Source organism: Candidatus Contendobacter odensis Run_B_J11, from assembly GCF_000531125.1.
Classification (GTDB): domain Bacteria; phylum Pseudomonadota; class Gammaproteobacteria; order Competibacterales; family Competibacteraceae; genus Contendibacter; species Contendibacter odensensis.
The window spans coordinates 1-53,251 of the sequence record NZ_CBTK010000135.1; the positions used below are offsets into that span (position 1 = coordinate 1).

Annotated in this window: 67 protein-coding genes, 3 pseudogenes and 1 riboswitch (1 of these 71 cut by a window edge); of the genes and pseudogenes, 14 read left to right on the forward strand and 56 right to left on the reverse strand. The window is 56.7% G+C overall.

From position 1 onward, the window contains the following. Window positions 1-165 precede the first annotated feature (165 nt). Window positions 166-510, forward strand: a complete 345-nt coding sequence (locus BN874_RS10015; protein ID WP_034432738.1) for a hypothetical protein — start codon at window positions 166-168, stop codon at window positions 508-510. A gap of 22 nt (window positions 511-532) precedes the next feature. On the opposite strand, the gene BN874_RS10020 is transcribed toward BN874_RS10015, so the two are convergent. From BN874_RS10020 to BN874_RS10035, 4 genes are all read right to left on the reverse strand, one after another. Continuing rightward, on the reverse strand, window positions 533-2,056 hold the full coding sequence (locus BN874_RS10020) for an FMN-binding glutamate synthase family protein (protein WP_034432860.1): 1,524 nt from the start codon (window positions 2,054-2,056) through the stop codon (window positions 533-535). A gap of 378 nt (window positions 2,057-2,434) precedes the next feature. After that, a complete protein-coding gene (locus tag BN874_RS10025) occupies window positions 2,435-3,850 on the reverse strand; it encodes an NAD(P)(+) transhydrogenase (Re/Si-specific) subunit beta (protein ID WP_034432741.1) in 1,416 nt (471 codons plus the stop codon). A 3-nt stretch (window positions 3,851-3,853) separates the two neighbouring features. After that, the gene (locus tag BN874_RS10030) at window positions 3,854-4,156 is read right to left on the reverse strand and encodes an NAD(P) transhydrogenase subunit alpha part 2 (protein ID WP_034432744.1); all 303 of its coding nucleotides are present in this window, start codon (window positions 4,154-4,156) and stop codon (window positions 3,854-3,856) included. Between the two features lie 17 nt (window positions 4,157-4,173). Further along, window positions 4,174-5,301, reverse strand: a complete 1,128-nt coding sequence (locus tag BN874_RS10035; RefSeq protein WP_034432747.1) for a Re/Si-specific NAD(P)(+) transhydrogenase subunit alpha — start codon at window positions 5,299-5,301, stop codon at window positions 4,174-4,176. A 362-nt stretch (window positions 5,302-5,663) separates the two neighbouring features. Here BN874_RS10035 and BN874_RS10040 point away from each other — a divergent pair, with 362 nt between their 5' ends. Together BN874_RS10040 and BN874_RS10045 are read left to right on the forward strand one after the other, a co-directional pair. Then, window positions 5,664-6,275, forward strand: a complete 612-nt coding sequence (locus tag BN874_RS10040) for an HNH endonuclease (protein ID WP_034432749.1) — start codon at window positions 5,664-5,666, stop codon at window positions 6,273-6,275. A gap of 20 nt (window positions 6,276-6,295) precedes the next feature. Next, window positions 6,296-7,300: a hypothetical protein gene (locus BN874_RS10045; protein WP_154724853.1), complete on the forward strand. Its 1,005-nt coding sequence runs from the start codon at window positions 6,296-6,298 to the stop codon at window positions 7,298-7,300. A gap of 169 nt (window positions 7,301-7,469) precedes the next feature. Here the strand turns inward: BN874_RS10045 and BN874_RS23500 are convergent. The 11 genes and pseudogenes from BN874_RS23500 to rpoE form a co-directional block, all read right to left on the reverse strand. Beyond that, window positions 7,470-7,631 (reverse strand): annotated as a pseudogene (locus tag BN874_RS23500) (transposase); the annotation flags it as partial. A 367-nt stretch (window positions 7,632-7,998) separates the two neighbouring features. Then, the gene (gene recO, locus BN874_RS10050) at window positions 7,999-8,703 is read right to left on the reverse strand and encodes a DNA repair protein RecO (protein WP_034432753.1); all 705 of its coding nucleotides are present in this window, start codon (window positions 8,701-8,703) and stop codon (window positions 7,999-8,001) included. Window positions 8,704-8,736: 33 nt separating this feature from the next. Continuing rightward, entirely contained in the window at window positions 8,737-9,660 is a 924-nt protein-coding gene (era, locus tag BN874_RS10055) for a GTPase Era (protein ID WP_051497687.1), read from the reverse strand. Beyond that, complete coding sequence (rnc, locus tag BN874_RS10060; RefSeq protein ID WP_034432755.1) at window positions 9,657-10,322, reverse strand: ribonuclease III; 666 nt, start codon at window positions 10,320-10,322, stop codon at window positions 9,657-9,659. The genes era and rnc overlap by 4 nt, the downstream gene beginning before the upstream one ends. Beyond that, the gene (locus tag BN874_RS10065) at window positions 10,319-10,696 is read right to left on the reverse strand and encodes a DUF4845 domain-containing protein (protein WP_034432757.1); all 378 of its coding nucleotides are present in this window, start codon (window positions 10,694-10,696) and stop codon (window positions 10,319-10,321) included. The genes rnc and BN874_RS10065 overlap by 4 nt, the downstream gene beginning before the upstream one ends. A 39-nt stretch (window positions 10,697-10,735) precedes the next feature. Then, window positions 10,736-11,578, reverse strand: coding sequence for a signal peptidase I (gene lepB, locus BN874_RS10070; RefSeq protein ID WP_034432759.1), 843 nt, complete (start codon window positions 11,576-11,578; stop codon window positions 10,736-10,738). Between the two features lie 33 nt (window positions 11,579-11,611). Beyond that, window positions 11,612-13,408 (reverse strand): translation elongation factor 4, encoded by a 1,797-nt coding sequence (lepA, locus tag BN874_RS10075; protein WP_034432761.1) that lies wholly within the window; start codon window positions 13,406-13,408, stop codon window positions 11,612-11,614. Window positions 13,409-13,546: 138 nt separating this feature from the next. Next, the gene (locus tag BN874_RS10080; RefSeq protein WP_034432763.1) at window positions 13,547-14,020 is read right to left on the reverse strand and encodes a SoxR reducing system RseC family protein; all 474 of its coding nucleotides are present in this window, start codon (window positions 14,018-14,020) and stop codon (window positions 13,547-13,549) included. Next, window positions 14,017-15,033: a MucB/RseB C-terminal domain-containing protein gene (locus BN874_RS10085; RefSeq protein WP_034432767.1), complete on the reverse strand. Its 1,017-nt coding sequence runs from the start codon at window positions 15,031-15,033 to the stop codon at window positions 14,017-14,019. Before BN874_RS10085 ends, BN874_RS10080 begins: the two co-directional genes overlap by 4 nt. Before the next feature lie 5 nt (window positions 15,034-15,038). Beyond that, entirely contained in the window at window positions 15,039-15,647 is a 609-nt protein-coding gene (locus BN874_RS10090; protein WP_034432770.1) for a sigma-E factor negative regulatory protein, read from the reverse strand. Window positions 15,648-15,662: 15 nt separating this feature from the next. After that, window positions 15,663-16,238 (reverse strand): RNA polymerase sigma factor RpoE, encoded by a 576-nt coding sequence (rpoE, locus tag BN874_RS10095; RefSeq protein WP_034432773.1) that lies wholly within the window; start codon window positions 16,236-16,238, stop codon window positions 15,663-15,665. A gap of 200 nt (window positions 16,239-16,438) precedes the next feature. Here rpoE and nadB point away from each other — a divergent pair, with 200 nt between their 5' ends. Then, window positions 16,439-18,091: an L-aspartate oxidase gene (nadB, locus tag BN874_RS10100; RefSeq protein WP_051497688.1), complete on the forward strand. Its 1,653-nt coding sequence runs from the start codon at window positions 16,439-16,441 to the stop codon at window positions 18,089-18,091. A gap of 15 nt (window positions 18,092-18,106) precedes the next feature. Here nadB and BN874_RS10105 read toward each other — a convergent pair whose 3' ends face one another. The 8 genes from BN874_RS10105 to BN874_RS23505 all read right to left on the reverse strand — a co-directional run bounded on the left by BN874_RS10105 (window position 18,107) and on the right by BN874_RS23505 (window position 24,029). Next, window positions 18,107-18,553 (reverse strand): protein YgfX, encoded by a 447-nt coding sequence (locus BN874_RS10105; protein WP_034432776.1) that lies wholly within the window; start codon window positions 18,551-18,553, stop codon window positions 18,107-18,109. A 14-nt stretch (window positions 18,554-18,567) separates the two neighbouring features. After that, window positions 18,568-19,320, reverse strand: coding sequence for a Uma2 family endonuclease (locus BN874_RS10110; RefSeq protein ID WP_034432779.1), 753 nt, complete (start codon window positions 19,318-19,320; stop codon window positions 18,568-18,570). A 656-nt stretch (window positions 19,321-19,976) separates the two neighbouring features. After that, window positions 19,977-20,228 carry an FAD assembly factor SdhE gene (locus BN874_RS10115; RefSeq protein WP_051497689.1) on the reverse strand — a complete coding sequence of 84 codons (252 nt, stop codon included), beginning with the start codon at window positions 20,226-20,228 and terminating at the stop codon, window positions 19,977-19,979. 68 nt (window positions 20,229-20,296) lie between these two features. After that, complete coding sequence (locus tag BN874_RS10120) at window positions 20,297-21,073, reverse strand: succinate dehydrogenase iron-sulfur subunit (protein ID WP_034432782.1); 777 nt, start codon at window positions 21,071-21,073, stop codon at window positions 20,297-20,299. A gap of 13 nt (window positions 21,074-21,086) precedes the next feature. Beyond that, window positions 21,087-22,880 (reverse strand): succinate dehydrogenase flavoprotein subunit, encoded by a 1,794-nt coding sequence (gene sdhA / locus BN874_RS10125; protein ID WP_034432784.1) that lies wholly within the window; start codon window positions 22,878-22,880, stop codon window positions 21,087-21,089. A gap of 29 nt (window positions 22,881-22,909) precedes the next feature. After that, window positions 22,910-23,287, reverse strand: coding sequence for a succinate dehydrogenase, hydrophobic membrane anchor protein (sdhD, locus tag BN874_RS10130; RefSeq protein ID WP_034432787.1), 378 nt, complete (start codon window positions 23,285-23,287; stop codon window positions 22,910-22,912). A 14-nt stretch (window positions 23,288-23,301) separates the two neighbouring features. Continuing rightward, window positions 23,302-23,688, reverse strand: a complete 387-nt coding sequence (sdhC, locus tag BN874_RS10135; protein ID WP_034432789.1) for a succinate dehydrogenase, cytochrome b556 subunit — start codon at window positions 23,686-23,688, stop codon at window positions 23,302-23,304. A gap of 167 nt (window positions 23,689-23,855) precedes the next feature. Beyond that, window positions 23,856-24,029, reverse strand: a complete 174-nt coding sequence (locus BN874_RS23505; protein ID WP_195912162.1) for a DUF1674 domain-containing protein — start codon at window positions 24,027-24,029, stop codon at window positions 23,856-23,858. A 243-nt stretch (window positions 24,030-24,272) separates the two neighbouring features. Between BN874_RS23505 and ygfZ the strand changes: the two genes are divergently transcribed. Next, entirely contained in the window at window positions 24,273-25,322 is a 1,050-nt protein-coding gene (gene ygfZ / locus BN874_RS10140; RefSeq protein ID WP_034432791.1) for a CAF17-like 4Fe-4S cluster assembly/insertion protein YgfZ, read from the forward strand. Between the two features lie 25 nt (window positions 25,323-25,347). Here the strand turns inward: ygfZ and rnt are convergent, their stop codons facing one another. The 5 genes from rnt to BN874_RS10165 are packed head-to-tail and all read right to left on the reverse strand — an operon-like array spanning window position 25,348 to window position 27,736. Beyond that, entirely contained in the window at window positions 25,348-25,986 is a 639-nt protein-coding gene (gene rnt, locus BN874_RS10145; RefSeq protein WP_034432792.1) for a ribonuclease T, read from the reverse strand. Between the two features lie 48 nt (window positions 25,987-26,034). Then, entirely contained in the window at window positions 26,035-26,472 is a 438-nt protein-coding gene (locus tag BN874_RS10150) for a molybdenum cofactor biosynthesis protein MoaE (protein WP_034432795.1), read from the reverse strand. Window positions 26,473-26,475: 3 nt separating this feature from the next. Further along, window positions 26,476-26,709, reverse strand: coding sequence for a MoaD/ThiS family protein (locus BN874_RS10155; RefSeq protein ID WP_034432797.1), 234 nt, complete (start codon window positions 26,707-26,709; stop codon window positions 26,476-26,478). After that, a complete protein-coding gene (locus BN874_RS10160; RefSeq protein ID WP_034432799.1) occupies window positions 26,706-27,230 on the reverse strand; it encodes a hypothetical protein in 525 nt (174 codons plus the stop codon). The genes BN874_RS10155 and BN874_RS10160 overlap by 4 nt, the downstream gene beginning before the upstream one ends. Further along, on the reverse strand, window positions 27,227-27,736 hold the full coding sequence (locus BN874_RS10165) for a GNAT family N-acetyltransferase (RefSeq protein ID WP_034432801.1): 510 nt from the start codon (window positions 27,734-27,736) through the stop codon (window positions 27,227-27,229). Before BN874_RS10165 ends, BN874_RS10160 begins: the two co-directional genes overlap by 4 nt. 160 nt (window positions 27,737-27,896) lie before the next feature. On the opposite strand from BN874_RS10165, the gene metK reads away from it, so the two are divergent. Together metK and ahcY are read left to right on the forward strand one after the other, a co-directional pair. Further along, window positions 27,897-29,057, forward strand: coding sequence for a methionine adenosyltransferase (metK, locus tag BN874_RS10170; protein WP_034432803.1), 1,161 nt, complete (start codon window positions 27,897-27,899; stop codon window positions 29,055-29,057). 23 nt (window positions 29,058-29,080) lie between these two features. After that, window positions 29,081-29,161: riboswitch (S-adenosyl-L-homocysteine riboswitch) on the forward strand. A gap of 16 nt (window positions 29,162-29,177) precedes the next feature. Continuing rightward, window positions 29,178-30,596 (forward strand): adenosylhomocysteinase, encoded by a 1,419-nt coding sequence (gene ahcY / locus BN874_RS10175; RefSeq protein ID WP_034432805.1) that lies wholly within the window; start codon window positions 29,178-29,180, stop codon window positions 30,594-30,596. An 82-nt stretch (window positions 30,597-30,678) separates the two neighbouring features. Here the strand turns inward: ahcY and BN874_RS22530 are convergent, their stop codons facing one another. Then, a complete protein-coding gene (locus tag BN874_RS22530) occupies window positions 30,679-31,206 on the reverse strand; it encodes a hypothetical protein (RefSeq protein WP_051497690.1) in 528 nt (175 codons plus the stop codon). A 161-nt stretch (window positions 31,207-31,367) separates the two neighbouring features. Here BN874_RS22530 and BN874_RS10185 point away from each other — a divergent pair, with 161 nt between their 5' ends. Beyond that, on the forward strand, window positions 31,368-31,787 hold the full coding sequence (locus tag BN874_RS10185; RefSeq protein WP_034432807.1) for a clan AA aspartic protease: 420 nt from the start codon (window positions 31,368-31,370) through the stop codon (window positions 31,785-31,787). Further along, complete coding sequence (gene metF / locus BN874_RS10190; RefSeq protein WP_034432809.1) at window positions 31,787-32,641, forward strand: methylenetetrahydrofolate reductase [NAD(P)H]; 855 nt, start codon at window positions 31,787-31,789, stop codon at window positions 32,639-32,641. The genes BN874_RS10185 and metF overlap by 1 nt, the downstream gene beginning before the upstream one ends. Before the next feature lie 78 nt (window positions 32,642-32,719). On the opposite strand, the gene BN874_RS10195 is transcribed toward metF, so the two are convergent. Both BN874_RS10195 and BN874_RS10200 read right to left on the reverse strand, forming a co-directional pair. Beyond that, window positions 32,720-33,241 carry a FlgO family outer membrane protein gene (locus BN874_RS10195; RefSeq protein ID WP_154724854.1) on the reverse strand — a complete coding sequence of 174 codons (522 nt, stop codon included), beginning with the start codon at window positions 33,239-33,241 and terminating at the stop codon, window positions 32,720-32,722. A 35-nt stretch (window positions 33,242-33,276) separates the two neighbouring features. After that, window positions 33,277-33,909 (reverse strand): hypothetical protein, encoded by a 633-nt coding sequence (locus tag BN874_RS10200; RefSeq protein ID WP_154724855.1) that lies wholly within the window; start codon window positions 33,907-33,909, stop codon window positions 33,277-33,279. 479 nt (window positions 33,910-34,388) lie between these two features. Here BN874_RS10200 and BN874_RS10205 point away from each other — a divergent pair. From BN874_RS10205 to BN874_RS10220, 5 genes and pseudogenes are all read left to right on the forward strand, one after another. Beyond that, window positions 34,389-37,613 (forward strand): annotated as a pseudogene (locus tag BN874_RS10205) (ribonucleotide reductase barrel domain-containing protein); the annotation flags it as partial. Between the two features lie 35 nt (window positions 37,614-37,648). Further along, window positions 37,649-38,335, forward strand: coding sequence for a TSCPD domain-containing protein (locus tag BN874_RS10210; protein WP_034432813.1), 687 nt, complete (start codon window positions 37,649-37,651; stop codon window positions 38,333-38,335). Between the two features lie 55 nt (window positions 38,336-38,390). Next, on the forward strand, window positions 38,391-39,395 hold the full coding sequence (locus BN874_RS10215; protein ID WP_034432815.1) for an NAD(P)H-quinone oxidoreductase: 1,005 nt from the start codon (window positions 38,391-38,393) through the stop codon (window positions 39,393-39,395). Between the two features lie 334 nt (window positions 39,396-39,729). Further along, window positions 39,730-39,903 carry a hypothetical protein gene (locus tag BN874_RS24455; RefSeq protein WP_154724857.1) on the forward strand — a complete coding sequence of 58 codons (174 nt, stop codon included), beginning with the start codon at window positions 39,730-39,732 and terminating at the stop codon, window positions 39,901-39,903. Window positions 39,904-40,017: 114 nt separating this feature from the next. Further along, window positions 40,018-40,989: a DUF6635 family protein gene (locus BN874_RS10220; protein ID WP_154724858.1), complete on the forward strand. Its 972-nt coding sequence runs from the start codon at window positions 40,018-40,020 to the stop codon at window positions 40,987-40,989. 114 nt (window positions 40,990-41,103) lie between these two features. Here BN874_RS10220 and rplQ read toward each other — a convergent pair whose 3' ends face one another. The 25 genes and pseudogenes from rplQ to rplW form a co-directional block, all read right to left on the reverse strand. After that, on the reverse strand, window positions 41,104-41,481 hold the full coding sequence (gene rplQ, locus BN874_RS10225) for a 50S ribosomal protein L17 (RefSeq protein WP_034432817.1): 378 nt from the start codon (window positions 41,479-41,481) through the stop codon (window positions 41,104-41,106). A 194-nt stretch (window positions 41,482-41,675) separates the two neighbouring features. Further along, window positions 41,676-42,650 (reverse strand): annotated as a pseudogene (locus tag BN874_RS10230) (DNA-directed RNA polymerase subunit alpha); the annotation flags it as partial. Between the two features lie 20 nt (window positions 42,651-42,670). After that, window positions 42,671-43,291, reverse strand: a complete 621-nt coding sequence (rpsD, locus tag BN874_RS10235; protein WP_034432819.1) for a 30S ribosomal protein S4 — start codon at window positions 43,289-43,291, stop codon at window positions 42,671-42,673. 16 nt (window positions 43,292-43,307) lie between these two features. Further along, window positions 43,308-43,697: a 30S ribosomal protein S11 gene (gene rpsK / locus BN874_RS10240; protein WP_034432822.1), complete on the reverse strand. Its 390-nt coding sequence runs from the start codon at window positions 43,695-43,697 to the stop codon at window positions 43,308-43,310. A 48-nt stretch (window positions 43,698-43,745) separates the two neighbouring features. After that, window positions 43,746-44,102, reverse strand: a complete 357-nt coding sequence (rpsM, locus tag BN874_RS10245; RefSeq protein WP_034432824.1) for a 30S ribosomal protein S13 — start codon at window positions 44,100-44,102, stop codon at window positions 43,746-43,748. Window positions 44,103-44,199: 97 nt separating this feature from the next. Beyond that, complete coding sequence (rpmJ, locus tag BN874_RS23510) at window positions 44,200-44,313, reverse strand: 50S ribosomal protein L36 (protein ID WP_081756295.1); 114 nt, start codon at window positions 44,311-44,313, stop codon at window positions 44,200-44,202. Window positions 44,314-44,373: 60 nt separating this feature from the next. After that, complete coding sequence (gene secY, locus BN874_RS10250) at window positions 44,374-45,702, reverse strand: preprotein translocase subunit SecY (RefSeq protein ID WP_034432826.1); 1,329 nt, start codon at window positions 45,700-45,702, stop codon at window positions 44,374-44,376. A 4-nt stretch (window positions 45,703-45,706) separates the two neighbouring features. Then, entirely contained in the window at window positions 45,707-46,141 is a 435-nt protein-coding gene (rplO, locus tag BN874_RS10255; RefSeq protein ID WP_034432828.1) for a 50S ribosomal protein L15, read from the reverse strand. Beyond that, a complete protein-coding gene (rpmD, locus tag BN874_RS10260; RefSeq protein WP_034432883.1) occupies window positions 46,131-46,325 on the reverse strand; it encodes a 50S ribosomal protein L30 in 195 nt (64 codons plus the stop codon). Before rpmD ends, rplO begins: the two co-directional genes overlap by 11 nt. A gap of 8 nt (window positions 46,326-46,333) precedes the next feature. Then, entirely contained in the window at window positions 46,334-46,843 is a 510-nt protein-coding gene (gene rpsE, locus BN874_RS10265; RefSeq protein ID WP_034432830.1) for a 30S ribosomal protein S5, read from the reverse strand. Window positions 46,844-46,851: 8 nt separating this feature from the next. Next, a complete protein-coding gene (rplR, locus tag BN874_RS10270) occupies window positions 46,852-47,226 on the reverse strand; it encodes a 50S ribosomal protein L18 (RefSeq protein ID WP_034432832.1) in 375 nt (124 codons plus the stop codon). 9 nt (window positions 47,227-47,235) lie between these two features. Further along, window positions 47,236-47,808, reverse strand: a complete 573-nt coding sequence (rplF, locus tag BN874_RS10275; RefSeq protein ID WP_051497694.1) for a 50S ribosomal protein L6 — start codon at window positions 47,806-47,808, stop codon at window positions 47,236-47,238. A gap of 14 nt (window positions 47,809-47,822) precedes the next feature. Next, window positions 47,823-48,221: a 30S ribosomal protein S8 gene (rpsH, locus tag BN874_RS10280; protein ID WP_034432834.1), complete on the reverse strand. Its 399-nt coding sequence runs from the start codon at window positions 48,219-48,221 to the stop codon at window positions 47,823-47,825. A 101-nt stretch (window positions 48,222-48,322) separates the two neighbouring features. Continuing rightward, window positions 48,323-48,628, reverse strand: a complete 306-nt coding sequence (rpsN, locus tag BN874_RS10285; RefSeq protein ID WP_034432836.1) for a 30S ribosomal protein S14 — start codon at window positions 48,626-48,628, stop codon at window positions 48,323-48,325. 10 nt (window positions 48,629-48,638) lie between these two features. Then, window positions 48,639-49,178, reverse strand: coding sequence for a 50S ribosomal protein L5 (gene rplE / locus BN874_RS10290; RefSeq protein ID WP_034432888.1), 540 nt, complete (start codon window positions 49,176-49,178; stop codon window positions 48,639-48,641). Window positions 49,179-49,188: 10 nt separating this feature from the next. Further along, window positions 49,189-49,506, reverse strand: coding sequence for a 50S ribosomal protein L24 (gene rplX, locus BN874_RS10295; protein WP_034432838.1), 318 nt, complete (start codon window positions 49,504-49,506; stop codon window positions 49,189-49,191). Window positions 49,507-49,524: 18 nt separating this feature from the next. Further along, on the reverse strand, window positions 49,525-49,893 hold the full coding sequence (gene rplN / locus BN874_RS10300; RefSeq protein ID WP_034432841.1) for a 50S ribosomal protein L14: 369 nt from the start codon (window positions 49,891-49,893) through the stop codon (window positions 49,525-49,527). 71 nt (window positions 49,894-49,964) lie between these two features. Beyond that, window positions 49,965-50,219, reverse strand: a complete 255-nt coding sequence (gene rpsQ / locus BN874_RS10305; RefSeq protein ID WP_034432843.1) for a 30S ribosomal protein S17 — start codon at window positions 50,217-50,219, stop codon at window positions 49,965-49,967. Window positions 50,220-50,224: 5 nt separating this feature from the next. Further along, complete coding sequence (gene rpmC / locus BN874_RS10310) at window positions 50,225-50,419, reverse strand: 50S ribosomal protein L29 (RefSeq protein WP_034432844.1); 195 nt, start codon at window positions 50,417-50,419, stop codon at window positions 50,225-50,227. Further along, a complete protein-coding gene (gene rplP / locus BN874_RS10315; RefSeq protein ID WP_034432845.1) occupies window positions 50,419-50,832 on the reverse strand; it encodes a 50S ribosomal protein L16 in 414 nt (137 codons plus the stop codon). The genes rpmC and rplP overlap by 1 nt, the downstream gene beginning before the upstream one ends. 69 nt (window positions 50,833-50,901) lie before the next feature. Continuing rightward, complete coding sequence (gene rpsC / locus BN874_RS10320; protein WP_034432846.1) at window positions 50,902-51,585, reverse strand: 30S ribosomal protein S3; 684 nt, start codon at window positions 51,583-51,585, stop codon at window positions 50,902-50,904. 13 nt (window positions 51,586-51,598) lie between these two features. Beyond that, complete coding sequence (rplV, locus tag BN874_RS10325) at window positions 51,599-51,931, reverse strand: 50S ribosomal protein L22 (protein ID WP_034432847.1); 333 nt, start codon at window positions 51,929-51,931, stop codon at window positions 51,599-51,601. Between the two features lie 10 nt (window positions 51,932-51,941). Continuing rightward, on the reverse strand, window positions 51,942-52,214 hold the full coding sequence (gene rpsS / locus BN874_RS10330) for a 30S ribosomal protein S19 (protein ID WP_034432848.1): 273 nt from the start codon (window positions 52,212-52,214) through the stop codon (window positions 51,942-51,944). Between the two features lie 75 nt (window positions 52,215-52,289). Next, window positions 52,290-53,117 carry a 50S ribosomal protein L2 gene (gene rplB, locus BN874_RS10335; RefSeq protein ID WP_034432850.1) on the reverse strand — a complete coding sequence of 276 codons (828 nt, stop codon included), beginning with the start codon at window positions 53,115-53,117 and terminating at the stop codon, window positions 52,290-52,292. A 43-nt stretch (window positions 53,118-53,160) separates the two neighbouring features. After that, window positions 53,161-53,251, reverse strand: partial view of a 50S ribosomal protein L23 gene (rplW, locus tag BN874_RS10340; protein ID WP_034432852.1) — the 3' end only. It continues 206 nt past the right edge of the window; only the last 91 of its 297 coding nucleotides appear in the window; its start codon lies off the right edge, out of view; it ends in the stop codon at window positions 53,161-53,163.

Sequence of the window (53,251 nt, forward strand, 5' to 3'; positions counted from 1 at the left end):
AATTTTTCAGAAGGGTGTGTTGAAAAATTCCACAACCTGTAAATGATTGCTATATTATATTCTGTCGCCGGATCAGCGCTATTTGGTCGTATTGGATGAGCGAGGAACGCGGATTACTATTATGGAACCGACCGTTAAAAAAATTCAGGCGCTAGGAGGTGTCAAATGGCTCGTTCAAGAGTTGCTCAGTTAAATGATTACCGGGAACTGGTGGAATATGGATTGCCGACAGGTGAAGCGCCAGGCTTTGCCGAAGAGCGGGAAGCGTTGGCTGAGGTGGCGCTCGATAGCGAGGCACAACAGGAACTGGCGTTTCTTGATGAATGCGCGGTTGATTTGTTGCGAACGGTAGGATTTATTGATGCGTGTTGGTTGAAGGATGCTCAGGATCAGCCTCTAGCTCACTGGTGGTGGCACTTTGGCAAGCTGCGCGCTGGAACCTACCCGGCGGACCGGTTGCCGCCGCACTTACGGGTCATCTACTGGCCTGCTTCCGCAAAAGCCGCCTGACCACGACCATTTTATCCGCTGTTCAGGCGGCGTTTCGATCCTGCACCAGCACCGCATCCCGGCGATAAAGTTCGCTTAACGGAACCGAGCGTCCGGGGCCGACCACGATCCGGCAATGCTCGCGCCGCAATTGCCGGGGAGTCGCTGCGCCACAGGCATGAGCGATAATTTCCACTTCATGCCGCATATTCTCCACATAATGCCGCACCCGCTCCGCCTTGTCTTCCGGGTCCAGACCCCGTTGCAACCGGGGATTATGGGTAGTGATTCCGGCTGGACAGGTATTTTTGTCGCACTGCATGGACTGAACGCAGCCGAGCGCGAACAGAAAACCCCGCGCCGAATTGACGAAATCAGCCCCCACGCACAGCGCCCAGGCCACTTCGCCGGGATTGATCAGTTTGCCAGACGCGATCACCCGAATCCGCTCGCGCAAGCCGTACTCCACCAGCTTATCCACCACCAGCGGCAGGCTTTCCTGTAATGGCAGGCCAACGTAATCCAGCAGACTCATCGGCGCGGCGCCAGTGCCGCCGTCGGCGCTGTCCACGGTGATGAAATCGGGGGCGCGGGCCAAACCTTGGCGGACGACTTCCCGACATAAATCATCAAGCCAGCGCGGATCGCCGATGACCAGCTTAAAGCCGGTGGGTTTGCCGGTGAGGGTTCTCACCCGATGAATGAAATCCAGCAGCGCCGCCACATCAGCGATTTCAGGATGCCGATTCGGGCTGCGGGAATCCTGGCCAACGGGGATGCCGCGAATAGCGGCAATTTCCGGTGTCACCTTGGCTGCCGGCAGAATGCCGCCCTTGCCCGGTTTCGCGCCCTGACTGAGCTTGATTTCAAACAGCTTGACCTGGGGGTTTGCCGCTACTTCGCGCAAGCGGGCTTCATCCAGACCGCCTTGTCCATCGCAGACCCCATATTTCGCCGTGCCGATTTGAAAGATCAGATCGGCGCCGCCGGCCAGATGATATGGCGACAGGCCGCCCTCGCCGGTGTTCATCCAGCAACCGGCCAGCCGCGCCCCGTTGGAGAGCGCCAGCACCGCCGGCTTGGAGATCGCGCCGTAGCTCATCGCCGAGATGTTGAAGAAACTGCCTGCAGCATAGGGCTGGGCGCACTCCGGGCCGATGACCAATGGCGGCGGCATCTTCGCCGTTGTGGTTTCCAGCGCCGGAAAAGTGGCGTTGGCAAACAGCAGTGTTCCCGGCGGGCGCAAATCGCGAGTCGATCCGAACGGCTGGGTGTTATCCAGATTCTTCGCCGCCCGATAGACCCAGGCGCGCTGGGCGCGGTTGAACGGCATCTCCTCCCGGTCCATGGCGTAGAAATACTGGCGAAAGAACACACCGAGATGTTCCATCCGGTAACGCAAGCGCCCGATCACCGGGAAATTGCGGCGAATGGCGTGTTGGGTCTGGGTGATATCGATGAGGTAGAAAATAGCGATCAGCAGGACGCCAACGCCGACGGCAAAGACAAACAACGCTGCCATTACCGCCAAAAAAGTCGTTATAAAACCCGGTAGATCGAGAGTCATCATGGCAAGCCTCCAGTTGGGAAACCATGCACTGTGACCGCTATTCTACTGCGTTCTCTGTTGAATGAGGGAAATGAAAACGGGTATCCAATCTTTTCAGCAGGTTACTGGATTCCCGCTGACGCGAGAATGACGGAAAGCGAACGTCCTGAATATCTATCCTCCTGTCAGGACTTTCGCTAAACCCGTAAATTCGTCATACCCGCGAAAGCGGGTATCCAAGCTTTTCAGCGACTTACTGGATTCCCGCCTACGCGGGAATGACGGAAAGCGAACGTCTTGTATCCATTAAGAAATGGTATCACGCATTTTCAATGCCAAATAAAAAAGGCGGCCCGAAGGCCGCCTTGCTATTACTGCGATACCGCAATCAAAAAACTAGCCGAGTTCCTTAATGCCCTGGATCAGCGCAGCGACCACTTTTTGCGCATCGCCGTAGACCATGCGGGTGTTATCGGCGAAGAAAAGCGCATTCTCGATGCCGGCGAAACCGACACCCTTGCCGCGCTTGATCACCTGCACGTTCTTGGCGTAATCCACATTCAGGATCGGCATCCCGTAGATCGGGCTGGACTTGTCATTACGCGCCGCTGGGTTGACCACATCATTAGCGCCGATGACCAACGCCACATCCGCCGTTGCGAACTCCTCATTGATCTCGTCAATATCGGTGATGTAGTCATAAGGCACACCCGCTTCGGCCAGCAGCACGTTCATGTGACCGGGCATCCGACCTGCGACCGGGTGAATGGCGAACTTGACGGTTGCGCCCCGCTCGATCAGCAGCTTGCACATTTCCCAAATCTTGTGCTGCGCCTGTGCCACCGCCATGCCGTAACCCGGCACGATGATGACCTTGGAGGCATAGGCCATCTGAATCGCTGCATCCTGCGGCTCCATGGGTTTGAGGCTACCGGTCACCTCTTGCGCTTCGCCCGTCCCCAGCGCCGCCCAGTTGCTGAACAGCACATTGGACACTGAACGGTTCATCGCCTTGGCCATCATCAGGGTCAGCAGCGTACCCGACGAACCGACGATGATACCGGCAATGATCATCGCCGAATTACCGAGTACAAAGCCCTCCAGCGCCACCGCCAGGCCGGTGAAGGCGTTGAATAGCGAGATCACCACCGGCATATCGGCGCCACCAATGGGCAGCGCCATCATCGCGCCGAAGGCCAAGGCCAGCAGGAAGAACAGCGTGATCAGCGGGCCGCTGGTGCTGTGACTAACCGCGACGATCAAGCCCAGCAGCACCGCGCTGGCAAAGATCGCCAAATTGACCTTCTGCTGACCGGTGAAGCGGAACTTGGCGTCATCCTTGAAAAACTTCAGCTCCTGCAACTTGCCAAAGGCCACCACCGAGCCGGAGAACGACACCGCGCCAATCAGCGCACCGGCTACCGCCATGATCAGGACCGAGGTTCCCGGTGCGGTCGCTTTGTCGCCGTGATCCTTCAACAGTTCCACCGCCGCAATCGCCGCCGCCGCGCCGCCGCCCATGCCGTTGTAGATCGCAATCATTTGCGGCATGGCGGTCATCGCCACCTTCTTGGCTCCATACCACGCAATTGCGCCGCCAATGGCAATGGCAATCAGCATCAGCGCATAGTTGGTGACGCTGACATGCGCGGTAATCTGCGGATGAACGAAGCTGACCACCGTAGCCAGCACCATTCCGTAGCCCGCCCAGATGATACCGCTGCGGGCGGTGGTCGGGTGCGACATCCGTTTGAGGCCGAGGATGAACAGCGCGGCCGTCAGAAAATAGACCGTTTCAATCAGATAACCCATGACTTACTTCTCCTGGCCCTTGCTGCTCTTGAACATTTCCAGCATCCGCTCGGTGACGAAGTAGCCACCGACCGCGTTGCCAGCGCCTAGCAACACGCCGAGAAAGCCAATCGCCTGCTCCAGCGGGGTCACAGCCTGGCCGAGCGCCACCATCGCGCCGACCAGCACGATGCCATGGACGAAGTTGGTGCCGGACATCAGCGGGGTGTGCAGAATCACCGGCACCTTGCCGATAATTTCATAGCCGAGAATACCGGCCAGCATCAGGATGTAGATGGGAGAGAAGAACGAGACTACTGCTTCCATAACGGTTCTCCAGGCGGCTATTGTGCGAGCAATTTGCGGGTCGGCTCGTGACAGATTTTTCCGTCACGGGTCAGCGCGCTCTTGGCGATCACTTCATCATCCCAGTCCAGGTTCAGAGCGCCGTCCTTGAGCATCGGCGACAGGAAGTTGTACAGGTTCTTGGCGTACATTTCGCTGGCCGGCACCGGGAAGCTGCTGGGAATGTTGAGCGGGCCGGCGATGAGGACCCCGTTGTGTTCATAGGTTTCGCCAGGGCGGGTCAATTCGCAGTTACCGCCGGATTCTGCCGCCAGATCCACAATGACCGCACCGCGCTTCATGGCCTCAACCATCGCAGTGGTGATGATCTTTGGCGCATCCCGGCCCGGAATGGCGGCGGTGGTAATCACCGCATTGGCTGCCGCAATGTGCTTGGCCAGTACATCCGCCTGCTTCTGCTTTTCTTCAGCGGTCAGTTCACGGGCATAACCGCCCTCGGCGGCGGCATTGACCCCGGTATCAATCATCTTGGCACCGAGCGACTCAATTTCCTGCCGTGCTGCTGGGCGGATGTCATAGGCTTCGACCATTGCGCCCAACCGGCGACAGGTCGCAATCGCCTGTAACCCGGCTACACCCGCGCCGACGATAACCACCTTGGACGGCCGGATGGTGCCGGCGGCGGTGGTCAGCATCGGAAAGAAGCCGCTGCACAGATTCGCCGCCAACAGCGCGACTTTGTAACCGGACACCGCCGCCTGTGAAGACAGCACGTCCATGGACTGGGCGCGGGAAATGCGCGGGATCAGTTCCATGGCAAAGCTGGTGATGTTCTTGGCCAGCAGGCGCTTGACCAGCTCCGGGTTGCGATGTGGCTGCAAAATACCGAGCAGGATGGTGCCGTCCTTGAGCAACTCGACCTCTTCCAGAGTCGGTGGTTGCACCTTGAGTACCACGTCAGCCTCGGCGTACAGCGCCGCAGCGCCCTCCACCAGCCGACTGCTCTTGGCGTAGCTATCATCGGCGAAAAAGGCGCTCGATCCCGCGCTTTTCTCGATCAGTATTTCGGCGCCGAGCTTGGCGAAACGCTCGGCCATCGTCGGGTCTAGGGCGACCCGCCGTTCTCCCGAAACGAGTTCTTTCGGGACGGCCATACGAACAGGCATGATGTGGTTCTCCTGAGGGTTGTTTTTACCGGACGCCCGCCCGCCCGGAAATTGGCACGAAAAAAGGCTTTCTTGAAGCCTTCTCAGTGATGCGAAGTGCTGCTAGGCATCCGCGCCGGCGGCGGGAAACGCACGATACTTTTGGTTTCAATCCGCACTCGCCAATGAAGGCGGGCGAAAGCCTTTAGAATATAGCCTAGACTTTGCGTATCACAAAGACTCAAGCCGTCAAAATACTATCGACCTCTTCCAAGCGCCTCGGCAAACTACCTCCTGCTTTGGCGTCTAACGGGTGTCAGTCTGAGGTCACATTGACATGCGACTCTAGAGCGCATCCTTGAGGAAAAGGTCACGGGTGAACTATGTACGGATTGGAGCATGGGCTGGAGCAGCAAGTTCTGCACACCGACGTTACGGGAATGCCGCTGGAGTGGGTGGATTACCAGCAGGCGGTGCGGCTGTATTACACCGGACAGGTGGCCTATAACTGCGGCACCATTCTGTATACGGTGTATGGGGGAATTAACGCCCGCAGTGGTCAGCGTAGCGTGATCGTGGTCAATTCCATTATTGCCACCCAAGGCGGCGCTTATGCTCAAATGCGCGCCCACCGCGATTATGTGCCGCCCCTGTCCAACACCGCGCTGTTCCGGCGTGATTGCAACACCTGTTTGTATTGCGGAGCAATTTTTCCGTTGCGGGATTTGTCCCGTGATCATGTGAAGCCCATCGTTCAGGGCGGGCGTGATCGCTGGAACAACGTAGTCACGGCCTGCAAGTCCTGTAATCATTCCAAGGGCGGCAGAACCCCGGAACAGGCGGGGATGCAATTGCTGGCGATTCCGTTCACGCCCAATCATGCGGAATATGTCTATCTTCAGGGTCGGCGAGTGCTGGCCGACCAGATGGATTTCCTCCGCGCCCACTTTCCCCGCTCCAGTCCCCTGCACCGGCGGCTGGCTGGATTATGCTGAACCGGCGTGGACACAAGCCGATGAGCAACGGTCAAGGCTTCCTGCATGAGGTATTCGGCGGTATTGCGGCCTTTGCCCAGCAGCATCTGGCTGAACACCGGTTGAATCAGGAACGGCTGGCGCTGATGCGGGAGGCCATCGAGCAGGTGGTGGACGCCAGCGAGCCACGGATTCGGCTGGTCGGTAATTACACCGAGAAGTTGCTGGATGCGGTCGAAACTGCGTTGCGCTACAGCGAGGGTCTCTTGCGGCGCCTGCCACCGGCGCTGGCGCTCAGCAGTCGGGCTTGGATGGCCGATCCCCGGGTCAACGCCTTTTTCGCGACAGCGGATGACCTGCGCTCCACGCTGAGCCTCGATCCGTGCATTCAGTCCTTTTTCAAGGACGGCAATCTTTCGGAATGTTTTGCCCTGATGCTGATGGTCAAGCGCGAAACCGCGACCTTCGGGATGGCGTTGCAAGGCGACATGCTGGTCCGCGAAGTCCCGCAAACCGTGGTCAGTTTCTCGCACCATCGGCTGTTTTTCCCGACCGCCAGCGAAACCGGATTGCGCCGGGAACTGCGGCAGCGGACGTTGATTTTTCTGGCGACCCGCGCCTTGGAGCATATCCACGAGCTGCGGACCCGGCGCAGTGATCTGGAAGAGCAGCGGCGGCAATTGCAGGCACAGTTGCGGGCGTTGCGCGGTCATGCGCGGGGGTTACAACCGATGTTGTCGGGCGCGGATGCGGATGGGATTCGACAGGCAGCGCTGGATCAGCGGCTGACGCAAACCGAACAGGACTTAGTGGTCGCCCGCAAGCAGTTGGGTACGTTGGACGATTATCTGGAACAGGTGCGGCAGGTACTGAGTCAACCGGAGACCTATTTGCAGATTCAGCCGTTGTCGCTGCGGCTTAACCGGCTCGGCGTCAAGCTCGATGCGAACTCGCCGGAGCCGGGCGAAACGATTGGGCTGTTTGAACTGACCTCGCTGGAAACGCAGCGGATCGGGGTGCTGGTACGGTTTGGCCGCGAGAGGTGATCGCTGCCTGCTTGAGAGACTGCCTAAAAAATAAGACGTTGAATTTTAATATATTTTTTTGAAAAAATAGGGGGTGAAAGTAGAGCTGAACTCAACAACCACCGGCTGAAAGCCGGTGGGTTGAAGTAACGGACTGAAAGTCCATGTGCGCGTCGACTGAACGACGCGCCTAAGGTTCAACCCGAAAGTCACGCGCGGGATCCGGTTCAACGTGATGATCCAGGTACTCTTGAATCCTCTCTTCCGTCATATCGCCCACCGTCACGCAAAAATAGCCCCGTGCCCAAAAATGCCGTCCCCAGTAGCGCTTCTTCAATTCCGGGAATTCCTCTGGCTCCTATACCGATAGTCCATCTCGACTCCCCTGGCTAGTGGCTAACAGGTTTAGCAACTCTACCCGCGTTAGGGCTGGAGATGAAATCTACCTAAAGGCGGGGGTTTTAACCTTACATATTGAAATAAATCTATAGAGAAATGGTATGACATAGCAGTAGGTTCAAATCCTACAGGGCCCACCACAAAATCAACGCCTTGCCACGCTTTTCGGTAGGGCATTTTCTTTGGGTGTGCCGGAATTTGTGCAGATGATCCTTGGGTAGGAAATCCGCTCGGCATGTTCAGCAAGATGGTCTGCGCCTAAATGGGCATATTTCAGCACCATTTCCAACGTCGCCCATCCACCCAATTCTTTGTCAGAACTACCTGCGTCCGCTCCGGTACAGCTCTCGCGTCTTCAATGCTCGCCCGTGCAACTGTACGGCCAGCGCGGCGCGGGTCAGCCGCTTGACTTCGCTTAGCACCGTGGGATCGACCAGAATCCCGTCGCGCAACGCCAGCAATCCTTGACCAGAGATCGGGACGCCCAGCTCGGTTCGATGGACGGCCAGCGGTCCCCGGTCCAGAACATAACGGTAATGTTCCTCGGCGACGATAGGCATTCCGCTGATGGCTTCACAATCCAAAGTCAGGCCGTAGCCCAATTCTTCCAGCAGCCGTTTCTCGAACCGCCGCAGTGGCGGCTCTTCGCCGGGCACCGTGACCAGCTCCGCCAATAGAACTTCGTAAGCGGCGAACAGGCCGGGCAACGGGTCCAGACGCGGCAGCAGACGCACCAGCAGTTCATTGACGTACAGCCCAGCCAGCACCCGGTTCGGTGGCAAAGCGATGGGGAGTCCCGCTTCTTCGGCGGCAATGAGCGCCGCCAATTCGCCCACGCCACTCCAGGACAGCAGCAGCGGCGCGAACGGTTGCAACAGACCTTTCAACCGCGATTTGGGCGCTGCTGCGCCACGCGCCACTAGACCCAGCCGGCCTCGTTCCTGACTGAAAACTTCTAGCAGCACGCTGGTATTGCGGTAGGGACGGCGATGCAGGATAAAAGCGGATTGCAGCAGGGCGCGCATGAAGCAGACAGGGCGATGCGACGCAGAATCAGATCAAGATGCGCCAGGATCGGCGTAACCCAAACTGCGCAACGCCCGCTCGTCATCAGACCAACCCTCGCGCACCTTGACCCAGGTTTCCAGAAATACCTTGCGTCCGAGCAGCCGTTCCATATCCTCGCGAGCTTGGCGGCCTACTTCGCGCAGCGTCGTTCCGCCCTCGCCAATGACGATGCCCTTCTGGGTTTGGCGTTCGACCCAGATCACGGCATGGATGCGCACCAGTCGCCCTTCTTCAGCAAACTGCTCAATCTCCACCGTCAGGGCGTAGGGGAGTTCTTCACGCAGCAATCGGGTCAGTTTCTCGCGGATCAATTCAGCCACCAGGAAGCGCTCGCTGACCGTGGTGATCTGGTCTTCCGGGAATAGAAACGGTCCGACCGGCAGCAAGCGAGCGATGACTCGCGCCAATGCCATCACGTTATCCCCCTTGATCGCGGCAAGAGGCACGACTTCGACAAAATCCCGCTTGTCGGCCATCTCGCGCAGGAACGGTAGCAACCGCGCCTTGTCGGCAATCCGATCTACCTTATTGACCGCCAGCACCACCGGTCCCGCAAACCCGGTCAGTCGTTGCAATACATCCTCGTCTTCTTCAGTCCAGCGTAAAGCTTCAATCAGAAACACTACGACATCTACATAGCTCAGTACACTGGCCGCCGCCCGGTTCAAGTAGCGGTTCATCGCCCGCCGGGTTTGGCGGTGCAAGCCGGGGGTGTCCACATAGACGATTTGGGCTTCTGGCAGAGTCTGGATGCCGAGAATGACATGGCGGGTCGTTTGCGGCTTGGGCGCGGTGATGCTGATCTTCTGGCCGATGAGCCGGTTCAGCAGGGTGGACTTGCCGACGTTAGGGCGGCCCAGCAGGGCGGCGTAGCCGGCGTGCGTAGTCGCAATTTCAGTTTCTGTTTTGGTCACTGCATCTGCTCCAGCACCAAGCGGGCGGCTTCCTGTTCGGCCTTGCGCCGGCTATTCCCCACCGCCACCGCACGGAACTCGGCCACTGCGCATTCCACCCTAAAGCTTTGCGCATGCGGCTCGCCATGGATTTCCAGTACGTTGTACATCGGCAAGGGTTGTTGGCGGGCTTGCTGATACTCCTGCAAGCGGGTTTTGGGATCTTTCAACTCGCTGGCGCTGGCCAGTTCCTCAAGGCGCTCCCGGTACAAATGCAGAATCACGGTGCGACCGGCTGTCAATCCGCCATCCAGATACGCCGCTCCGAAAATCGCTTCCAGCGCATCCGACAGAATAGACTCACGCTGCGAACCGCCGCTCTTGAGTTCGCCCTGTCCCAACCGCAAGACCTTACCCAAATTCAGGCTGCGGGCCAGTTCCGCCAGCGCCTCACCTTTGACCAAACTGGCTCGCAGCCGACTTAATTCACCCTCGCTGGCTTTGGGATAGCGTTGGAACAGGTATTCAGCGATCACCAGGCTCAACAAGGCATCGCCCAAAAACTCCAGCCGCTCGTTATTGTAGACTGAGGCACTGCGGTGGGTCAGCGCTTCTTCAAGCAATTCAGGCTGTTGGAAGGTATAATCCAGAGCAGTGCATAACTGCGTAGCCAGTAAATTCACGGGGTTAAAGGAATCGCTTCGTTGACTTTCAGCACCACATGCAATCCATAGAACAGCGGTTGATCATCCTCATACACCAGATCGAGGACTCGCCCACTACGGTCATTGCGAAGTTTGAGATCCTTGGCGGTGATCTTGTCCACATAGCCAATATCAAACCGCTTTTGAATCGCGGTCTGAATCTCAGCCAAGCCCATCTGCGCCAGTTGCGGCTCTTTGCGGATGCTCTCGATGGTGGATTTAATAGTGAAATACTGGATATACATTGGAATGACCTTCATCGCGATCAACGCCATGAATCCGAGTACAACGATCAGCAGCAGCATCCCAATCACGGTCAGGCCGCGCTGCCGTTTACTCGATTCCCGCCTCATCAGTTTTGTTGCCCGCATCGCTCGTGCCCCCCGGTTCGCTTATTTAATACTATTGCCAATTCGACCGCATTGACCGTTGAAGGTAATGCAGTCCCAATTCATCCAGATGAAGAAAGCTTTGCCGATCAGGTTTTCTTCGGGTACCGGCCCCCAGACCCGACCATCGCTGCTGTTATCGCGATTGTCACCCATCATGAAATAATGCCCCGGCGGCACCTGGTAATCCCAACCGACCGTGCCATCCGGATCGCGGCGGGGTTGGAGGCCGGACCAAAATCCCGCTAAACCCCAACGTCCATCGGCTAGAATCTGAATCCGATGTTTAGCTTCCCCCAACTGTTCTTCAAATTGAAGATAAGCGGGCATGGTCGGGTCATTAGGCAACGGCGTCAGCGCTACCGGCTGGCCGTTGATGGAGAGTTGCTTGCCGTGATAGGCCACCCGATCCCCGGGCAGACCGACCGCCCGCTTGATATAGGCCACCGCTGGATCAGGCGGGTAGCGGAACACCACCACATCGCCACGTCGTGGCAAGCTGTTGCTGATCACCTTGGTATTCAGCACCGGCAAACGCAGGCCATAGGTGAATTTATTGACCAGGATGAAATCGCCCTTGAGCAGCGTCGGCACCATGGATTCCGACGGGATGCGAAACGGCTCGACGATAAATGAACGCAGCACCAGCACTGCCAAAATCACCGGAAAGAATGACTTCGACAAATCCACATACCACGGCAGTTTGATCTCGGCGACTGACCTAATCTTGCCAGCGCTGCTGACCAGCGCGGCGCGGCGCGGGGCCAAAACCAGGGCGTCCAACAACCAGATACCGCCGGTCAACCCGGTTAGAACGACTAAAACAGCGGCAAAATCAATGTTCATGGGTATGACGATCCAGCGGCGACACCGCGCCTCTCATGGGTTTTTACCGACCTGCAACACCGCCAGGAACGCTTCCTGCGGGATTTCCACTTTACCGACCTGCTTCATCCGTTTCTTGCCGGCCTTCTGCTTTTCCAGCAGCTTGCGCTTGCGACTGACATCGCCCCCGTAACACTTGGCCAGCACATTCTTACGCAACGCCTTGACGGTAGTGCGGGCGATAATTTGGCTGCCAATAGCGGCTTGAATGGCGACTTCAAACATCTGCTGATGAATCAGTTGCTTCAGCTTGACGGTCAGCTCGCGGCCCCGGTACTGCGCCTGATCACGATGGACGATAGCAGAGAGCGCATCCACCTTCTCGCCATTAATCAGCACGTCCAGCTTGACCAGCGGCGCGGCCTGGAACCGCTCCAGGCTGTATTCAAACGAAGCAAAGCCACGACTCACCGATTTAAGGCGGTCGAAAAAATCCATCACCACTTCGCTCATCGGCAACTCAAAACTCAGTTGCACCTGCCCCCCCGCGTAATTCAAGCCCCGTTGCGCCCCACGTTTTTCAATGCACAGGGTAATGATGGCGCCCAGATAATCCTGCGGCGTCAGAATATGCGCCACGATAATGGGTTCACGAATTTCGGCAATTTCATTGCTCGGCGGCAACTTGGCGGGATTGTCGATCTTCAGAACTTCATCGCTGGTGGTCAGCACTTCGTAAACCACCGTCGGCGCAGTCGTTACCAGATCCAGGTTATATTCCCGCTCAAGCCGCTCCTGAACGATTTCCATGTGCAGCAAACCGAGGAAACCGCAGCGAAACCCGAAGCCCATCGCCTGCGAAGTTTCCGGCTCGAAATACAGCGAGGCATCATTGAGCCGCAGTTTCTGCAACGCCTCGCGCAAATTGCCAAAGTCGTCAGAATTGACCGGAAACAATCCCGCGAACACCCGCGGTTGAATCTTCTGAAACCCCGGTAACGCTTCACTCCCCGGGCGATCCGCCCCAGTAAAGGTATCGCCCACCGGTGCCCCGTCAATCTCCTTGATCCCAGCGATGATATAGCCGACATCACCCGCGTTCAGCACTGGTTGTTCACTGCGCTTGGGGGTGAAAATACCGACCGATTCCACTTGAAAAACCCGTCCGGTGGACATCACCTGAATCTTTTGCTTGGGGGTAATCCGGCCGTCCACCACCCGTACCAGTGAGATCACGCCAACAAAGTTATCGAACCAGGAATCAATGATCAGCGCCTTGAGCGATCCCTCCGGCTGACCTTTCGGGGCCGGGATGCGGGCGATGATTTCCTCCAGCAGCTCCGCAATTCCAAGACCGGTTTTGGCGCTGACATGCAAAGCATGGCTGGCGTCCAAGCCGATGATATCGCCGATCTCTCGAGCAACCCGCTCCGGATCCGCCGAAGGCAGGTCAATCTTGTTGAGTACTGGCAAAACTTCCAGACCCTGCTCCATAGCGGTGTAGCAGTTGGCGACACTCTGCGCCTCGACGCCTTGGGCGGCGTCTACTATCAGCAACGCGCCTTCGCAGGCCGCCAGTGAGCGGGACACCTCGTAGGAAAAATCCACATGCCCCGGCGTATCAATGATATTGAGCCGATAGATTTGGCCGTCGCGAGCCGGATAGCGCAACGATACACTTTGGGCTTTGATGGTGATGCCGCGCTCCCGCTCCAAGTCCATCGAATCGAGTACCTGATCGGCCATTTCCCGGGCGCTCAGTCCGCCACAGATTTGAATGAAGCGATCAGCGAGGGTGGACTTGCCGTGGTCGATGTGCGCGATGATCGAAAAATTGCGAATGTGATCCATAATTCCATTACAGGCCGGTCGCCAGTCGCGTTCCCTGCCGTCAAGCGTCCGTGGTCAATAAGTAAAGCCCCCGTCGCCGTTCAGACTTGGAGGCTTGCGAGTACCCATACTTCAGAAAGGCGCCGGATTATAGCGTTATCAAGGCGAAGAAAGCACACCGGTAGCCATGGCCGCCACCGCGAGCCGCCGCAGCACCACCGGTTGGAACCGTGCATCATCCTGCCAGCGACGAGACCAGGTACGCGCTACCAGAAACCCCAGCCCCAAGCCCACCGCGCCGGACAGCATCACCGGTTGATCACCCGCACCCGTAAACACGGTTTGTCCCAATATTGCACCCCCCAGTAGCAGCACCAGCGGCAACAGGTAAACCAGCAGCGATCCGCCGAGTAATGCCCCCTCGGCCAGACCGACGATGACACTATCACCCGGTTGCAACGGCAAATTCGAGATGGCTCGCACTCGCGCCCGTCGGTCACCCCATGCCTTCGCCAGCACTGCGGTGCCACAACCCTCGCTGGTGGCGCAGGCGCTACAAGCGGACCGGCGCTGGGTTTCCACCCAAGCGTAACCGTCGCCCACTTCCACTACAACGGCCTGTTCTTCAATCATGGCTTGCCGGCCTCGGAATCGGGTTGGATGGCTATAGCAATACGCTGCACCGTCGCCGCCGGCACTTCACCGACCACGAGAATTTGATGACCGCTCACTACAGTACCGAAGGCGTTCATTGAACCCATTTGGGAACTGCCCTGCAACAGCGGCGGTGTTCCGTCCAGTTTTTCCACGAACACTGAAATGGTCGCCAGCCCGTCGGAAAACACCAGGTGCTCGGTTGGAGGGTGACTGGGCGCTTTGGTAAAGCGGTTGTGCGAAACCTTAACAAAACCTTCCGGCAGTTGATCAATCCGCCAAGCCGACCGCGTCACCGGCTCGCCAATGGGAGAATCGGCGCCCTTGGGATTTGGACTCGCTTCCGCTGCTGTAGTCGCTGCCGGCAGGGCTGAAGAAGTGAAAGCGGCATCCTCAATCTGGGGCTTGACTTGCAAATCAGTGAACATCAATTGCTCGACTGGATAGCCTTTTTCATCCAGCAACGCCGAGCGCAGCACTATCCCATTGCGCCGATCCAGCCACAGCCGGTAACCGAACCGCCAAGCATCATGCGGTTTGATGGCGATTATTTGGGCATCCAGCCCAGCAACGCGATCCTTGCCCACCATCTCCAGTGCGTAATGGCTTTCCAGCCGACCGAGTTCCCGGGGAATGGACAGCGGGAAGGGTGAACGTGGGTACTCACTGCCTACAAAAGTAGTGTGTTGCTTCGGTAATAAACAGATGACGCTGTTATTAGCCACCATAATTTCACGGGGCGGGCCGCTTAATGAGTATAGCCTCCGCCGCTGCTGACCCTCGGTTCCACCGCCATTCACGATGCGCATGGCCTCGAGGTGCGGTCCCTGAACGTAAATGAAGGTGCCTTCGTAGCTCAGGGTCTGGGTGGATTGCAGCATCTGTTCCAGCCAGTGTCTGGCATCCTCGATAACCGGTTGCGTCCAACTGGTCGGCGGTAACGTGCTGGTGGCGAGCGCCAAGGTCGCACAATACAGGAGCTTGCGCTTCATGCGCCTTAGCGTTCGGTTTGATAACCGACCATACGCACATAGGGCAACATGCCGTGCATGCTGTTCATGGACGCATAGCCGTTATGATTAACCAGATAGCTGCCCAACCGGGCTTCGACCGGTTCGCTGGCAGGATCGCTGCGCTGGATAGAGGCCACGGTCTGGATCGGGAGAGCAGTAGCAGAAATGGGAAGGGCGGGAGTAGCAGCGGCTAGCTGGGCAGTGGGCTGAATGTCGGTTTGGGTTAGCTTCAACCCGAATAGAGCCATCAGCACCACCGACGCGGCCAGTGCAAACCCAGTGACTGGTTTGTACCAGGTCGGCAGCGGCTTGGCACCGGGTAGCGGCAACGGTTCGGCTGCGATGGCTTGGCGGATACGCGCAGCGAAATCGGTATCAATCATCGCTGGCAAATGATCCTGTAATGCATCACTGATGAGATGGTAGCGTTCCCATCGATCCCGTGCATCGCGATCCCGACTGAGGCGCCGCAGCGCCAGATCGTTCTCAATATCTTGCAATTCACCGTCAACCATCGCCGAAAGCTGGCTTGCCACGACGCTCATATCATTGGCGAATGGCACCGGTTGTTGTTCAGCCGTCTTATCTGCCATGACTCTATCCCGAAACTAATTCAATAGTGGACGCAATTTGGTATCAATCGATTCCCGCGCCCGGAAAATCCGGGAACGCACTGTTCCGATTGGACACCCCATGGTTTGGGCAATTTCCTCATAACTCATTCCCTCAAGTTCCCGAAGGGTGATTGCGGTGCGCAGATCCTCCGGCAACTCCTCGATAGCCCGAAACACAGTCGCCCCGATCTCATCCTTAAGCAGTAACCGTTCAGGCGTATCGTATTCTTTCAGAAGAGATTGACCTTCGTATTGCTCAGCCTCGTGGGCATCAATATCAGAACCCGGCGGACGCCGGCCTTGGGCAACCAGGTAGTTTTTGGCTGTGTTAATAGCGATGCGATACAGCCAAGTGTAAAAGGCGCTATCCCCGCGAAACCCGGGTAGCGCACGGTAGGCCTTGATGAATGCCTCCTGGGAAACATCCTGGGCTTCGCTGGGATCATGCACATAGCGAGAGATCAGTTTGATGATCTTGTGTTGGTACTTGCGCACCAGCAGATCGAATGCACCCTTGTCGCCTTTCTGTACTCTGTGAACTAAATCACGATCCAGATGACCTTCGCCCATCCGGGCAGACCCCTTTAGACTCAATAGCAATTTCCCTGCAAGCATGACGATAGACCAAGGACTGCTCCGTTAGTTCGTGTGCTTACCGGGGTGTTATAGTGTGGACGTGCAGTAGTGGAATAACATCACGGTGGGCTAAACCGCACTGCGCGGCATTCTCGCCTGCAACCATACCCCATTCACAGAACCGCTCACAAGCCATGACTATCTCTCATCTTTCCACCGATGTCCTGATTGTCGGGTGCGGTGCCGCCGGTCTCAGTCTGGCGCTGCGATTGGCTGAGACCGCTCAGGTTATGGCGCTCGCCAAGGGACCGTTGTATGAAGGCAGCACATACTACGCTCAAGGCGGAGTGTCAGCGGTACTGGATGCCGGAGATTCCATCGAGTCTCACCTGCAAGATACCTTGATCGCCGGAGCAGGTCTGTGCCATACCGACGCGGTGCGTTTCACGGTGGCGCATGGCCGGGAAGTGATCGAATGGCTCAGCGCCCAAGGCGTACCGTTCACCAAGGAATCGACTGCTGATGGCAACGTGGACTACCACCTACACCGTGAAGGCGGTCACAGCCATCGGCGGGTCGCTCACGCTGCGGACGCCACTGGCCGCGCCATTCAGACCACGCTGGAGGAGCGCGCTCGCCAGCATCCCGGCATCACCTTATACGATCATTACAGCGCCGTGGATTTGATCGCCAGCCGCAAGCTGGGATTGAGCGGCAATCGCTGCCTGGGTGCTTATGTGCTGAATCGGCAAACAGGCCGGGTTGAAGCTATCGCGGCTCGTGTCGTGGTACTGGCCACCGGCGGAGCCAGCCGGGTCTACCTGTATTCCAGCAACCCGGACGGTTCCACCGGTGACGGTATTGCCATGGCGTGGCGGGCCGGCTGCCGGGTCAGCAACATGGAATTCATGCAATTTCACCCGACCTGTCTTTATCACCCCAAAGCCAAGTCGTTCCTGATTTCCGAGGCGGTGCGCGGCGAGGGCGGCGTACTACGCCTGCCGGATGGCAGCCGCTTTATGCACCACTTCGATCCCCGGCTGGAACTGGCCCCACGCGACATTGTTGCCCGCGCCATTGACCATGAAATGAAACGACTGGGTGCGGAGTGCCTCTATCTCGATATTAGCCACAAGCCGGCTGCTTTCATCCGCGACCATTTCCCCAACATTGACGCCAAGTGTCGAGAATACGGCTTCGACATGACCCAGGAACCACTGCCCGTAGTGCCGGCGGCGCACTACACCTGTGGCGGGGTGATGACCGATTTGGCCGGACGTACCGATCTGGAAGGGCTGTACGCGATTGGCGAGGTCGCTTTTACTGGCCTGCACGGTGCAAACCGCATGGCGAGTAACTCGCTGCTGGAGTGTCTGGTGTTTGCCGCCGCCGCCAGTGCCGATATTAAAACCTGTCTGCGTCAGGTCCCGGAGTTACCCGCCTTGCCGGCATGGGACGAAAGTCGGGTGACCGACTCGGATGAAGATGTCGTGGTCACCCATAACTGGCAGGAATTGCGGCGGTTTATGTGGGATTACGTCGGCATTGTCCGCACCAACAAACGCCTGCAACGGGCCAAGAATCGGGTGGATTTACTGCTGCGGGAAATTGCGGAGTATTACGGCAATTTCCGCATCAGCGCCGATCTGATTGAGCTGCGCAATCTGGCGCTGGTGGCCGACTTGATCATCCGTTCGGCGCTGGAACGCAAGGAAAGCCGGGGCTTGCATTACACGCTGGACTATCCGGCGAGCAACGATACGGCATCCCCACACGATACCATCCTGGTACCGGAGCATTTTGCCGGCAAAGAATGGGATCCCCGATGGTCGGACTCCACCAGTTGATCCATGCCAACGCCATCAGGGCTGATCGGGTTCGTCAATCTTGGTCTGGGTTCGCAACCAGACCCGCAATCGTCGCAACGCTTCGGCGTCTGCAGCATCGGGTAATAGCGTCAGCGACCGGTGTTTGCCGGTTTCCAGCCGGAAATTCAAAATAACGATACTCGGATGGGCATAACCGCCACTAAGCCAAGCGTGATGGATCGTTCCATCACCGGTTTCAAGCCGCCAGCGGCCATCCAGCAGTTCAATATGGGCGATAAAATCGCGCCCCCGCCCATCGCCGTATTGCCACCCGAACCTGAGCAGCGCCAGCGTGATACCAGCGATGAATCCGGCTTTGACCCAGAGCGGCACGGTGGAAATGACAACGGCGACGCCAGCTAACAGATGGCCGATACCGCCGCAAATCAGCAAAAGCCGCGAGGGACGCAGATCGAGAATTAAAGATACGCGGCTACGCATTCCTGATACGGAGCTTAACGCGAATCCGGGTCTACACCCAACTGCCGCAACCGCTCGGCCAACCGTTCAGCGCGAAGTTGAGCAACCTCGGTTTGCTGTTGCGCAGTTTCGGTGTGCTGGCGGGCGACTTCGGCTGCGGTGGGCAACAAAGCACCTTCTGGAGTGAACCAGCGCAGCCAAACCGTGGTGACGCCCCGGAAGGTTCCCGTCCAACGTCCCAAATCGAGATTCAGGGCCGGACTATGCAGGCGACCTTGGGGATCAGCGACCAGTGGGTAGTAGTCATTGCCATGCAGGGTGAAGCCCGCGAAATCTTCAGGGTTGAAGGGGTCGTACCCGTAGTATTCCGGGACATGCATCTGACGGGCGTAGAGGGTTTTCTTGTGGGTCTTATCGTGGTGGGCGGTGCTGGCCGACAGCAGTTCGACGACGACATCCGGTCCCTTGCCCTGCTCCCAGATCACCCAACTCTTGCGCTCGCCGCGTGATACGTCCAGCGCCACGAAGAAATCCGGGCCGATGAAGGTGTTGTGGCGCACCTGTTCCAGACTGTAGTAAAGGAACATGTTGCCACCAGCGAAACCGTCGCCCCGCGCTTCCAGCCAGAGATCGAGGACATCAATCAGCAAATCCATCTGCAAGTGGTGACGCATAGTTTCCATGGGTATTCCGTCATCGCAGGGGAGATCGTCCTGGGTGGGAGGAATGGCCGGCAAATCCACTACTGCGAACAGCGGGGGCGGTGGGGAAATCAGCAGCGCTTCCATGGAGTCGCCTCCTGAACGGTGGGGATCGGCGCGGTGGATAACGCATTTGCAGTTTAATTCAATCAGACGCCGGGCAACACTTCCTGTTTCAGCCAATCCGCCGGTATCGTTAGCTCAGCATACGGGATCAAGCTTCCTGATCCTCGGCCACGCGATCCCGGATTAAATCCCCTATCGGATCAGCGCCGGAGGGTAACCAGCCCAGGATTCTTCAAAAAAGCTGGTACAAGCAAAGCGGAACCCATCACGGTTCGATGTTGTGGTGGGTTTCAGCGTTTTGTGCCTTTGCCCGGCCTACGCAGTGAGCATTCAGCCTCACTACGATCCATCAGATTTGGATGAAGACATGTAGACGTGGGCGCAACTGGACAGGCATTAGTCGAATCAGGCGAGTGAGTATATGGCGACGGTCAAGCAGCGGGACGTCAATAAGCACCCGATTTCAGCAATGCTTTAATCTGTTGGGAAGCCTGCTGCATGTCGCGCCGCAAGGAGTCGATCTCGGATGGCGTTAGCAGTCTGGCCGGATTTGAGGAGATAGCGGGCTTCGGATTCGGTAAGGCAGTCGAATCCATACCCGAACCCGAAAACTTTGATCCACTGCGGGATTCAAGGTCGGCATAACGATTTCGCGCTGGCGCATTCAACATCAGAAGTTATGCAGAGTATTTCACCAGAGTCCGCATGATGCCGACGACTCGCGCTGTCACCGCATCCGCCGGAGTTTCCCGCCCGACCATATAGCTCATCAGCAGCGGGTCTTGCAGTTCCAGCAAATCCGCAAACGCTTGCTGATCTTCCGCTGCCGCATCAGGGTAATACTGCTCCAGATAACCCAGCGTCAGCAGATCCAGTTCCTTCATGCCACGCCGGCAGCGCCAACGCAATTTGCCCATCTGTTCATCCACTGCCAAATTCTCCTTAAATCAATAACGCCCCTCTCCCACTATTGATGAGAGAGGGGCGTCAGGGGGAATTAACGCCGCTCGACCATCATCTTCTTGATTTCCGCGATGGCCTTGGCGGGATTCAAACCCTTCGGGCAAGTCTTGGTGCAATTCATGATGGTGTGGCAACGATAGAGCCGGAACGGGTCTTCCAGATCGTCCAGCCGCTCGCCAGTGAACTCGTCGCGGCTATCCACGATCCAGCGGTAGGCTTGCAGCAGTACCGATGGCCCTAGATAGCGTTCACCATTCCACCAGTAGCTCGGGCAACTGGTCGAGCAGCAGGCGCACAAAATACACTCATACAGACCGTCCAGCTTGGCGCGGTCTTCCTTGGATTGCAGGCGCTCCCGCTCCGGCGGCGGGGTAATGGACTGCAACCACGGTTTGATCGAGGCGTACTGCGCGTAGAAATGGGTCAGATCCGGCACCAGATCCTTGATCACCGGCATGTGCGGCAACGGATAGACCTTGACATCGCCCTTGATGTCGTCAATGGCGATAGTGCAGGCCAGAGTGTTGACGCCGTCGATGTTCATCGCGCAGGAACCGCACACCCCTTCACGGCAGGAGCGGCGCAAGGTCAAGGTCGGATCCATCTCGTTCTTGATCTTGAGCAGGGCGTCCAGCACCATCGGGGCGCAGGTATCCAAATCGACCTCGTAGGTGTCCAGACGCGGATTTTCGCCGCTGTCCGGGTCCCAACGATAGATCTGGAAGCGCTTGATGTTCTTGGCGCCAGCCCCGGCATAGTAGGTTTTGCCCTTGCCGACGACCGAATGGGCGGGAAGATTGAATTGAGCCATGAGTATCGCCCTCTCAGTAGACGCGCTTCTTGGGTGGAACGTATTCCACCTCATCGGTCAGGGTATAGGTATGAACCGGTCGGTACTCGAAAGTTACCTCACCCTTGGGATCCAGCGATGCCAAGGTGTGCTTCATCCAGTTCTCGTCGTCGCGATCCGGATAATCCTCGCGGGCGTGGGCGCCACGGCTTTCGGGACGGTTAATCGCCGATTTAATCGACACCATCGCGCAACCCAGCAGGTTATCGAGTTCCAGCGTCTCGACCAGATCGGAGTTCCAGACCATGCTGCGGTCAGTGACGCCCACATGCTCGAAGCCCGCGAAGACGTCTTCCAGCTTGTGGATGCCTGCGGCCATGGACTCGCCGGTGCGGAATACGGCGGCGTGATTCTGCATGGTGCGCTGCATCCGCAGTCGCAGGCTGGCGGTTGAATTTTCCCCGCGGGCATGACGCAGACCGTCGAAACGAGCGACGATCCGATCCACGCTGGCTTGCGGCAGCGCCGGGTGCGGCGTGTCCAGCTTGATCTTGTCGGCGCAGCGGTTGGCGGCGGCGCGCCCGAACACCACGATGTCGAGCAGCGAGTTGGAACCTAGCCGGTTAGCGCCATGCACCGACACGCAAGCTGCCTCACCAATCGCCATCAGGCCAGGAACCACATGATCCGGATCGCCGTCCTTGAGCCGCACCACTTCGCCATAGAAATTGGTCGGGATGCCGCCCATGTTGTAATGCACCGTCGGCAGCACCGGCACCGGATCCTTGGTCACGTCCACCCCGGAGAAGATGCGGGCGGTCTCGGCAATACCGGGCAAGCGCTCGTTGATGACTTCGGGACCGAGATGTTCGAGATGCAGGAAGATGTGATCCTTGTGTTCGCCGACGCCACGTCCTTCGCGAATTTCAACCGTCATCGAGCGACTTACCACGTCACGGGACGCCAGATCCTTGGCATTTGGCGCATACCGCTCCATGAAGCGTTCGCCGTTGGAGTTGGTTAAATAGCCGCCCTCGCCGCGACAGCCTTCAGTCAGCAGACAGCCTGCGCCGTAGATGCCGGTGGGGTGGAACTGGGTGAACTCCATATCCTGCAACGGCAGGCCGGCGCGCAACACCATGCCGTTACCGTCACCAGTGCAAGTGTGAGCCGAAGTGGCCGAAAAGTAGGAACGGCCATAACCGCCGGTTGCCAGCACCGTGGTGTGGGCGCGGAACACATGCAGCGTACCCTCGGCCAAATCCCAGGCCACCACGCCATGGCAGGCGCCGGCATCGTCCATAATCAAATCCAGCGCGAAGTATTCGATAAAAAACTCGGCGTCGTGCTTGAGCGCCTGCTGATAAAGGGTGTGCAGAATGGCATGGCCGGTGCGGTCGGCAGCGGCGCAGGTGCGCTGGGCAGTGCCCTCGCCGTAATTGGTGGTCATGCCGCCAAACGGGCGCTGATAAATTTTGCCTTCTTCAGTGCGCGAGAACGGGACACCGTAATGTTCCAGCTCGATCACCGCCGGGATGGCCTCACGGCACATATATTCAATGGCGTCCTGGTCACCCAGCCAGTCGGCGCCCTTGATGGTGTCATAGAAATGCCACTGCCATTTGTCGGTGCCCATGTTGCCGAGCGCCGCCGACATTCCGCCTTGCGCGGCTACGGTGTGACTGCGGGTGGGAAACACTTTGGTCAGGCAGGCGGTTTTCAGCCCTTTCTGCGCCATGCCAAAAGTGGCGCGCAATCCAGCGCCGCCAGCGCCGACCACGATCACGTCGTAATTATGATGAACCAGCTTATAGGTATCGGTGGACATGAAAAAACCTCAGCCTCTGATAGTGGGCGTCAAGCCAGTGCAATCTTGAGCACGGCGACGACGGAAATGGCGCCCAGCAGGAACAACACGAATTGCGTCGCCAGCACCGCGACAACCTTGGCTCCCTCTGGCCGGACATAGTCCTCATAGATCACCTGCATCCCCAGATTGGCGTGATAGAACGCCGCGAGCAGCAGAGTCACCATCAGGCCGGCTCTAACTGGATTGCTCAGCCAGTGCTGGAAGGTCTCATAGTCGGCGCGAGACACCGATAGCATGGAAATAACGAACCATAGCACCAGCGGCACCAGGGCGACCGAAGTGACGCGCTGCAACCACCAGTGGTGAGTGCCGTCTTTAGCGGTGCCCAGACCGCGAACGCGAGCGAGCGGGGTACGAATGCTCATTAGAGTTTCTCTCCTCAGGGCGCGGCGATCAGCCAGCACAGGAAGGTCAGAATGATGGAGGACCACACCACGGCCCAGCCGGATTGGGTGGCCTTCTCCATTTCGAAGCCGTGGCCGGCATCCCAGAACAGGTGGCGAATGCCGTTGGCCAGGTGGTAGAACAAAGCCCAAGTCCATAGGAACAGGAACAATTGTCCCAGCTTGGATCCCAGCACCATCTGGGCATGTTCAAAGGCTTCGGGACCGCGAGCAGCGGCCACCAACCAGTACACCAGCAGCAGTGTACCCACCACCAGCCCAGCGCCGGTGGCGCGGTGAGTGATGGACAGGATTGAGGTCATTTGCGGTCTGTAATAGGGACCGATCATGAACGGCGACAACGGCCGTTGTTTGGCTGACATACGGTGCTCCTTGTGGCGCAGTGGTAAAAGAAGGGTTATCGTTGTTGTGCGATGCAACAATCATAATCGAAAGCGGACCGGATTTCCGAAAACCTGACTTGGGACCGAACGCTTACTTTGTAATCAGCGCGGCGCAGAGCCTCGCTGGTTGGGGCCAGGTCTGATGATTAGAAGTCGATGCAGCGCCCGGCTTTTTCCCAATCGCCGTAGCGGGTGGGTTCGAGTCCTTTGGGACCGCCATATTCAGCGGGTTTTCCCGTTTTTTCAGTGGGTTGGGGCGGCGGGTCGGGAGTTACGGCGGACTGTGAAGGCAGCGTCGTCTGCGGGTCATTGTTATTCATGGCAACTCGCTGTGGGTTGAGGGATGGCGGAAGCTGAACCATCCTTGTCACATCCACCGCCGGGATCGCCGGAGGCTCCAGGCTTCGTGCCTTTGCAGCAACGGGAGCATCCCGGTCTACATTTTGTGGGGCTATTATGCCGATCACGTCTCTTGAACGCAATGAACCGGCGGTTAGCCAACACTCGTGACCTTCGAGCGTTTAATGTCTTTAATTGACATAAATATCAAAGGATTCTCTCTTATGAACGTGGAATGGCGTGATTTTCTTGAACGGGCTGGCGCTCATTGGGATAGTGACTCCGTGATCCATTTTGGCCAGCTGGATGCGGAGTCAAACGCGGCGCTGAGGGGCGATGTGTGCTGTGATTTATCCCACTTGGGCCTGATCGCTGTACACGGGCCAGATGCCGAGCGCTTCCTGCAAGGCCAACTGACCTGCGATGTTCGCCAGGTTACGCCAGAACACAGCCTGATCGGCGCACATTGCAACCCCAAGGGCCGTGCTGTAGCCGACTTTCGGCTGTTCCAGCGCGAGGATGCTTACTTTCTGGAACTGCCGCGCACGATGGTGGATCCCCTGTTGCTTCGGCTGTGCAAGTATTTATTGAGAGCCAAGGCCGTATTGGAAAATGCCAGCGATGCGTTGGCGCGGATCGGAGTCGCGGGGCCGAACGCGGCAAGTTTGCTTGAATCCGCGATGGGCGCGGTTCCAGCAACGGTGAACAGCGTTATCGCAGCCGACAACATGATCGTAATTCGCCTGCCTGGACTCCAGCCGCGTTTCGAGCTGCACGGCGCGGCACGGGAATTGGGCGCGATCTGGAATGCGCTGGCACGCGACTTGGTGCCGGTTGGGACTGAATCGTGGCGGCTGCTCGATATTTTGGCCGGGATACCGACCATTTACCCCGCAACGATGGAAGCCTTTGTGCCACAGATGATCAATTTGCAGCAGTTGGATGGGATCAGCTTCCAGAAGGGTTGCTACACCGGGCAGGAAATCGTGGCGCGCACCCATCATCTGGGCAAGCTCAAGCGGCGAATGTATCTGGCTCGGGTGGACAGCGCTACCCCGCCGCGCCCCGGCGATCCGCTGTTTTCGCCGCAGGCCGATGCAAGTCAAAGCGCCGGGCAACTGGCCGACGCCTGTCGTCATCCCAATGGCGGTTATGCGGTGCTGGCGGTGGCGCTGATCGAGTGCGCGGAACAGGGCGAGTTGCGCTTGGGCGACGCCGGCGGACCGGTGTTGCAGTTGGAACCGTTGCCTTATGAATTTGATGGAGCGGCTTAGGCCATCGACGCTCAGCGGGAGCCGCTCAGTCTTCCGAGGGCATCCAGCCACCCATGTCCTTCCAGCAATTGACAATTTGGCAGAATAGTTCGGCGGTGCGTTCCACATCGTAAATCGCCGAGTGCGCCTCGCGCTCGTCCCAGCGAATGCCCGCCGCTTGCAGCGCCCGCGCCAGCACCGTCTGTCCATACGCCAATCCGGCCAGAGATACGGTGTCGAAGCTGCTGAAAGGATGAAAGGGATTACGCTTGATTCGGGTGCGGGCGACCGCCGCGTTCAGGAACCCCAAGTCAAAAAAGGAGTTGTGACCGACCAGAATGGCGCGGGTACAACCCGTGTCGCGCATTTCCCGGCGCACTTCTCGAAAAATAGCGCTCAACGCTTCGTTTTCTGGCACCGCAAAGCGAAAGGGATGATAGGGGTCAATACCATTAACCACCATCGAGGCGGGATCCATCCGCGCATCGGGAAATGGCTCTACATGGTGAGACAGGGTTCCGGCAGGACGCAGAACCCCTTGCCAGTCCATCCGCACGATAACCACAGCGATTTCCAGCAGGGCGTCGGTCTGGGCATTGAGGCCGCCGGTTTCAACATCCACGATGACCGGCAGAAAGCCCCGGAAACGGCGAGCAATAAGAGATTTGGAGGACGATTCGTTCATCCATGCAGCATAGCGAATCAGAGGCCGGATCGCACCCGCACCCGCTACTCAACTCGGCGTGTTGTGCGCCACCCAACGTGGGCCAGCGGCGGTTTCTTCACGCTTCCAGAACGGCGCTTTGGCCTTGAGTTCTTCCATGATCAAGCGGCAAGCCGCAAACGCTGCCGCTCGCTGCGCTGACCACACCGCCACCAGCACGATGGGATCGTTGGGCTGCAATGCGCCGACCCGGTGAATCACCAGCGCGTCCAGTAGCGGCCATTCCCGCGCTGCTGCTTCGACGATCCGCTGCAAGTGGCGCTCGGTCATGCCGGGATAGTGTTCCAGCGTCATCTCCTGCACCGTGGCGCCATCGTTGAAGTCGCGCATCGTGCCAATAAAGATCGCGGTGGCGCCGTATTGACCGTGCAACCCAGTCAGTGTGTTTTGATAACGCCCCAGTTCTACTAAGGGATCGAAAGGCGCGTCCCGCAGTTCGATCTTCACGCCCTAACCCCCCGTCACCGGCGGAAAAAATGCCACTTCATCGCCATCCCGCACCCTTTGCGTGAGTTCGGCGTATTCCATGTTTACCGCCGTCAGCGTATTCGGCGGCAAGGGTCTATCCAGCCACAGCGCGGCCCACACCTCCGCAACGGTCAACTCGGTAGCAGCGTCCAGCCGATCTTCAGCGCGGCCCAAACGGTCGCGCAAGCTGGCGAAGTATTTGATATCAATGCTCATCGGTTTTGCTTCCAGTCCCGCACTTGTCCAAGCGGTTGCTCATTCGAGCCGATCAAGCCGTGATCCAGCAGCCACTGCCGGGCGTCATCGGCATCCTGCTCGAACCAGGCACGGGCTGAACCCAGACGGAAGGTATAGCCCCAGGCATCCATATCGGCGCACATCCGCGCCTGACCGACACCGGGCAACGCATCCGCCAGCAGGATTTGTAAATAGCAGACCCCATCTTCCTCGATGCACTCGCCACCCGCGTCGGTATGCAGTTGAGCGCGGCGTTCGGCGTCCATGCAAAGGTAATGACCCGCCTCATGCAACGCCGAATGCAGCGGTGTGTCATCCCGCACGAACAAATGATCACCGATCAATCCCGCCTCGCTTTCGCCCCAGTAGCTACCGGGAATCTCCGCATCGGGCAGTATCCAAATTACGGTGAGGCCATAACCGGCCAGCAGCACGCTCAGCGGCTCACACCCCAACTCAGCGCAGGTCAATACTGATGAAGCAGCCAACCGTGCGCTCATGCCTTGCCCTTATCCGTCGTCACTCGCCGCCCCATGATCAGCACGTCGTATTCCCGACCATCCATTTCCGCGACCGCTGGTAACAGGCCCCATTGGGTGAAACCGAATTCGGCCAGCAAGCGCACACTCGGTTCGTTATGCCTAAATACGAACGCTAACAGGGTTCGTACTTCCCAATCGGGCGCACGGGCAAGCGCTTCGGCCAACAACATTCGGCCCACGCCCTGGCGCTGGCGGTCTGGTGCCACGTAGTAACCCAGTTCCACCGTGGCGTGATAGGCCGGACGTCCGTAAAACGACCGGACGCTCAACCAGCCAGCGATCCCGTGTTCATCCTCCGCTACCCACAACGGCCGCTGCTCTGGGCGGTGATCATGAAACCACGCCTCGCGCTGCTCGACCGTCACCGGTTCGGTATCAGCCGTTGCCAGCCGACCGGGAATACTGGCGTTGTAGATGTCCACGATGGCGGGCAGGTCTTGATAACGTGCGGAGCGAATATGCATGAGTCTGAACTCAATCAAGGGGTTTAATAACTAAATAGCATAAATAAGCAAGATGCAAATACAGTATTTTCCAGATAGACTTACCATTTCCAAGTCACCGCCGCCGCTTCGGCGCACGGAATCCTGCCTGTTGCAACCGTCGTTGAGGATACGTCATCCCATGAGCCGTACCTATCTGTTCACCTCTGAATCCGTCTCCGAAGGGCATCCCGATAAAATTGCCGACCAGATTTCCGATGCGGTGCTGGACGCCATCCTCGTTGAGGATTCCAAAGCGCGGGTCGCCTGCGAAACTCTGATCAAAACCGGCGTTGTGGTCCTGGCCGGTGAAATCACCACCACGGCATGGGTAGATTTCGATCAGATCGTGCGGGATACCGTGATCGGCATCGGCTACGACAATTCCAACGTCGGTTTCGACGGTGCCACCTGCGCGGTGCTGTCCTGCATCGGCAAACAATCCTCCGATATTGCCCAAGGCGTCAATCGCGATAAGCCAGAGGAACAGGGCGCCGGCGATCAGGGCTTGATGTTCGGTTATGCCTGCAATGAAACCGAGGTGCTGATGCCGGCCCCCATCACCTATGCCCATCGGCTGGTGCAGCGGCAAGCGGATATACGCAAGAGCGGCATCCTGCCGTGGCTGCGACCCGACGCCAAGAGTCAGGTCACTTTCCGCTACGAAAATAACCAGGTGGTCGGCGTCGAGGCGGTGGTGTTGTCTACCCAGCACGATCCTGACATTAACTACAAACTGCTGTGCGAAGCGGTGATGGAGAACATCATCCTGCCGGTGCTACCCGCCGAGTGGCTGGACAAACACACCAAATATCACATTAACCCAACCGGCAGTTTCGTCATCGGCGGGCCAGTGGGCGATTGCGGTCTGACCGGGCGCAAGATCATCGTGGATACCTACGGCGGCGCAGCGCATCACGGCGGCGGCGCCTTCTCCGGCAAAGACCCGTCCAAGGTGGATCGTTCCGCCGCCTACGCCGGCCGCTACGTCGCCAAGAACATTGTTGCCGCCGGCTTGGCGGAACGCTGCGAAATCCAGGTGTCTTATGCGATTGGCGTCGCCGAACCGACCTCGATCAGCATCAACACCTTTGGCACCGGCAAAATTGACGAAGATCGGTTGGTGGAGATCGTGCGCGGTCACTTCGATCTGCGGCCGTACAACCTGGTTAAAATGCTGGATCTGATTCGTCCGATCTACCGCAAGACTGCCGCCTACGGCCACTTCGGTCGCGAAGAACCGGAATTTACCTGGGAACGCACCGACAAGGCCGATGCGCTGCGGGATGCCGCCGGGCTGTAAGAGAATTTACCAATTTTTGCCCCCATGCTGAGGGGCGCTGCAACGGTATTCACCGTCAGGCTCGGCATGGCACGGCTTTCACAAGCCAACGGCGCCCGTTCAACCGTATCGGAGTACGTTATGAACGCCGTTGTCCAGGAAAAACCCTTTACTGATTATTACGTTGCCGATCTGGCCCTGGCTGAATGGGGCCGCAAGGAAATCGCCATTGCCGAAACCGAAATGCCCGGCCTGATGGCGGTGCGCCAGGAATACCAGGCGCAACAGCCGCTGAAAGGCGCTCGCATTGCCGGTTCCCTGCACATGACCATCCAAACCGCCGTGCTGATTGAGACCTTGGCGGCGCTGGGTGCCGAAGTGCGCTGGGTCTCCTGCAATATCTTCTCAACTCAGGATCACGCCGCTGCCGCGATTGCCGCCGATGGCATCCCGGTGTTCGCCTACAAGGGTGAATCGCTGGAGGAGTATTGGGACTTTACCCACCGCATTATGCACTGGCCGGACGGCAGCACCCCCAACATGATCCTGGACGATGGTGGCGACGCCACCCTGCTGATCACGCTCGGCGCCCGGGCGGAACAGGATCGCTCGCTGATTGCCAACCCGACCTGCGAAGAAGAGCAGGTGCTATTCGCCGCCATTCGTGATCAACTGGATCGCCAGCCCGGTTTCTATTCCCGGATTCAGGCTGCTATCCAGGGCGTGACCGAGGAAACCACCACTGGCGTACATCGCTTGTATGTGATGGAAAAGGAAGGCCGTTTGCCTTTCTCCGCCATTAATGTCAACGATTCCGTCACCAAATCCAAATTTGACAATCTTTATGGCTGTCGTGAATCGCTGGTGGACGGGATCAAGCGCGCCACCGACGTGATGATCGCCGGCAAGGTAGCGGTGGTGCTGGGCTACGGCGACGTAGGCAAAGGCTGCGCCCAAAGTCTGCGCGGGTTGGGGGCGACGGTGTGGGTGACCGAAATTGACCCCATTTGCGCCCTGCAAGCGGCGATGGAAGGCTATCGGGTGGTCACCATGAACGAGGTGGCGGACAAAGCCGATATCTTCGTCACTGCTACCGGCAATGTTGGCGTCATCACCCATGACCACATGGTACGGATGAAGAATCAGGCCATCGTCTGCAATATCGGCCACTTCGATTCCGAAATCGAAGTAGCGGCGATGAAGAAGTACCGCTGGGAAAACATCAAGCCGCAGGTGGATCACATCATTTTCCCCGACGGCAAGCGGATTATTCTGCTGGCGGAGGGGCGGCTGGTGAATCTCGGTTGCGCCACCGGTCATCCCAGCTTCGTGATGTCCAATTCCTTCACCAATCAGGTGCTGGCGCAGATCGAATTATTTACTCGTGGCGAGCAATACGAGAACAAGGTCTATGTACTGCCCAAGCACCTCGACGAGAAGGTCGCCCGGCTACATCTGGATCGCATCGGCGTCCATCTGACCACGCTGACGCCGGAACAGGCGGCGTATATCGGCGTTGCCACTGACGGGCCGTATAAGACCGAGAATTATCGGTATTAAGGTAAACTTCATTGTAGCCTCCTTGTTTTTTGGAGAGGAGGCTATAACGTCGGTTTCAGTAGTGATGCGGAAGATAAAAATCTCAATCCAGAATGGCTTGAACCTTCTGCAAGTAATAACCAGCGACAGGCTTAGCCAGTTTGCTCTCGCGCATGGCTAGATTCCATCTTGCAATACAGTTAATGATCGAGTTGAAATCATTTGATGCTTCGACTCGCCGCCGGATATCCGCGCCTAGCAAACCTAAATATTCATCTATCGTGTCCAGGATGATTTTTTTGACCAGCGCAATGTCTTCGGGCGGGTACTCCGTTCGCTTCGGTCTTGGCATAAATGGGGAGGGTGATGCAGATTCAGCCACGACGGGAGCGGGCGCTTTCGAAGCCTGGGTAGTCTGTGCATCGCGTGGCGCGATAAAGCCGCCGTCGAGCAGCAACTTCAACAACGGTTGGATTTCCTTGCCAACACCCGCCGCCACCGACAGATCGACCTCCGTTTTCTGGGCATCAACCAGGATCAGAACCCTGCGCCCCTTTGCGGACAGACCGTATACGCGACCTTCAATCTCTTTCCGACCCTTGTCGGTTTTTTCATAGATGGGTATGAGCATTTTGCATCAAGGCATTGAATAAAATTTCATACTACACTGAGCTGATTACATCAGCATGACACCTTAATTGCTCAACAGAGTCAGGCGATCCACATATTGCCATCTTATAGAAAATACCGGATATTCAAGCTGGTGAATATTTCAATCGTAATGAGGGTGCCATGGGTTTGATTTATGCTGATCTTGAATTATTCAACAGCGATGATCTTGCTCTGCAACGGCGGGGCTATCTGCAATCCGATCAGGTTCGACATATTACGATCAAAGCCTTGGTCGATAGCGGTGCTTACATGCTGGCGATCAACGAAGATATTGCAACTCAACTGGATCTACCCAAACTAGACGAGCAATTGGCGGAGATGGCTGATGGCAGACGGATCAAACTGGACATTGTAGGCCCCGTGGATGTCCGCTTCGCCAACCGCGCCACGACGGTGCGAGCGATGGTGTTACCGGGTAATACCGAACCACTGCTGGGGGTTATTCCTCTGGAAGACATGGATGTGGTCATCAATCCTCGTCAACAGACCTTGGTCGTCAATCCACAGACGCCCTACATCCCCAAAAAGCCGCTTAAATAATGCCTCAGTCAAACTGGCCCCAAACCTTCAGTTGCGAATTCTTCCCTCCCAACACCGATGAAGGGATGCGCAAGCTGTTCGCCGCCCGCGAAGAACTGATGCGAATGCAGCCCGCGTTCTTCTCGGTCACTTACGGCGCGGGTGGTTCCACCCGGGAACGCACCTTTGAAGCGATCCAGGCGATCCAGACGCATAGCGGGGTGGATGCCGCCCCGCATCTGACCTGCGTCGCGTCCACCCGCAGCGGAATTCGGGAGATTCTGGATCACTACCGCGCTCAGGGTATCCACCGCATCGTCGCCTTGCGCGGCGATTTGCCATCCGGGATGCGCGAATTCGGTGAATTCCGTTACGCCAATGAACTGGTGGAGTTCATCCGCGCCGAGACCGGCGACTACTTTCACATTGAAGTAGCCGCCTATCCCGAATTTCACCCCCAGGCCCTGAGTCCCGAACGCGACCTGCTCAACTTCCAGCGCAAGGTCGAGGCCGGTGCCAACAGCGCTATCACCCAGTATTTCTACAACCCGGAATCGTATTTTCGCCTTGTGGATGATTGCCAGCGCCTGGGGCTGGATTTGCCCATCGTGCCCGGCATTATGCCGATCACGAATTACACCCAACTGGCGCGGTTCTCGGACGCCTGCGGGGCGGAAATTCCACGCTGGATTCGCAGGCGGCTGGAAGGTTTTGGCGAAGATCGCGATGCCATTCGCGCCTTTGGGCTGGATGTCGTGACCGATCTTTGCCAGCGCCTGCTGGCGGGAGGTGCGCCAGGGCTGCATTTCTACACCATGAATCAGGCCGGAACGACGCTGGCTATCGGCGAACGACTGGGCTTGACCACTGATTAGCGGTATTCCCACCAAAAAGATAACGCCCTTCCCCCATTCAAGGGAAAGGGCGTTACATGGAGAGGTTAAGGCAGGCGGTTATTGCGCAGCTACCAAGGCTTTGGCATCTGGTCCAAGCGGGATCACATAATCATAGGACGCCAATATCAGATTATCGGTCGCACGAATCAGCCGGGCGGTAACGTAAACCGATTGCCGCGCAACCGCATAGGTTCCAGCAATCACCGCTGCCGCATTATGCGACTGACTGATTTCCTTGACCGAGCGCGACAAGGTCAATTCGCCAGTGCCTTCAGCAACAAAAATGTTATTGCGCATCTTGATCTCGATCACCGTGAAGCTCTGCTGCGCAAACCGGGAACCAATCTGCTCGCCGATGACGCGCCCCAGCCCGGATGATGCTTCGAGATTGTTGATATCTACAAAAGTGGCTGCCAGCAGGGGATCGCGCCGTTCCTTGAGCCAAGGCGCCCGCGCCAGCAACGCATCAGCCGCCGCGTAGTTCTTGTCAACCAGGTTCGCATCCTGAATGACCTGGCGAACTGGCACATCGTCTGCCGAGGAAGCGCACCCCAAGATGCCCAAGTTCAGCGTTATCAACAGAACTGTTGCTCCGCGTACCATCACATTCCCATTCATGGCCCAACGACCTCCACGATGCGGGTGGTAACCGGCGGCGGCGACACAGGCCCCTTGGCGATGTACTGGTCAACGTTGTTATCGCTGACATAGTAAATATCACGCAAACGCGCCGCATAGCGATCACCACTCATGACTGAGGTCGTCACGATCACTTCGGTATTCGGATTGTCGGTGATAAAACCAGTCGCTACATCCAGGGCAACGGCTCCTACTCCAACTGCCGCCGCTGCCGTATGATGGCTCGCCACATCGCGTATCACCAGCACGGTGCCGGTTAATGCGGTGAACAACCCTGGAGTCGGTCGGATAAACCCGCGATCCTTGTGGGATACCACTTGAATATTGTAAGTCACCGGCAAACCCACTGCCGGATTCTCACTCATGCTAAACCCACGATCCAGCAGATGCGTGATCAGCAAGTTGTGAAAGGCTTCCCCAAAGTCACTATCGTACCTCGGCTGCTTAACGTACAGGGTGGTAGAACGTCCCTGCTGCTCGCCAGAGCCGATCAGCGTACCTTGCAACCTAGTCGCCACATCCGCTGCAAGAATGTCCCAGTGCTGGGCAGCCTGCATCTTTTTTTGGAAAGTGACTGGATAAGTTGTTGCAACGGGCACTTGGGACATACAAGCCCCCAGCCCAAGACAGAGCATTACAAGAGGGGCATGCAAGAGCTTCATTCAGATTCTCCCTCGGTTTTTGTGTCGGTTATTGACGATACCCAACAAAGTTTAGCCGGTTATACCACCGCCGCCACCCCTTGACAACAAGGTTTACCCCCTACAGCGCATATGACTGTGATCACTCTTCTTGATAAAGCCGATTGTTAACGGAAACAACGTGTTAATCTCACGCTTCAACACATTATATTGTGTTTATTTTTTTTATATCCACATCATATAGGAATTGCGTCTGAAATTTTCTCCTCTAGAATTGGGTGATTGGCGCTACCAAGTAGAGCTTGCACGATATCCACGACATTGGAACCATGGCCCTTGCCGCTCATCCTCCATGCTCCCCCCTGTTTCCTTGAGAACACCGGCTTATGAAAACCGCGCACTTGCAACCCATCAGCTGTTCGACCATAGCCGCCTCCGTACCGATGCAACCCGCATCCTGGGATATTTGGGATCAGAAATATCGCTTGAAAGCCAAAGATGGGCAGGTGCTGGATGAAACCATTGACGGTACTTATCAACGAGTCGCTAAAGCGCTGGCGGACGTAGAAATCACCCCGGAACTGCGTGAACACTGGGGCGATAAATTTTTGTGGGCGCTGCGGCATGGCGCCATCCCGGCGGGGCGCATCATCTCCAACGCGGGAGCCTGGGATCATAAGCCGGCCACCTCGACCATCAACTGCACCGTGTCCGGCACAATTACGGATTCGATGGACGACATTCTGCGCAAGGTGCATGAAGCTGGATTGACGCTGAAGGCGGGATGCGGCATCGGCTATGAGTTTTCCACGCTCCGCCCTCGCGGGGCCTATGTGTCGGGAGCCGGTGCGTACACGTCAGGGCCGCTGTCGTTCATGGACATCTACGACAAGATGTGCTTTACCGTCTCGTCGGCGGGCGGACGCCGGGGCGCCCAGATGGGCACTTTCGACATCGGACACCCGGATGTCATGGAATTTATCCGCGCCAAACGTGAAGCGGGTCGGTTACGACAATTCAACCTGTCGTTGTTGATCACCCGCGAATTCATGGAAGCGGTCAAACAGGACCAGGATTGGACGCTGGCTTTTCCGCTGTTGGCTAAGGAAGCGGCGCAGGATCAGATTGATCTCAACAATGCTGATCTCATTATTTGGCGCCAGTGGCCAACTCACGATGGCTTGATTAGTAATGAAGCTGGGCAAGTCGCATGCAAGGTTTATCGGAAAATCCGCGCCCGGCGGCTTTGGGATGCCATCATGGCGTCCACTTATGACTACGCAGAACCGGGATTTATTCTCATTGATGAAGTGAATGAGATGAATAACAACTGGTTTTGTGAAAATATCCGTGCCACGAATCCCTGCGTCACCGCCGACACTTGGGTTCAAACCGCACAAGGGCCACGACAAGTGAGTACGATTCTCGGAAAACCATTGGATTTACTCGTCGATGGGCGGATTTATCATTCCGGCGAAGAAGGTTTTTTTAAAACCGCAACCAAAGCGGTGCTGAAATTAACTACCGAAGAAGGCTTTAGTTTGCGCTTAACGAACGACCATCGAGTGCGCAAGGTCGTTCGTCATAACCGTTATCACTTGGAAACCCAGTGGTGTGAAGCGGCTCATTTGGCGCCCGGCGACTGGGTATTATTGCACAACCACCGTGAGCACTCTAGTTGGCAAGGTCAATACACCGAACAGCAAGGTTATTTGTTGGGGCTATTGGTCGGCGACGGCACTCTAAAAGACGATAAGGCGGTATTGTCGGTATGGAAATCGGCCGCTGTTAGTAATGGTGAAACTATTAATTCAGGCGTTGAGGCGATCATGGCGAAAGTGCTGTGCGCCACTCAAGCATTTAACAAGCGGGCGGATTTTAAAGGCTGGACTGAAATAGCGGGACGCAATGAGTTTCGACTCAGTTTTGCCGGCTTAAAAGACTTGGCGCAAGAAATCGGCATGTCTCCAAATCATAAAGTCATTACACCGGTCATGGAAAGTGCTTCCAGCAAATTTTACCGAGGTTTTCTACAAGGTTTTTTTGATGCCGACGGTTCTGTGCAAGGCAGCCAGGAAAATGGCGTCAGCGTGCGTTTGGCGCAATCTGATCTAACGCGCCTTGAAGCGGTGCAACGCATGCTGCTCCGCTTAGGCATTGTGGCGAAGATTTACCGTAATCGTAGACCGGCGGGTATTGCCCGGTTACCGAACAGCCATAGAGAGCTTGCCGATTATGCAATCTCGGCGCAACACGAATTGGTCATCAGTGGTGATAATTTACCGATCTTTGAACAATTAATCGGTTTTACCGACAGTAACAAAGCGTTTCAACTCAAATTCGCCTTAAAAAATTACCAACGCGCGTTAAACCGCGAGCGTTTCGTAGCGACCGTTGCCGCCGTGATTCCGGATGCTTATGAAGATGTCTACGACGTTCAAGTACCTGGAATCAATACCTTTGATGCGAATGGTCTACATGCGCATAATTGCGGCGAACAGCCGCTGCCCCCCTACGGTAGTTGCTTGCTCGGCTCGATCAACCTGACCCTATTTGTTCAAAATCCGTTCACCGATCACGCCCGCTTCGATTGGGACACTTATCGCGACGTGGTGGCGGTTTTTACCCGCATGCTGGACAACGTGGTGGAAATTAACGGTCTACCCTTAAGCGAACAACGCCAGGAAATCGTCAGCAAGCGCCGTCACGGCATGGGTTATCTGGGTCTGGGTTCCACGTTGACGCTATTGAATATGGAGTACGGTTCTCCCGAGTCATTGGCATTTACCGAGCAAGTCACTCGTGAAATGGCCTTGGCGGGTTGGCGGGTTGCCTTGGAACTGGCCAAGGAAAAAGGACCTGCGCCGATCCTCGAACAAGAATTCACCATCACCACCCAGATGCTGCATCAACGCCCGGAAATGGTTCGGGATGGCTACCAGAAAGGCGACCCCATTCAAGGCAAGGTGCTTCATGCACGCTATAGTCGCTATATGCAGCGGATCGCTGAGATCGCCCCGCAACTGGTCGAGGAACTGGCCCAGGTTGGGGCGCGTTTTACTCACCACACCTCGATTGCTCCGACCGGAACGATTGCCCTGTCTTTAGCCAACAACGCCAGCAACGGTATCGAACCCAGTTTTGCTCATCATTACGCCCGCAACATTATCCGTCCCGGTAAAAAATCCAAGGAAAAGGTGGATGTGTTTTCATTCGAGTTGCTGGCTTACCGACACCTAATCAATCCCACGGCCATGCCTGATGCCGAAGGGGTTGAAAACCGACTGCCCCCGATCTTCATCACCGCAGATGACGTGACCCCGAAGCAGCATGTGGATATTCAGGCCGCCGCCCAGAAGTGGATTGATTCCTCGATTTCCAAGACGGCCAACGTCCCAACGGATTTTCCTTATGAAGCGTTCAAGGACATTTACCTGTACGCCTATGAGCAAGGTCTCAAGGGTTGCACGACCTTCCGCTTTAATCCGGCGGCATTTCAGGGCGTGCTGGTCAAGGAACAGGATTTAGCCAATACCCGCTACCGTTTCGTGCTGGAAGATGGATCGGAGATCGAGGCCAAGGGCAACGAGGAAATTGAGTATGACGGCGAGATTCACTCGGCGGCGAATTTGTTTGATGCCATCAAGGAGGGGTATTACGGGAAATGGTGAGTTTACACAGCGATGTCTTGCTTTAGAGGAATGAGATGCCTATCAAAATAGATAAAAAAATCGTCGGCTACAGCGTCGTCAAACCCGACGACGTTTCACCCACACCGGCAAGCAACCCCAATCCAGCCGTGCAGCACATGCACGAAAGCGTAGCTCGACCGGATGTTTTGAAGGGCGCGACCTACAAGGTCAAAACTCCGCTATCGGATCATGCGCTGTACATCACCATCAACGACATCGTGCTGAATCCAGACACTGAACACGAAGTGCGACGACCGTTCGAGATTTTCATTAATTCCAAGGCGATGGATCACTTTCAATGGATCGTCGCCCTGACTCGCATCCTTTCAGCCGTCTTCCGCAAGGGCGGCGATGTCACCTTCCTGGTCGAGGAAATGCGCTCAGTGTTTGATCCAAAAGGCGGCTACTTTAAGAAGGGTGGCAAATACATGCCTTCGCTGGTCGCGGAAATTGGCGACGTCATCGAATCGCACATGCGATCCATGGGGCTATTTAAGGAAGACGGCTTGGATGGGTATCAGCGCGAGTTCATCGAAAAGCAGCGCAATAAATACGAGATCGGGATGAAAGCTGTCGAGGATGCCGGTGAAAGCACCTTCCCGCCAGAAGCAACCCTGTGCGGCAAGTGCCACACCAAAGCCGTGATCGTGATGGACGGCTGCCTGACTTGCCTGAATTGCGGCGATTCCAAGTGTTCCTGAACCACCCAACTCACACCCACGCTACCCAGTCACCGCTTGCCTTTGAGACCGTACTATGCACCCGACTCTGCCCGACTTGATGACCGCTATTGAAATCACTGAACCCGGTGGCCCGGAAAAGCTGGTTCCCACTCGCCGTCCACTGCCGCAACCTACGCTCGGCGAAGTCTTAATCAAGGTTGCCGCTGCCGGGGTCAATCGTCCCGACTGTTTACAGCGTCAAGGCAGCTATCCACCGCCCCCCGGCGCTTCCGATCTTCCAGGGTTGGAAGTCGCCGGCAGCATCGTTGCGCTTGGTGAGGGCGTGGATACCTGGCGGGTCGGTGATGAGGTTTGCGCACTGCTCACCGGCGGCGGCTACGCCGAATACTGTACCGCTCCCGCGCAGCAATGCCTGCCCATTCCAGCGGGACTGACCGTGCAGCAGGCCGCTGCCTTGCCTGAGACTTTTTTCACGGTCTGGAGCAATGTTTTTGATCGGGCGCGGCTGCAACCCGGAGAAAGTCTGCTAGTTCACGGTGGGGCCAGTGGTATCGGCACGACCGCCATCCAACTGGCTAAAACGCTCGGTTCGCGGGTGTTCGCCACCGTTGGCGGCAGTGAGAAAATTCAGCCCTGTCTCGATCTAGGCGCTGAACGGGTCATCAATTATCGTGAGGAAGATTTCGTCCAGGCGATCAAAGCAGCCACTAACGGTCAGGGCGTAAACGTAATCCTGGATATGGTCGGCGGCGATTACATGCAACGAAATCTCAGCACACTCGCTGTCGAAGGTCGGCTCGTTTTCATCGCCTTTCTGCGCGGGGCCACAGTGGAATTGAATCTGGCGCCGGTCATGATGAAGCGGCTGACGATTACCGGATCGACCCTGCGCGCCCGTCCCGTTGCTCACAAGGCACCCATTACCCGGGCGCTGCGCGAAATTGTCTGGCCATTGCTGGCCAGCGGCGCGATCCGACCGCTTATTGACCGGGTTTTCCCGCTAACCGAGGCGGCGGCAGCTCATGCTCTGATGGAATCCAACAGCCATATTGGCAAGATACTCCTTCAGGCCAACTGATTTTACTTGGCCTCGCGCCTTTCTGAGCTTTCAGCACCTAATCGCTGTATTCCACAACATCAAACGGCGTGGGCACCGCTTCAAGCCACCCACGCCCGGTATTTTATTCTGCATTGCAACAAAAATTCATTTATGGTGTCATTATTATGTAGTAGGCGAGGCGTCGCCATCGGTCAAAAGTAACGGCTTATCAACTAAGATTCAGTCTGACGCTGTACGATCATTGATGGTTCGAACGCAACGCCAACGCGATAAAGAACAATATTGAAAACTAAAGTTTCGTCCGGTAAATCCGACCGGCAGGCGTAACCGATACAGGTGAGAGGTTAAAACCATGCGTGGCAGCTACAGAATCAATCATCCCTTCATCTGGTTTGAAACCGATGGATGGTGGTTCAAAGCATTCGGTGAGTGTTTCGGGCCTTACAAAAATCTGCTCGAAGCGCGTTATAGCCTGCTGGTGATGCGTGGACTGAGCCAACAACTCCGTGAAGCCATTACCCAGTAGGATTGACTCATCCGCAGACCACCGCCTCCATGCCCGCTGCCAATCCTCCAACCCTAACGTCCGCTTCACCCATGAGCAATTGGCATGGGCGAAGCGCGGGGAGCGGTTTTCATCATGTCTGACGAAGTGGTGGTCGCGCAGATCCGTGCGGCCGTCAACGATGCCACGCGCTGTTACCTAGCCGAGCGCCGCGCACGGGTCGCGCCATTCACTCGCAGACACTTTTCGTTTAGGGGCGCATTGCGCATCAACCGCTGGGCACTGGGCAAAGACCTGCTTCGTACCCCTACCAACGTACTCTGGTCTATCCCATACCTGTTAGCACGCGGGGGGGCGGCGCTGAGCCGCAAACTCCGACTGGATACCTTTGCCCAACAGCTTGACCGCTTGCCACCTGGCTTTAAAACTGATGTCGAACGCGAAATCGAATGGCTGATCTATAGCGAACTGCTGGAGTTGCCTTTCAACCGGGAAGGTCGATGCTGTGCCCGGGATGCACTGCTAGAGACCATTTTGGCGCATCCAACCATAAGTCAGTTGCTGATTCCCGAACTGATCCGACTTGATGATCTCGCACATCACCAGAATTTCCGCCAGCGGCTCGAAAAATATCTGTCCACCTACGCCAGCAGCCGCACAGCAGTGGCTGATTTATCCGGATCCTTGCTCGGTCTAGCCGCAGGTATCGCCACCTTCCAGCAATTTACGCCCGGTGCCGTAGCCATCGGCGGCGCTACTGCAACGGTCCTCGCTAACCATTTGGCTATTGCCAACTTTATGCTCGGACCGACGCTAGGATCAATGTACTACGGACTCTTTCCAGCCACGGTCTCCGCTGGACTGCTGGTCACGACCACGGGCGGTTTGATTGTAGCGTTGGGGGTACTGACTGCTGGCGCTGGCGTGATCGCTGATCCTCTCCAGCAAGCGATGGGGCTGCATGAACGCAAGCTGCTAAAACTGCTGGATGCGCTCGAAGATGAGTTAACCTGCCAAGGTAACGGCTACCGGCTGCACGATGCTTACGTTGCCCGCATTTTCGATTTGTGGGATTTGTTGCAGGTGGTGACCCGAACACTGAGTTAATGCAACGCAGCGAAGGGTCATTCATCACAGTGCTACGTTGCTCTTGCGCTGTGCAAAGAAACTAGAGTAAGTCCACACACTATGCCGCACGGCGATACTGTCGAACCAGCATTGCTATTCAACGGTCGCCAATTCCGCACGATCCACCAACTCAACATAAGCCATGGGTGCGTTGTCGCCACTACGAAACCCACACTTCAAAATACGCAGATAACCACCCGGACGCTGTTGATAGCGAGGCCCCAGCTCGTTGAACAGCTTGGTGACGACATCCCGGTCGCGCAATCGAGCAAACGCCAGCCGCCGCCGGGCTACACTGTCTTCTTTCGACAGCGTGATCAATGGCTCGGCGACTTGGCGCAGTTCCTTGGCCTTGGGCAACGTGGTACGGATAATCTCATGAGCGAACAGTGAAGCCGCCATATTACGAAACATGGCCTTACGATGGCTACTGGTTCGGTTCAGTTTGCGACCAGCCTTGCGATGACGCATAACAGTTATTCCTTTAAATTATTGGGCAAACGAAAACTTACCAAGGTCTTGCGTTACTCGGCATCGGCGTCCGTATCAGTAGCATCGCCTACTACAGTTCGAGACCCCGATAGGGATGGCTTATCCATATCCATTGCATCAATATCCATGCTGGCACGCCGCGCCGCCGCTCGCTCTTCGGACTGCTCTATGCTGAGTCCAGGCGGGGGCCAATTCTCGATCTTCATGCCTAAAGATAGCTTGAACTTAGCGAGTACATCCTTAATCTCGGTCAGCGATTTCTTGCCAAGGTTCGGTGTCTTAAGCAACTCCGCCTCGGTGCGCTGCACCAGATCGCCAATATAGTAGATATTTTCTGCCTTCAGGCAGTTCGCCGAGCGTACCGTCAGCTCTAAATCATCCACCGACTGCATCAATGCGGGATCGACATCCACTAGGTCAGGCTGAGGCCGTTCTTCTTTCTTGCCCTTGAGCGCCACGAATACTTCTAATTGGTCTTGCAAAATCCGGGAAGCAGTCCGAATTGCTTCTTCAGGCTCGATCGTGCCGTTGGTTTCCAGCGTCAGAACCAGTTTATCCAGATTGGTTCTTTGTTCGACGCGGGCATTCTCAACCCGGTAGCTGATCCGTGCGACGGGACTGAAGGAAGCATCCAGCCGCAACCGACCTATCGAGCGGGTTTCACCCTCGACGCCTTCGCGCTGGGTGGCCGGCCAGTAACCACAGCCACGCTCGATTTTGAGCCTCATGCTTAACTCACCGCTCTTGGTCAGATGGGCGATGATATGATCCGGATTAATGATCTCGACGGTATGACTGGTCTCGATATCTCCAGCCAGCACTGGACCAGGTCCGCGCTTGGTCAATGTCAGAGCCGCCTCGCCAACTCCTTCCTGCAGAGTGATAGCCACACCCTTCAGATTGAGCAGGATATCAATCACATCTTCCTGCACACCCTCAATCGTGGAGTATTCGTGCAGAACACCCTCAATCTCGCACTCGACAATCGCCGCACCCGGTATGGATGAGAGCAGGATCCGCCGCAGGGCATTGCCAAGGGTATAACCAAACCCACGCTCCAACGGTTCCACCGTCACCTGCGCCAATCTCGGCGTGAGTTTATCCACCTCGACTCGCGTCGGTTTCAGCAAATCAAATGCGCCCACCATCCGTTTTCCCTCGGAATCGGTCACTTTGAGTACAACTCCACCACTAGGGATTCGTTGATATCGGACGGCAAATCACCACGATCAGGAACCCGCTTGAACACTCCAGCCATCTTGCCGGCATCCACATCCACCCAGTCCACGAAACCATGGCTCTGAGCCAATTGCAGGGAATACTGGACACGGGTCTGGGTCCTGCTCTTCTCATGGATCGCGACCACGTCATCTGGCTTGATCTGGTAAGACGCAATGTTGACGCGCTGACCATTGACGATAATAGCGCGGTGCGATACCAACTGCCGGGCTTCAGCTCGGGTACTACCGAAACCCATCCGGTAAACCACGTTATCCAACCGGCATTCCAGCAGCCTCAACAAGTTCTCACCGGTAGCACCCTTGCGACGGGCGGCTTCCTTGTAATAATTGACAAACTGCCGCTCAAGCACACCATAAATACGGCGTAACTTCTGCTTTTCACGCAGTTGTAAACCATAGTCGGACAACCGGGGGCGTCGGGCACCGTGCTGGCCCGGTGGTTTCTCCAGATTGCATTTGGACTCCAACGCCCGGGCAGTAGATTTCAGGAACAAATCCATGCCTTCCCTGCGACTCAGTTTACACTTGGGACCGAGATATCTCGCCATGGTTATGACTCCTAGACTAGACGCGACGGCGTTTCGGGGGACGACAGCCGTTATGCGGAATCGGTGTCACGTCCATAATACTCATGATCTTAAAGCCAGAAGCGTTGAGCGCACGCACGGCAGATTCCCGACCTGGCCCTGGCCCCTTGACGTTAACTTCGAGATTTTTGAGGCCGTACTCTTTGACCGCATTACCTACCCGCTCTGCAGCGACCTGCGCCGCAAACGGTGTACTTTTGCGAGAGCCACGAAACCCGGAACCCCCTGAAGTAGCCCATCCCAACGTATTGCCTTGGCGATCCGTGATGGTAATGATGGTGTTGTTGAACGAGGCGTGGATATGAGCGATACCATCCACAACATTCTTTTTGACACGCTTTCGCGTCTTAGTAACCGGTTTTGCCATGCTCCGACCTATGCCAACGGAATTCCAAAAAATTGTGGTGACTTGTTGTTACTTGCGAACTGCACGACGCGGACCCTTACGTGTCCGGGCGTTAGTGCGGGTGCGTTGACCACGCACCGGCAATCCCCGGCGATGGCGCAAACCACGGTAACAACCCAGATCCATCAATCGCTTGATGCTCATGGATACTTCACGACGCAAATCGCCTTCCACGGTGTACTTAGTCACCTCAGCGCGCAATGCGTCCACTTGCGCTTCATTCAGATCACGAACTTTGAGATCTGGGGCAATTTTAGCCTCCTCACAAATCTGTTGGGCGCGGGTCCGACCAATTCCGTAAATAGCCTGCAGTGAAATCACTGCATGCTTATTGACTGGAATATTGATACCTGCAATACGGGCCATACCTTGCAACTCCTTCCATCACACTGAGCGAACGCCACGCAAAGAAGCGAGAATCTAATCTACCCGGCGATGCAAATCAATATTGACTGCGATTTTTTTATCCCTGCCGTTGCTTATGACGAGCATCCGTACAAATCACTCGAACCACCCGATCACGACGGATGATTTTACAATTACGGCAAATTTTCTTTACCGAAGCACGCACTTTCATGGCTAATCTCCAGGATTTGGCGGGGCGGTCGCACGGCGACACGCCACGAATAGTTTGCGATCAACGCAACAGACTCTGCCCCTTGAAACTACTTTTCTTCAGCAGACTCTCGTACTGATGCGACATCAGATGCGCCTGCACTTGGGCCATGAAATCCATAACCACCACCACAATGATCAGCAGTGATGTGCCGCCAAAATAGAACGGCACCCGCCAATACAGGATTAGGAATTCAGGCAACAAGCAGACACCTGTGATGTAAATGGCTCCCAACAAAGTCAGCCGGGTCAGCACCTTGTCAATATAGGCTGCCGTCTGTACTCCCGGACGAATTCCGGGAATAAACGCCCCGGATTTCTTCAAATTGTCAGCCGTTTCCTTGGAATTAAATACCAGCGCTGTATAGAAGAAGCAAAAAAAGACAATTAAGCTGGCGTAGAACAGCACATACAGTGGCTGACCTGGTGACAGGGTCGAACTTAGATCGCGCAGCCACTCCATGTGTGGCACATTGCCGAACCAGCTTCCCAGCGTGGCCGGAAACAGAATCAGGCTTGAAGCGAATATCGGTGGAATCACCCCCGACATGTTCAGCTTCAACGGCAGATGGGTCGTCTGGGCAGCGTATACCCGCCGACCCTGCTGGCGCTTGGCGTAATTCACCGTAATTCGCCGCTGACCGCGCTCAACGAACACCACGAAACCAGTGACCAGAACCGTCAGCGCCAACAGGAACAACACCAGCATCAGATGGATTTCGCCGGTCCGGGCTAACTCCAAGGTGCCACCCACTGCATGCGGCAGGCCAGCGACGATGCCCGCGAAGATCAACATGGAAATGCCGTTGCCGATCCCGCGTTCCGTCACCTGCTCGCCTAGCCACATCAGAAACAGGGTACCGGTCACCAGGGTAATCGTCGCGGTCATGATAAAGCCAACGCCGGGCGTGATGACCACTGAAGTGCCACTCGCCATCTGGTTTTGTAGCGCAATGCTGACCCCTATCGCCTGGAATGCCGCCAGCACCACAGTCAGATAACGAGTGTAGCGGGTCAGGGCGTGGCGGCCGGCGGCCCCACCTTCCTTGCGCAATTGCTCCAGCGACGGCACCACCATAGACATCAGTTGCAGAATGATCGATGCCGAAATATACGGCATCACCCCGAGCGCAAAAATGCTCAACCGCTGTAGCGCCCCTCCTGAAAACATATTGAACATATCCAGAATGGTACCGCGCTGCTGGTTAAACAACTGCGCCATGGCTTCTGAATCGATGCCGGGCACCGGGATGTGGGTGCCGACGCGGAACACGACCAGCGCCCCCAACAAAAACAGCAGGCGCTGACGCAGTTCAGTCATTTTGCCGAGATCCGGCAGGGCAGTAGCCATACGCTTACTCGTGGATCGTTCCGCCGACCGCCAGCACTGCGGCCCGCGCACCTTGCGTCAACGCCAGACCACGCAAAGTCACCGGTTGATTCAGCTTTCCGGAGAGGATTACCTTGGCTTGTCTGGCAAAGATGGGCACGATATTGGCCGCCTTCAGCGCTGCTAGGTCGATCACCTCAGCTCCAACCTTTGCCAACTCGTGTAAACGCACTTCAGCCGTGTCCTTGGCGGTCATTGACCGGAAGCCACGTTTGGGCAAGCGCCGCTGCAAGGGCATCTGACCGCCTTCGAAACCGACCTTGTGATAGCCGCCCGCTCGGGCATGCTGACCTTTATGACCACGCCCTGCGGTCTTACCAAGGCCGGAACCGATACCGCGCCCGACCCGTTGCTGCTCAGGCCGGCTGCCAGGGGCTGGCTTGAGGGTATTAAGACGCATGGTTGCTGGTCTCCTCAACTTTCAGCAAATACGAGACTTTACGAATCATTCCCCGGTTTTCCGGAGTGTCTATAACCATTGCGCTGCTCTGCGTCCGTCGCAGCCCCAGCCCACGCACACAGGCCTTATGTGCGGCTAGACGGCCATGCGCGCTTTTAACGAGAGTGACTTTCAGCTTGTCCACCATGGTACTCAACTCCGAATCTCGTCCACGCTTTTGCCGCGTTTGGTTGCTTGATAGTCAGGCGATTTCATGGCGCTCAGGCCGTGGATAGTGGCCCGTACTACGTTGATGGGATTGCGCGAACCGATGCATTTAGCCAACACATCCTTGACCCCCACGACCTCGAACACCGCACGCATGGCGCCACCGGCGATAATGCCGGTACCTTCGGACGCCGGTTGCATGAACACCTGCGCTGCACCGTGTTCGGCAGTTACCGGATACTGCAAAGTCGTGCCGTTCAGCGGTACGCTGCACATGTTTTTGCGCGCTTTATCCATCGCCTTCTGGATCGCCATGGGTACTTCACGAGCCTTACCATAGCCCAAGCCGACCCTGCCATTACCGTCGCCTACTACGGTCAGCGCCGTAAAGCCAAACTGCCGACCTCCCTTAACTACCTTGGCCACACGATTGACAGTAATCAGCTTCTCTTGCAAGCCGTCGCTACTCTGGGAACTTTCCACGTTCGTCGCCATATCTGCTCCTAAAACTCCAAACCGTTCTCGCGGGCGGCATCGGCCAGCGCCTTGACCCGACCGTGATACTTGAAGCCGGAGCGGTCGAACGCAACCTGGGTCACGCCCATAGCCTTGGCTTTATCAGCGATGGCCTTGCCTACCGCCTGTGCCGCTTCGACATTACCCGTACTTTTGAGCGTCTGGCGCAACCCCGGCTCCAACGTGGAAGCAGCGACCAAGGTTCGGTCACCTGCCGGGGCCGGCGCGATGAGCTGAGCGTAAATGTGGTTGGGAGTGCGATGTACACACAACCGGCAAACACCCAACTCGCGAATCTTGAACCGGGTCCGTAATCCACGCCGTAGACGTGCGACCTTCTTATCGGCTGCTTTCTTGTCCATGGCAGATCCTTACTTCTTTTTGGCTTCTTTCAAGATGATAGTCTCATCCGTATAACGCACACCTTTGCCCTTGTAGGGTTCTGGCGGTCGGTAGGCACGAATTTTAGCAGCGACTTCGCCGACCTGCTGCTTGTCTACACCCCGGATGATGATTTCAGTCTGAACCGGCGTCTCAATGACAATCCCTTCCGGCACTTTGAATTCAACCGGATGGGAGAAACCAAGCGTCAGGTTCAATACCTTGCCTTGCGCCTGCGCCTTATAACCCACACCGACCAGCTGCAACTTACGCTCGAAGCCCTGAGTGACGCCGATCACCATATTGTTCAGCAGGGCACGCATGGTGCCCGTCATTGCCCGGTGCTTGCCGTCATTAGTTATCTCGTGCGCACTGATCTTCAGTTCAGTGCCATCGCGCTGAACGGCTACCCATGGATGGACATGCAGTTCTGCTACCCCTTTTTTACCTTTGAGGGCAATACGCTGGCCTTCGATGGTTACATCCACGCCAACAGGTACCGGGATCGGTTTCTTCCCGACCCGGGATGTGCGGATTTTCTGTTCCTTGACAAGGCTCGTCATGAGATCACTCCTTTTTAGGCCACAGCGCACAACACTTCGCCGCCATGACCCGCAGCGCGAGCGGCACGATCACTCATCAAGCCCTTGGGAGTGGACACGATGGCTACCCCCAAGCCGCCCATCACTTTCGGCAGTTCATTCTTACCACGAAACACTCGCCGGCCAGGACGGCTGATCCGTTCGATCCGCTCGATCACCGGCTGGCCTTCAAAGTACTTGAGCGCAATGGTCAACTCAGACTTGCTGGGAGCGGTTTGTGCAACCGTGAAATCAGCGATATAGCCTTCGTCATGCAAAACTTGGGCGATAGCCATTTTTAGCTTGGAAGCCGGCATTGTTACCCGGGTCTTAGCGGCATTTTGGGCATTGCGAATGCGCGTCAGCATATCCGCGACGGGATCCGTCATACTCATGGTTCAAAAACTCCATGTGGTCAGTCTTGGGGCCACCGCCGGCGGCGGGGTAAACCCTGAACTTAAAAGTGGTTTCGTCCCACCACCAGTGGTAGGACTGCTTACCAACTCGCCTTGTGCAGGCCAGGGACATCACCACGCATGGTGGCTTCCCGCAACTTGTTACGCCCCAGCCCAAACTTGCGATAAAAACCATGCGACCGCCCGGTCAGCCGACAACGGTTGCGCTGCCGGCTCGGACTGGCGTCGCGTGGCAACGCCTGCAACCGTTTTTGTGCGTCGCGCCGTTGCTCGTCGCCATTCGTCAGATCGCGGATGGTTTCCTTCAGCTCGGCCCGTTTGGCGGCATACTGCGCAACGATGCGCGTCCGCTTGGCTTCACGATTGATCATGCTCAATTTAGCCACAGCTTCATCCTCAATTCCGAAACGGGAAATTGAATGCCGCCAGCAGCGCACGGCCTTCTTCATCGGTGCGCGCCGTGGTGGTGATAGTGATGTCGAGGCCACGAATAGCGTCGATCTTGTCGTAGTCAATTTCCGGAAAAATAATCTGTTCGCGCACACCCAAGCTGTAATTACCGCGACCATCGAAGGCACGGGCGCTAAAACCGCGAAAATCACGGATGCGCGGGATCGCTACATTGACCAGTCGATCCAGGAACTCGTACATCTGGGCGCGGCGCAGCGTGACCTTGCAGCCAATCGGCCAGTCCGCACGGATTTTGAAACCCGCGATGGACTTGCGCGACAGTGTCACCACTGGTTTTTGCCCAGCGATCTGAGTCAGGTTGCTGACGGCATGATCCATGATCTTCTTATCAGCAACCGCCTCGCCCACTCCCATGTTCAGAGTGATCTTGGTGATACGCGGTACTTCCATGACGTTACGATAGCTGAACTGTTCGAGCAGCTTTGGCGTCACGGTCTCGCGGTAATACTGTTGCAGTCGGGCCATGATCGCCTCCTCAAACATCTACAACTTCATTGTTGGATTTGAAGTAACGCACCTTGCGTCCGTCCTCCAACACGCGAAAACCCACTCGGTCGCCTTTCTTGGTGAGTGGATTAAACAGCATCACGTTGGAAACGTGAATCGCCGCTTCGCGCTCGACAATGCCACCGGCTATCCCACGAGCCGGATTAGGCTTGGTATGGCGTTTAGCCATATTAATGCCAGCCACGATCACTCGCTCATCACCCATCATCTGCGTGATCTTGCCACGCCGACTCTTGTCTTTACCGGTGATGACGATCACTTCATCACCTTTTCGAATTCTGCGCATAACCGTCTTCCTTCCGCCTCACAGCACTTCCGGTGCCAGGGAAATAATTTTCATGAACCGTTCACCGCGCAATTCGCGGGTGACCGGTCCGAAGATGCGGGTACCAATCGGCTCCAGCTTGTTATTGAGCAGCACCGCCGCATTGCCGTCGAAGCGAATCAGCGAACCATCCGGCCGACGCACCCCTTTACGGGTACGCACTACCACCGCGTTGTAGACTTCACCCTTGCTGACTTTGCCACGGGGAATCGCATCCTTAACACTGACTTTAATCACGTCGCCAATCAGTGCGTAGCGGCGGTGGGAACCACCCAGCACCTTGATGCACATCAGCCGGCGGGCGCCGCTGTTGTCGGCGACTTCCAACATTGTTTGCATCTGAATCATGGTTTTACATCCCGTTCACAGATTCTGGAAAATGCCGAACCGTCCGGGCAAGCCCGGCTTATACAAGGCGATTATTGCGCTCGTTCGACCACCGCGACCAAAGCCCATGCCTTGGTTTTGGATCGGGGTCGGCTCTGCTGGATAGTCACCAGATCGCCCGCATGGCATTCGTTACGCTCATCGTGAGCGTGTAGCTTGGTGGTGCGGCGGATGTACTTGCCGTAAACGGGATGCTTGACCAGCCGCTCGATAGCCACCGTGATGGTTTTATCCATTTTGTTGCTGGTGACACGCCCGGTCAAAGTGCGCTCCACTTGGGTTTCCATTGTTGTCATACCGCGCCCGCCTTCTCACTCAACACCATCTTGACCCGTGCAATGTTACGCCGCGCCCGTTCAAACAAGTGGGGCTTACTGGCTTGGCTGGTGGCTCGTTGCATCCGTAGGTTGAACTGCTCACGCCGCAGCGCTAACAGTTCCTGCTTCAGTTCATCCACACTCTTCTGCCGCAATTCGCTTGCATTCATCACATCACCGTCCGGGTCACAAAGATCGTCCGCACCGGGAGCTTGGCCGCCGCCAAGCGGAAGGCCTCGCGGGCGATGGCTTCAGTCACTCCTTCCACCTCGTACAACACTCGCCCAGGTTTGATTCTGGCGACCCAGAATTCGACATTACCCTTACCGCTGCCCATACGCACTTCCAGCGGTTTCTTGGTAATCGGCTTGTCCGGGAAAATGCGAATCCACACCTTACCACCACGCTTGATATAGCGATTGATCGCACGGCGGGCAGCTTCGATCTGGCGGGCGGTTAACATCCCGCGAGTGGTGCATTTCAACCCGTACTCGCCGAAACTCACCTGGGTGCCACTGGTAGCAACCCCAGTGTTGCGCCCCTTGCGCTGCTTGCGGAATTTCGTTCTTTTCGGCTGTAACATGTTCCGTCTCGTCTATAAAACTAAGGAGATCCGCGCTGGGGCACAGAACTCCGCAACAATTCTAGGCACTCAGCTACCGGTCGCCTTGTCGGACTTGGTTTCACCCTGCCGGTCTAAGCCAAACACTTCGCCCTTGAAAATCCAGGTCTTAATACCGATTACGCCATAGGTAGTGCGAGCTTCAGCAAAGCCATAATCGACATTAGCACGCAGGGTATGCAGCGGCACTCGCCCTTCGCGGGTCCACTCGCTGCGGGCGATTTCAGCGCCGTTCAAGCGACCGGAAACCTGTATTTTAATCCCGAGCGCACCCAACCGCATCGCGTTAGTCACCGATCGCTTCATCGCACGCCGGAACATGATACGTCGTTCCAACTGCTGAGCCACGCCTTCGGCAACCAACTGGGCATCCAGTTCCGGCTTGCGGATCTCTTCGATGTTAATCTGAAGATCTTTAACCTCCAGTCCCATCATCCGCGAGACCGCCTTACGCAGTGCCTCAATATCCTCGCCCTTTTTACCAATGACTACCCCGGGTCGGGCCGTATGGATAGTGATACGCGCCAGTCGAGCCGGGCGCTCAATCTGAATTCGGCTCACCGAAGCATTAATCAATTTCTTTTTCAGAAACTGACGCACCCGCAGGTCGGTTTCCAGCAAATCAGGGAAATTCTTGCTGCTGGCGTACCATTTCGACGTCCAGTCGGACGAGATACCCAACCGTATCCCCGTGGGGTTGACTTTCTGACCCATGTCGTTCTCGCTCCTAGTTTTCAGCCACGGTCACGGTAATGTGACTGGTACGCTTGACAATGCGGTTACCACGCCCTTTAGCGCGGGCGTGCATCCGTTTCAGCAGTGGGCCACAGTCCACGCAAATAGTAGCTACCTTCAGCTCATCAATGTCGGCACCCTCATTGTGCTCGGCATTGGCAATGGCCGATTCAAGTACCTTCTTAATCAGTACAGCAGCTTTCTTGTCGCTGAAGGTCAGCAACTGCAAAGCGCGACCCACCGGCAAGCTGCGAACTTGGTCAGCTACCAATCGGGCTTTCTGCGGCGAGATACGGGCATGTTTCAAAATCGCAACGGATTGCATGGTCGCCCCCTTATTTGGACTTCTTGTCCGCTGAATGCCCGCGATAGGTACGGGTGGCAGCGAACTCGCCCAGTTTATGACCCACCATATTCTCGGTGATCAGAATCGGCACATGCTGGCGACCGTTATGCACAGCGATGGTCAACCCGATCATGTCAGGCAGAATCATCGAACGCCGTGACCAGGTCTTGATCGGTCGCCGGGTATGAGTAGCAACCGCCTGCTCCACCTTTTTGATCAGGTGAAGGTCTACAAACGGCCCTTTTTTAATCGAACGTGGCACCTTACTTATCCTCTCGGTTGCATATCCCCGGTTCGGCGGGGGGCCGTCCGGTCATCAGGCCAGACGGCCTTTGCATCATTTCGCTTTACGCCGACGCACGATAAATTTATCGGTACGCTTGTTCGAACGGGTTTTGTAGCCCTTGGTCGGCACACCCCACGGAGATACCGGGTGACGACCACCCGAGGTACGCCCTTCACCACCTCCGTGCGGGTGATCCACCGGGTTCATGGCCACACCCCGCACGGTAGGCCGGACGCCGCGCCAACGCTTAGCCCCCGCTTTACCCAGTGAGCGCAGGCTATGTTCTTCATTACCGACACTGCCAATAGTGGCTTTACAGTCCACATGGACCTTGCGGATTTCGCCGGAACGCAGTCGCAAGGTAGCATAGCTGCCTTCACGAGCAACCAGCTGCACCGAAGCGCCGGCACTACGCGCCAGTTGCGCACCCTTGCCGGGACGAAGCTCCACGCAATGCACCTGGCTACCGACGGGCACATTGCGCAACGGCAGGGCATTACCCGGCTTGATGGGTGCCGCTGGACCAGACATTAGCGCTGCACCCGCGTTCACCTCACGCGGAGCGATGATGTAGCGACGCTCACCGTCCGCGTAAAGCAGCAGCGCGATATGGGCGGTGCGATTAGGATCGTATTCCAGCCGCTCGACCTTAGCTGGAATGTTATCCTTATCCCGCTTGAAATCAACCAGCCGGTAATGTTGCTTATGGCCACCACCCTGATGCCGGGTGGTGATGCGACCCAAGTTGTTGCGGCCACCATTGCGGGTCTGCTTTTCGAGCAGTGGTGCGTGAGGCTTGCCTTTGTGCAGGGCCGGGTTAACCACTCTGACTACGAAACGCCGACCCGGCGAAGTCGGTTTAGTCTTGACGATGGACATGGGGTTTACCTTTTGCTCTTATGCTGAGGCGATAACCGCCCACTCACTCTGCCACCACGAAATCGATCTCGTGGCCAGCTTCCAAGGAAACGTAGGCTTTCCGCCAATCCGAACGCCGCCCGTTCATCGATCCG

What these genes read in the sequence shown, in the direction of transcription:
- BN874_RS10015 (WP_034432738.1), top strand. Translation starts at nt 166, where the DNA reads ATGGCTCGTTCAAGAGTTGCTCAGTTAAATGATTACCGGGAACTGGTG.
- BN874_RS10020 (WP_034432860.1), bottom strand. Translation starts at nt 2,056, where the DNA reads ATGACTCTCGATCTACCGGGTTTTATAACGACTTTTTTGGCGGTAATG.
- BN874_RS10025 (WP_034432741.1), bottom strand. Translation starts at nt 3,850, where the DNA reads ATGGGTTATCTGATTGAAACGGTCTATTTTCTGACGGCCGCGCTGTTC.
- BN874_RS10030 (WP_034432744.1), bottom strand. Translation starts at nt 4,156, where the DNA reads ATGGAAGCAGTAGTCTCGTTCTTCTCTCCCATCTACATCCTGATGCTG.
- BN874_RS10035 (WP_034432747.1), bottom strand. Translation starts at nt 5,301, where the DNA reads ATGCCTGTTCGTATGGCCGTCCCGAAAGAACTCGTTTCGGGAGAACGG.
- BN874_RS10040 (WP_034432749.1), top strand. Translation starts at nt 5,664, where the DNA reads ATGTACGGATTGGAGCATGGGCTGGAGCAGCAAGTTCTGCACACCGAC.
- BN874_RS10045 (WP_154724853.1), top strand. Translation starts at nt 6,296, where the DNA reads ATGAGCAACGGTCAAGGCTTCCTGCATGAGGTATTCGGCGGTATTGCG.
- recO (WP_034432753.1), bottom strand. Translation starts at nt 8,703, where the DNA reads ATGCGCGCCCTGCTGCAATCCGCTTTTATCCTGCATCGCCGTCCCTAC.
- BN874_RS10065 (WP_034432757.1), bottom strand. Translation starts at nt 10,696, where the DNA reads ATGAGGCGGGAATCGAGTAAACGGCAGCGCGGCCTGACCGTGATTGGG.
- lepB (WP_034432759.1), bottom strand. Translation starts at nt 11,578, where the DNA reads ATGAACATTGATTTTGCCGCTGTTTTAGTCGTTCTAACCGGGTTGACC.
- lepA (WP_034432761.1), bottom strand. Translation starts at nt 13,408, where the DNA reads ATGGATCACATTCGCAATTTTTCGATCATCGCGCACATCGACCACGGC.
- BN874_RS10080 (WP_034432763.1), bottom strand. Translation starts at nt 14,020, where the DNA reads ATGATTGAAGAACAGGCCGTTGTAGTGGAAGTGGGCGACGGTTACGCT.
- BN874_RS10085 (WP_034432767.1), bottom strand. Translation starts at nt 15,033, where the DNA reads ATGAAGCGCAAGCTCCTGTATTGTGCGACCTTGGCGCTCGCCACCAGC.
- BN874_RS10090 (WP_034432770.1), bottom strand. Translation starts at nt 15,647, where the DNA reads ATGGCAGATAAGACGGCTGAACAACAACCGGTGCCATTCGCCAATGAT.
- rpoE (WP_034432773.1), bottom strand. Translation starts at nt 16,238, where the DNA reads ATGGGCGAAGGTCATCTGGATCGTGATTTAGTTCACAGAGTACAGAAA.
- nadB (WP_051497688.1), top strand. Translation starts at nt 16,439, where the DNA reads ATGACTATCTCTCATCTTTCCACCGATGTCCTGATTGTCGGGTGCGGT.
- BN874_RS10105 (WP_034432776.1), bottom strand. Translation starts at nt 18,553, where the DNA reads ATGCGTAGCCGCGTATCTTTAATTCTCGATCTGCGTCCCTCGCGGCTT.
- BN874_RS10110 (WP_034432779.1), bottom strand. Translation starts at nt 19,320, where the DNA reads ATGGAAGCGCTGCTGATTTCCCCACCGCCCCCGCTGTTCGCAGTAGTG.
- BN874_RS10120 (WP_034432782.1), bottom strand. Translation starts at nt 21,073, where the DNA reads ATGGCTCAATTCAATCTTCCCGCCCATTCGGTCGTCGGCAAGGGCAAA.
- sdhA (WP_034432784.1), bottom strand. Translation starts at nt 22,880, where the DNA reads ATGTCCACCGATACCTATAAGCTGGTTCATCATAATTACGACGTGATC.
- sdhD (WP_034432787.1), bottom strand. Translation starts at nt 23,287, where the DNA reads ATGAGCATTCGTACCCCGCTCGCTCGCGTTCGCGGTCTGGGCACCGCT.
- sdhC (WP_034432789.1), bottom strand. Translation starts at nt 23,688, where the DNA reads ATGTCAGCCAAACAACGGCCGTTGTCGCCGTTCATGATCGGTCCCTAT.
- BN874_RS23505 (WP_195912162.1), bottom strand. Translation starts at nt 24,029, where the DNA reads ATGAATAACAATGACCCGCAGACGACGCTGCCTTCACAGTCCGCCGTA.
- ygfZ (WP_034432791.1), top strand. Translation starts at nt 24,273, where the DNA reads ATGAACGTGGAATGGCGTGATTTTCTTGAACGGGCTGGCGCTCATTGG.
- rnt (WP_034432792.1), bottom strand. Translation starts at nt 25,986, where the DNA reads ATGAACGAATCGTCCTCCAAATCTCTTATTGCTCGCCGTTTCCGGGGC.
- BN874_RS10155 (WP_034432797.1), bottom strand. Translation starts at nt 26,709, where the DNA reads ATGAGCATTGATATCAAATACTTCGCCAGCTTGCGCGACCGTTTGGGC.
- BN874_RS10160 (WP_034432799.1), bottom strand. Translation starts at nt 27,230, where the DNA reads ATGAGCGCACGGTTGGCTGCTTCATCAGTATTGACCTGCGCTGAGTTG.
- BN874_RS10165 (WP_034432801.1), bottom strand. Translation starts at nt 27,736, where the DNA reads ATGCATATTCGCTCCGCACGTTATCAAGACCTGCCCGCCATCGTGGAC.
- metK (WP_034432803.1), top strand. Translation starts at nt 27,897, where the DNA reads ATGAGCCGTACCTATCTGTTCACCTCTGAATCCGTCTCCGAAGGGCAT.
- ahcY (WP_034432805.1), top strand. Translation starts at nt 29,178, where the DNA reads ATGAACGCCGTTGTCCAGGAAAAACCCTTTACTGATTATTACGTTGCC.
- BN874_RS22530 (WP_051497690.1), bottom strand. Translation starts at nt 31,206, where the DNA reads ATGCTCATACCCATCTATGAAAAAACCGACAAGGGTCGGAAAGAGATT.
- BN874_RS10185 (WP_034432807.1), top strand. Translation starts at nt 31,368, where the DNA reads ATGGGTTTGATTTATGCTGATCTTGAATTATTCAACAGCGATGATCTT.
- metF (WP_034432809.1), top strand. Translation starts at nt 31,787, where the DNA reads ATGCCTCAGTCAAACTGGCCCCAAACCTTCAGTTGCGAATTCTTCCCT.
- BN874_RS10200 (WP_154724855.1), bottom strand. Translation starts at nt 33,909, where the DNA reads ATGTCCCAAGTGCCCGTTGCAACAACTTATCCAGTCACTTTCCAAAAA.
- BN874_RS10210 (WP_034432813.1), top strand. Translation starts at nt 37,649, where the DNA reads ATGCCTATCAAAATAGATAAAAAAATCGTCGGCTACAGCGTCGTCAAA.
- BN874_RS10215 (WP_034432815.1), top strand. Translation starts at nt 38,391, where the DNA reads ATGCACCCGACTCTGCCCGACTTGATGACCGCTATTGAAATCACTGAA.
- BN874_RS24455 (WP_154724857.1), top strand. Translation starts at nt 39,730, where the DNA reads ATGCGTGGCAGCTACAGAATCAATCATCCCTTCATCTGGTTTGAAACC.
- BN874_RS10220 (WP_154724858.1), top strand. Translation starts at nt 40,018, where the DNA reads ATGTCTGACGAAGTGGTGGTCGCGCAGATCCGTGCGGCCGTCAACGAT.
- rplQ (WP_034432817.1), bottom strand. Translation starts at nt 41,481, where the DNA reads ATGCGTCATCGCAAGGCTGGTCGCAAACTGAACCGAACCAGTAGCCAT.
- rpsD (WP_034432819.1), bottom strand. Translation starts at nt 43,291, where the DNA reads ATGGCGAGATATCTCGGTCCCAAGTGTAAACTGAGTCGCAGGGAAGGC.
- rpsK (WP_034432822.1), bottom strand. Translation starts at nt 43,697, where the DNA reads ATGGCAAAACCGGTTACTAAGACGCGAAAGCGTGTCAAAAAGAATGTT.
- rpsM (WP_034432824.1), bottom strand. Translation starts at nt 44,102, where the DNA reads ATGGCCCGTATTGCAGGTATCAATATTCCAGTCAATAAGCATGCAGTG.
- rpmJ (WP_081756295.1), bottom strand. Translation starts at nt 44,313, where the DNA reads ATGAAAGTGCGTGCTTCGGTAAAGAAAATTTGCCGTAATTGTAAAATC.
- secY (WP_034432826.1), bottom strand. Translation starts at nt 45,702, where the DNA reads ATGGCTACTGCCCTGCCGGATCTCGGCAAAATGACTGAACTGCGTCAG.
- rplO (WP_034432828.1), bottom strand. Translation starts at nt 46,141, where the DNA reads ATGCGTCTTAATACCCTCAAGCCAGCCCCTGGCAGCCGGCCTGAGCAG.
- rpsE (WP_034432830.1), bottom strand. Translation starts at nt 46,843, where the DNA reads ATGGCGACGAACGTGGAAAGTTCCCAGAGTAGCGACGGCTTGCAAGAG.
- rplR (WP_034432832.1), bottom strand. Translation starts at nt 47,226, where the DNA reads ATGGACAAGAAAGCAGCCGATAAGAAGGTCGCACGTCTACGGCGTGGA.
- rplF (WP_051497694.1), bottom strand. Translation starts at nt 47,808, where the DNA reads ATGACGAGCCTTGTCAAGGAACAGAAAATCCGCACATCCCGGGTCGGG.
- rpsH (WP_034432834.1), bottom strand. Translation starts at nt 48,221, where the DNA reads ATGAGTATGACGGATCCCGTCGCGGATATGCTGACGCGCATTCGCAAT.
- rplE (WP_034432888.1), bottom strand. Translation starts at nt 49,178, where the DNA reads ATGGCCCGACTGCAACAGTATTACCGCGAGACCGTGACGCCAAAGCTG.
- rplX (WP_034432838.1), bottom strand. Translation starts at nt 49,506, where the DNA reads ATGCGCAGAATTCGAAAAGGTGATGAAGTGATCGTCATCACCGGTAAA.
- rplN (WP_034432841.1), bottom strand. Translation starts at nt 49,893, where the DNA reads ATGATTCAGATGCAAACAATGTTGGAAGTCGCCGACAACAGCGGCGCC.
- rpsQ (WP_034432843.1), bottom strand. Translation starts at nt 50,219, where the DNA reads ATGGAAACCCAAGTGGAGCGCACTTTGACCGGGCGTGTCACCAGCAAC.
- rpmC (WP_034432844.1), bottom strand. Translation starts at nt 50,419, where the DNA reads ATGAATGCAAGCGAATTGCGGCAGAAGAGTGTGGATGAACTGAAGCAG.
- rplP (WP_034432845.1), bottom strand. Translation starts at nt 50,832, where the DNA reads ATGTTACAGCCGAAAAGAACGAAATTCCGCAAGCAGCGCAAGGGGCGC.
- rpsC (WP_034432846.1), bottom strand. Translation starts at nt 51,585, where the DNA reads ATGGGTCAGAAAGTCAACCCCACGGGGATACGGTTGGGTATCTCGTCC.
- rplV (WP_034432847.1), bottom strand. Translation starts at nt 51,931, where the DNA reads ATGCAATCCGTTGCGATTTTGAAACATGCCCGTATCTCGCCGCAGAAA.
- rplB (WP_034432850.1), bottom strand. Translation starts at nt 53,117, where the DNA reads ATGTCCATCGTCAAGACTAAACCGACTTCGCCGGGTCGGCGTTTCGTA.